The organism is Methylocystis sp. B8 (assembly GCF_005771425.1).
Classification (GTDB): Bacteria; Pseudomonadota; Alphaproteobacteria; order Rhizobiales; family Beijerinckiaceae; genus Methylocystis.
In genome coordinates this window covers 1-54,564 of sequence record NZ_VBTZ01000007.1, presented here as the reverse complement: position 1 = coordinate 54,564, position 54,564 = coordinate 1, and the positions used below count along the sequence as shown (strand labels likewise).

Below are 54,564 nucleotides of genomic sequence, written 5' to 3'. Positions count from 1 at the left end.
GGGATGGCGCCGCCAAGGAGCGCGCGCATGTGATGCGCCGCTGGTTCGAACTGATCATGTCGGATCAGGAACGGCTCGCGCGCATCATCACCGCAGAGATGGGCAAGCCGCTTGCCGAGGCGCGCGGCGAAATCGCCTACGCGGCGAGTTTCATCGAATGGTTCGCGGAGGAGGGACGGCGCATTTACGGCGACGTGATACCAGGGCCGACCGACCGCCGTCTGCTCGTCTTCAAACAGGCGATCGGCGTCGCGGCCGCGATCACGCCATGGAACTTCCCCTCCGCCATGTTTGCGCGCAAGGTTGGAGCTGCGCTCGGCGCAGGCTGCACGATGGTGGTGAAGCCTGCGGAGCTCACGCCCTTTTCGGCGCTCGCGCTGGCGGAGCTTGCCGAGCGCGCTGGCGTGCCCTCGGGCGTGGTCAATGTGGTGACGGCGAAAGACCCCGCGCCGGTCGGGCTCGAATTCACCAAGAATCCTCTCGTGCGCAAGCTGACCTTCACCGGTTCGACCGAAGTCGGCAGGATCTTGCTGCGACAGGCGGCCGAGAACATCCAGAAATGTTCGATGGAGCTTGGCGGCAACGCGCCGCTCGCCATCTTTGAAGACGCCGATCTCGATCGCGCGGTCGCGGGCGCCGTCGCAACGAAATATCGCAATAGCGGCCAGACATGCGTTTCGGCGAACCGCATTATCGTTCACGCCTCGATCATCGACGCCTTCGCCGAAAAGCTTGCGGCTGCGGCGCGCGCGTTGAAGGTCGGCGATGGGACGCAGGATGGCGTCGCCATCGGACCGTTGATCGAAGAAGCGGCGGTTGAAAAGGTCGAGCGTCACGTCGCCGACGCGATTGCGCATGGCGCAAAGGTTCTCACCGGCGGCGCCCGCCACGCGCTCGGCGGCGCTTTCTTTCAGCCGACCGTGCTCGCCAATGTGCCGGCCGACTCGCTCATCTTCAACGAAGAGACATTCGGTCCCGTCGCGCCCCTCATCTCGTTTGAAACTGAGGCCGAAGCGGTGCGCCTCGCTAACGCCACGCCTTACGGCCTCGCGGCGTATTTCTATAGTCGCGATGTCGCCCGCGTCATCCGCGTCGCCGAGCAGTTGGAGTTCGGCATGGTCGGCGTCAATGAAACGCTCATTTCGACCGAAGTGGCGCCTTTCGGCGGCGTCAAACATTCTGGGTTGGGACGCGAAGGATCACGCTACGGCGTCGATGACTATATCGAGATCAAATATGTATGCCTTGGCGGACTTTGATCACTCGATCTTGATGCGGCCGTCGACCGCAGGCGCGATCGCGCCGATTTTTTCAATTGCGTCGGCAATGACGCTCGTCAGCAGGGGGCCCTCAAGCTCGCTGACGAGCGGCTTGCCGCGCGTAAGCGCGACATAGCCGTCCTTGCCGTGCGCGAGAAAATCGGTGGTCGCGACTTTATAGAGCTTTGCATCGGCGAGCGGTTTGCCGCCGATCTCGATTGATAGAAGGCGCGATCCTGGAACCGCGTCGCGCCGCACGACGATTCGGGCGCCGGAAATCTGCCCGAAGCGGCCAGCGTCCTTATCGATCATCCACACGGCGTTTTCCAAGGCCGCGCGCAGATCGGCGCCTGAAACCTCTAAAGTCACAACCTTATCGTTGAACGGCAACTCCCTGGCGACGTCCTTACGCGTCAGTTTGGTTCCGGGCGCATAGCTCCGATTGCCGCGTATGCCGCCGCCATTGAGGATCGCGACGTCTGCGCCTGTCGCGACGCGCATTGCTTCCGTAAAAAAGTCACCGATCGCCGTCTCTTGCGTGCGAACGCTCGTCTTGCGGCTGTCGAGCGGCGTCTTCGTCACGCCGATATCAACGTCGAGCGCCTTGTCGACCGCAGCTTGATATTGCGCCACGCTCTCCGCAATCGCGGCGTCGGGCGCAACGTCCGCCGTGTCGATGATGCGAAACCTTGGCGTCCATCGCGTTCGTCCATCGGAGCCTTTGCGAATCTCTACGTCGATCGCGACGAGATTGACGCCATCGGCCTGAGTTTCGCCGAGCGCGGCGCGTCCGTCGTAGGCGACAAGGAGATTATGGTCGTGCCCGGACAGAACGATGTCGATCGGTCCGAGCTTCACGAGACGTAGATCGTCCTGCCATTCGGAATGCGTAATCACGACGACGAGGTCGGCGCCGGCGTCGCGCAGCGCCTGCGCTTGAAGTTTTGCGGTCTCGATCGCCGGCAGAAATTTCAGAGTTCCGGGACTAGATCTTCTCGCGGCTTCGTCATCGGTCAGGCCGAAGAGGCCGACCTTCATACCCTCGATGTCGATGATTTTGCTGTCGGCGAAGCCGGGCAGGGGATGGTCCGAGGCGTCGCGCAGATTTGCGGCGAGCAGTGCGAATTTCGCTTCGCCCATGCGCTGGCGAAACACCGTTTCGCCGAAATCGAATTCGTGATTGCCGGGCGTGAATACATCGAGGCCAGCGCGGTTGAGGAGGTCGATGATGTGCGCGCCCTTATCGACGCTGGACGTGAGCGAGGGCGACAGCGTGTCGCCGGCGTGCGCGACGAGAATGTTTTTCGCTTTTGCGCGCTCGGCTTTGATCGCGCCAGCGACGCGCGCGAACCCGCCGCGTCCGTCCCTTTCAGCCATTTCATAGATATCGCTGAAGACGACGAAAGTGAGATTGACGACGCGTTCGGCGGCGCGGGCGGGAAGGATTGGGGTTCCAAGCGCAAGAGCTAAGAAAAGAAGGAAAATGCGCCGACTGACAAACCGCGACATAGTGCTCGCTCGCTCTCGCTTCGAATGACGAACAATCTGCCGGCGCTCGATGACGAGGGCAATACGTGCGGTGTGCGCTCACCTTCTCCCTATGGGAGACGGATGTGCGCAACGTCAGCTAGCGCGATAACGACTCAAGTAAAAAAAGAAACGGCCCCCGTGGGCGCCGTTTCGCATCGCGTCAGGAGACTAAGCCGTTAGTAGTTGTAAGCGCGCTCGCCGTGATCGGTGATGTCGAGGCCTTCGCGCTCTTGATCAGGCGTCGGCCTCAGACCGACGATGATATCGACGAGCTTGAAGAGGATCGCCGAACCGATGCCAGACCACAGAAGCGTGGCGACGACGGCGATGCCTTGCGCCTTCATCTGCGTCACCATGTCGTAAGTTCCCGCGTAGGTTTCCAGATTGGTGTAGTCGGTGATGCCGACGCCGCCGAGATCGGGATTGACCAGAATGCCCGTCGCCAGCGCGCCGGTGATGCCGCCGATGCAGTGCACGCCGAACACGTCAAGCGCGTCGTCATAGCCCGCCATCTTCTTCACGAAATCGACGAAGAAGAGACAGATCGGCGAAACGGCGAGGCCAAGAACGATGGCGCCGACCGGACCAGAGTAGCCGGAGGCCGGCGTCACCGCGACGAGGCCTGCGACTGCGCCGGTGATGAGGCCGAGCATCGAAGGTTTGCCCTTCACCAGCCATTCGACGATCATCCAGGAGAGCGCCGCGGCCGCCGTCGCCACCATGGTGTTGACGAAGGCGAGCGCCGTCGTGCCGTTCGCCTCGAGGTTCGACCCGGCGTTAAAGCCGAACCAGCCGACCCACAGCAATGAGGCGCCGACCATCGACAGGGTGAGCGAATGCGGCGGCAAGGCCTCCTTGCCGAAGCCGATGCGCTTGCCGACGATGATCGCCCCGACGAGACCCGCGATGCCGGCGTTGATGTGCACGACCGTGCCTCCGGCGAAGTCCAGAGCGCCCTTGCCCGCGAGCCAGCCGACGGCGCCGTTGATCTCGTCGATCTTGGCTTGCGCGGCCGCTTTCGCCGCTTCGTCGCCAGCTGCTGCGAGCTGCGTCGCGGCGTCGACCAGAGCGTTCGGATCAGCGACGCCCCACACCCAATGCGCAATCGGGAAGTAGATGACCGTCACCCAGAAGGCGACGAACAGCAGTACGGCTGAGAACTTCATGCGCTCCGCGAAGGCGCCGATGATGAGCGCCGGGGTGATCATCGCGAAGGTCATCTGGAAGACGAAATACGCGTATTCCGGAATGACGTGGCCCGGCGTGAAGGTCGCCGCGTTGGAAGCGGCTGTCACGCCTTTCAGGAACAGCTTGTTAAAGCCGCCGATGTAATTGCTGAGCGATCCGCCGTCGCCGAAAGCGAGCGAATAGCCGTAGATCGTCCAGATCACGCCGACGAGCGCGACGATCGCGAAAGTTTGCGAGAGAATTGACAGCGCATTCTTGGCGCGCACCAGGCCGCCATAAAAAAGCGCGAGGCCGGGGATCGACATCATCAGCACCAAGGCCGATGAGGTCAGCATCCAGGCGGTGTCGCCAGGATTGGGCGTCGGATCATTCGCGGCGAAGGCCGGAAAGGCCAGAAAGGCCAAGATCGCCGCTCCCGCGATGACCGAAGCGACAGAAGCGCTTCGAGGCGAAGGAAGTTTCATGTGCAAAAGCTCCTAATGTTGCGGGAGGGCGATCAAAGCGCGTCGGCGTCGGTTTCGCCGGTGCGGATGCGGATGGCGCGCTCGAGCGGCGTGACGAAAATCTTTCCGTCGCCGATCTGTCCGGTGCGCGCGGTGTTGGAGATTGCCTGGATCACTTGATCGACGACGGCCGCATCGACGGCGACTTCAATTTTGAGCTTCGGCAAGAAACTGATCGCATACTCTGCGCCGCGGTAAATTTCGGTGTGTCCCTTCTGACGTCCGTAGCCCTTGACTTCAGTCACGGTAAGGCCGTGCACGCCGATGTTGGTCAGCGCGTCGCGGACCTCATCGAGCTTGAACGGCTTGATGATCGCTGTGACGATTTTCATCTGCCAATCCTGTTGTTATCGACCTCGTTGGCGAGCGTCGCTCGCTTGACGGCGTCGTTTTGGTCGCGGCTTGCGGGAAGGACTCCGCCGCGTCGCGCATTGGCGCTTTCAAATGGCGTGCCAGCCGCGCTGACGCCTGAATTTACTGATGGGAAGCGTCTTTACCGTGACGCCGGCTATGCTGCCGCTTGCAGCCGCGGTTCGGCTATTGCCTTTGCAGGCCTCGACTATGCGCTCTGGCGCTCACCGAACCACGCTCGCGCCGGCGCTTTCGCACGGGACGGAGCCGCCCAGTTAGGCGCCTAGAATTTATGCAGAATCTGACCAATTGCCTCCAGCGCGGGCAGTCATTCAAGACCGCGCCGCGTCGCGCAGGCGCACCAAGCCTTCCTGGCTCACCGAGGCGACGAGTCGGCCGTCGCGGCTAAAGATCTGACCGCGCGTCAAGGCGCGCGCGCCGCCGGCCCACGGACTTTGCTGCGCATAAAGCAGCCACTCGTCGACGCGCAGCGGCCCGTGAATCCAGAGCGCGTGATCAAGGCTCGCGACCTGGATCTTCGGATCGAAGATGGTCAGGCCGTGAACGAGCAGCGCCGTATTGAGCAGAGTCATGTCTGAAAGATAGGCGAGCAGCGCAGTGTGAATGACGGGATCGTCCGGCAGCGCGCCGCGTACGCGAAACCAGATCATCTGGCCGGCGGCGCGGCGTTCGGGGAAAAACACATTGTCCGGCGCGACGACGCGCATATCGAGCGCGCTTCGGCGCTTGAGCCAGCTCTCGGCCTGTTCCGGAAGGAAGGCGCGAAAGCGCTCGACGAGCGCATGCATGTCGTCGAGGCTTTCAGGGTCCGGCGCGTCCGGCATTTGGGTCGCGTGCGAGAGGCCTTCTTCGTGACGCTGAAATGACGCCTCCATCGAAAAGATCGTGTGCCCGCGCTGGGTCGCGTTGCAGCGCCGGGTCGTGAAGCTTTTGCCGTCGCGCACGCGTTCGACGGCAAAGTCGATCGGCGTTGACGGATCGCCGGCGAGTACGAAATAGCCGTGCAGCGAATGAACGGGACGCTCGGCGGGCACAGTGCGCGTCGCGGCGACAAGCGCTTGCGCAATCGCCTGTCCGCCATAGACCTGGCGGCCGGAAGAGGACGGGCTGTGCCCCCTGAAGAGGTCTTCTCCCACCTCCTCGAGATCGAGAAGCGCCAGAAGCTTCGAGGCGACAGGTTCGTCCATCTCGGACGAGACGATCAGTCGATCTGACGCGCCTCTTCAGGCAGCATGATGGGAATGCCGTCTCGGATCGGATAGGCGAGCCGCGCCGAGCGCGAGATCAGCTCCTGTCGCGCGCTGTCATATTCGAGCGTGGTCTTGGTCAGCGGACAGACCAGGATTTCGAGCAAGCGGGGGTCAATCCGCGTCGGTTCTCCCGATTCAAGCTTCTCGGCGCCGGGCTCGCGTTCGTCAGTCATGCTCAGTTTCCTCAATGCCACTGTGGCCGATTGCCGTGCCGCTGCGCGAGATCGAGCTTCGCGAGCGCGATCAGCGTTTCCGCGCGGGTCTTCAAATCAATCGCTTCGATCAGCGCCTGCTTGTCGTTGTCGCCGAACGGACACATCATCGCCAGCGCATTGACGAGCGTCTCTGTCGGAGCCGCGTCGATGCTCGCCCAGTCGACTTCGAGTTTCGAACATTCGGCGAAGTTGCGCAACATCGACACCATGCTTTCGCGATCGACCGCGTCAGCGCCGGCGCCCGCCTCAAGGTCCTCCGCAAATTCGTCGTAGCTGACCCGACACTGCCGGAATGGCGTTTGAACCGTCAGCTCCTCAAGGATGCGAAACCGCGCCACGCCGGTAAGAGTGATGAGATAGCGGCCGTCTCCAGTCTCGGCGAAACGCGTGATCCGTCCGGCGCAGCCGACGCCATAGAGGTTAGTCGCTTCGGCGATTGTGTCGTCGCCTGGCAATGGCTGGATCATGCCGATCAGGCGGGCGCCGGCGATGGCCTCGTCGACCATCGCAAGATAGCGCGGCTCGAAGACATTGAGCGGCAGTTCGCCGCGCGGCAGCAATATGGCGCCTGAAAGCGGAAAGAGCGGCAGAACTGTCGGCAATTCGCTGACGTCGGCATAGGGATGGTTCAAGCTCATATGGCGAACGCCTCTCTATGAGTAGAGCAGCGTGGACAGCCGCCGCCGCGCGGTCACGGCCGCCTTGTCCATCGGTCCCCACGCCTCGAAAAACTGGATGAGTTGCTTCCTTGCCCCATCGTCATTCCAACTACGGTCGCGTCGGATGATTTCAAGCAGCGCATCTGCCGCTTCCTCGCGCAGCCCTTTGGCGTTGAGCGCCAGCGCGAGATCGAAATAGGCCTGGAGGTCGTTGGGATCGAAATTGATCCGATTTCTCAGATCGTCGACCTCGCCGAGATCCTGAGCCTGCTCCGCGTTCTGAAGCGCGGCCGCCGCGGCCGCGACTTCGCTGTCGCGTCGCGCCGCTTCCGGAAGAACATCGAGGAGCGCCCCGGCGTCGTCGATACGTCCTGAGTCGATATAGAGACGCATCAAGACGGCGGCGGCCTTGGCGTTGGGCGCTTCGCCGCTGGCAAGTTCTCCAAGCAGCGATTCGGCGCCCGCGAGGTCGCCGTCCGCGATCATCGCCTGCGCCGCTTCCAGCGCATCGCTTTCGTCCTCGATAGGGCCCACAAGCCGCTCTAGAAAACCCTTGATCTGACTTTCCGGCAGCGCGCCGACGAATCCGTCGATAGGCCGTCCGCGTTGAAAGGCGACGACCGCAGGGATCGACTTGACGCCGAGCTGATCGGCGATCAGCGGGTCCGCGTCGATGTTCATTTTGACGAGCGCGATCTTGCCGCCGGTTGCGGCGACAAGACGCTCGATGACAGGCGCGAGCTGGCGGCAAGGTCCGCACCACGGCGCCCAGAAATCCACGAGCACGATCTGCCGCATCGACGCGTCGAGAACGTCGGCGCGGAACCGATCCGTCGTCGTTTCGATCGGCGTCGTCGGCGCGCCAGCCATTCCGGCCGTCTCAACCATGCGCTTCTCCCCTCATCGTGGTCCTCGGCAGTCTGATTTTGGAGGCTTTGCCGTATTGCGCCCGCTCAGCGCTGCTCTCGGACGAAAGTCAGATAGACCGGATTGCGGCCCTGGGCCATGGCTTTGGCTTCATATTTAGTTCGGGTCCAGCCCCGCCACGGCGCGAGCCAGTCGTCGCCGCGCTGTGCGCGCCAGCCGAAGGCAGGGTGTGCGCGCACGCGCGCCAGGGTCCAGGCCGCGTAGTCGTCGATATCTGTGGCGAAGCGCAGTTCCGCGCCCGCGCGCATCGTTCGAGCCAAACGGTCGAGGTTGTCGCGCGCGATGAAGCGCCTTTTGCGATGACGCCGTTTGGGCCAGGGATCGGGATAGAACAGATACACACGCGACAGGCTGTCCGCCGGTAACCAGTCGAGAACGTCCACGGCGTCGCCCTGATGCAGTCGGATGTTCGTCAGGCCGCGTTCTTTGATGCGAGCGAGGAGTTTCACCACGCCATTGATGAAGGGTTCGCAGCCGATAAAATCGAGTTCTGGATTCTCAGTGGCGGCGGCGATCAAATGCTCGCCGCCGCCAAAGCCGATTTCGAGATGCGTTTCTCGCGTAAAGGGCGCCGGCGGCTGCGACAGGTCGAGCGACAGACGCGGCAGGAGCTCCGCGACCAGGGTGGCCTGATGCTTGCGGAGCGCCTTGCCTTTCGAGCGGCCATAGAGGCGCCCGTGGGGGCCGCGTTGCTGAGGGGTCTCGCTCATAAGCGCTGACTGGCCGCGCTCGATGGACGTCTCGCGCCGCGTTTCTCCTCGTCCGTCTCACAGGGACGGAACAAGCAGCGCCGCGCTTCAATCGCCTTCCGAATCGATCCTCGATCGGCCGAATTTACGCGAAATGCGATTGCAGCTGGTCGACGAGGTCGGTTTTTTCCCACGAGAAGCCGCCCTCCGCGTCAGGCGTCCGGCCGAAATGGCCGTAAGCTGAGGTGCGGGCGTAGATGGGTCGGTTGAGCTGAAGATGCTCGCGGATGCCGCGCGGCGAAAGCCGGAAGAGCTGAGGCAGGACTTCTTCCACCTTCTCTTCGCAAACCTGGCCGGTGCCATGCAGATCGACATAGATCGAGAGCGGCTCGGCGACGCCGATCGCGTAGGACAACTGCAGCGTGCAGCGGTCGGCGAGCCCAGCCGCGACGATATTCTTGGCGAGGTAGCGGGCGGCGTAAGCGGCGGAACGATCGACCTTGGTTGGATCCTTGCCGGAGAATGCGCCGCCGCCATGGGGCGCTGCGCCGCCATAGGTGTCGACAATGATCTTGCGGCCGGTGAGGCCGGCGTCGCCGTCCGGGCCGCCGATGAAGAATTTGCCCGTCGGATTGACGTGCCAAACGGTCGTGTTGGTGATCCAACCGTCGGGTAGCGCGGCGCGGATGTAGGGCTCTGCGAGGCTGCGAATGTCGCCGGGCGACAGGCTTTCGTCGACATGCTGATGCGACAGCACGATCTGCGTCGCCTCGACGGGCTTGCCCTCGACATAGCGAACGGTGACCTGGCTCTTGGCGTCGGGGCCGAGGCCCTTTTCCTTGCCGCTGTGGCGCGCCTCCGCGAGCCGCTCCAAAATCTTGTGCGAATAATAGAGCGGCGCCGGCATCAGTTCCGGCGTTTCGCGCACGGCATAGCCAAACATGATGCCCTGGTCGCCCGCGCCTTCGTCCTTGTTACCGGCGGCGTCAACGCCCTGCGCGATGTCGACCGACTGCTCGTGCAGCAGCACTTCCACATTCGCGGTGTTCCAGTGGAAGCCGCGCTGCTCATAACCGATGGCGCGAATGGCGTTGCGCGCGATCTCGGTGATGCGCTCGAAGGGGATATGCGGTCCGCGCACTTCGCCAGCGATGACGACGCGGTTTGTCGTCGCCAGAGTTTCGGCCGCGACACGAATGGCGTAAGGGTCGATGCCCGCCTTCGGACCCTCACGGAAAAACTCGTCAACGATCTCGTCTGAAATGCGGTCGCACACTTTGTCCGGATGGCCTTCGGAAACGGACTCGCTCGTGAAAAGATAATTCTTCCGGGTCACTTCCGATCTCCGATCGCTTCGAGGAAGAGTTGAATAACTGCGGAGCAGGCGGGTCCATCTGCCAGCGCCCGTTCGGTGCGTCAAGCCGAAAAGCCCTAATCGTTCGTTTTGGAGAACGAGATCGCTACTTCCCCGAGGGCTCGGACTGCTCCGCGAGCGTCGTCACGAGATCGAGCACGCGCTTGCGCACCTTGGGGTCGCGGATACGGGCAAAGGCGCGATTGAGATGCAGGCCTTCCGACGTGGACAGGAAATCGACCACGTATTGGGAAGAGGATTCCTCCGCAAATCCCCCGGATTGCGCTGACGGGCCGCCCGGCGCGTCTTCGAAAAAAAACGATGGCGGCACTTTCAAAATTTTCGAAATCTGCTGGAGGCGGCTCGCGCCGATGCGATTGGTCCCCTTCTCGTATTTCTGCACTTGCTGGAAAGTGATTCCGAGCGCTTCTCCAAGCTTCTCCTGGCTCATTTTCATGAGAGTGCGCTGCATCCGCACGCGGCTGCCGACATGACGATCGATCGGATCTGGCGCCTTCTTCAACTCTACCATTCCTGTTCCTTTGACGGCTTCGCGCGGGCGCAAGCGAGTATAGCTAGCAAGTATCTGAATTTAAAACAATATCAGCATTGTGGCGGTCAGATTCGATCCTTCCCGCATAAGCCGGACTTTTCCCGGGGATAGGCGATATGCGCCGCAGGCCATGAAAATCTTGCAGCATCCTCCCCTTAAGACAAGCGCTTAGCTTGCCGCCAAGATTGTTTCCGACGAAGCGAGCCGCCATGAGCGCGCCATGCGAGCGAAAATAGCTAACGACGGGCGGCGCCGAGCAAGGCCAACGCCGTCGCCGCCGCAAGGAGCAACGGAAAGGCCAACGCACCATGAAGGGCAAAGGCGGTAGACGCCGCCTCTTTCGGCAGGCGTCCGTCAATGACGCCTTCTTGGCCTAGCGGAAGCGACTGAAGCATACGGCCGTAGGCGTCGATGATCGCCGAGACGCCAGTATTGGCGACGCGGATCATCGGCAGGCCTTCCTCAATGGCGCGAAGGCGCGCTTGCGCCAAGTGCTGATAGGGGCCGGTCGTGTGGCCGAACCATCCGTCATTAGTGACGTTGAGGAAGAGCCGCGGCCGTTCTGCCGCGCCGGGCTGTATCGTCTCGCCCGAGAAAATCGCCTCGTAGCAGATGAGCGGCGCGATCGGCGGTAGACCCGGCGCGGCGAGTAGGCGCGGACCCGCGCCGCGGTCCCATATGCCCGGAACGAGATGGTTGATTCCAAGCGGCCGCAGTAGTTCCTCGAGCGGCAGATATTCGCCGAATGGAACGAGATGAACCTTGTCGTAGAAGGCGAGGATCGTCTCTCCTTGCAGCGCCTCGATCGAATTGAAAATCCTGCCGCGGCGTCCGCCGCCTTCGCCTTCGGCCCGCGCGGCGCCGGTCAAAAGCATGCCTCCCTTAAGCGCGCGGGCGATCGCCGTCACCGCCTCCGGATGGTTGGAAAGAACATAGGGAAACGCCGACTCAGGCCAGATGAGATGGGTGACTCCGGCGAGTCCGGAAGGCCGCGCTTCCGTGGCGCCTTCCGAGAGGGCGAGATAGCGGCGCAATATCCACTCGCCGTTCTCGGGGCGAAACTTCGCGTCCTGAGGAAGATTTGGCTGCATCAGGCGCAGTGTGACGCCTTCGACGTATTCGGTTTCGTTCGCGCCGAGCCGAAATGCGCCATAGGCGAGCATCAGCACGGCGAGAACCGTTGCGCCCAACATGGTCCAGTTAATTCGGCCGGCGCCGCGAGGGCGGCGATCGATGAGCGTTGCTGGCGCGGCGAAAATGACGATCGCGAGAATGTCGAGGCCATAGAGGCCGACGAGAGACGCCGTCTGGGCCAGGGGGCCGGCGCCGGCGAGCGTCATGCCGAAATCATTCCAGGGGAAACCCGTGAACAGATGGCCGCGCAGCCACTCTGCGGCGCCCAATCCCGCGGCGAGCGCAAAGACGCGGGCGCCGCCCGTCGACCACAAAAGGCGCGCTGCAGCGAACCCTGCCGCCGGAAAGAGCGCAAGAACCGCCGGCAGCCCGAACACCGCAAGGGGGAGGGCCCAGGCGAATTGGTCGGCCTCGACGAGCATTGCGGCGCCCATCCACCAGAGGCCCGCCACGAAGTAGCCGAAGCCCAGCCACCAGCCGGCGCCAGCGGCCGAGAGGATCGGCGCCAGGGCGAAACGATTTGAATTTTCGCTCTCCGCCGCGCCGTCGATGAGCCAAACGGCGACGGTGAGCGTTGCGAACATGGCGGGAATGAAGTCGAATGGCGCGAGGGCGAGAGCGCCGGCGGCGCCTGCGCAAAATGCTATGGCGCGCCGCGTCCAGCCGCGGGCGAGAACGATACGTTGCGGAAGGGAGGGCGCCGTCGCGCCTGCGTCGGCGATCTCGGCAAGTTGCGCCATCGGACCTCAAAGCCCTGCGAATCGGCCCGGGCCGACTTTAAAGCGATTCAGCGGACAATTTTACGCGCCAGGGTCCTTTCACGCCGGCCGTCGCGCCCGCACACGCAGCTTGCCCAACCGTCGGGGATCCGCATCAACGATCTCGAACTCGTACGCCTCGACCGGCGTTGGAATGATCTCTCCGCGCATCGGCACGCGACCCGCGAGCCAGGCGACAAGGCCTCCGAGCGTTGTCACTTCGGCAGGCGTGTCTTCGAGTCTGAAGTCCACGCCGAGCCTCGCCGTGACTTCGTCGAGGTCGGCGCGGCCATCAATGATGTAGTCGCCGTTCTCGAGCGCGACGAAAACTGACTCCTCGACGACGTCATGTTCGTCCTCGATGTCGCCGACGATCATCTCCATGATGTCCTCGATCGTCACGAGGCCGTCGGTGCCGCCATATTCGTCGATGACGAGCGCCAGATGCGTGCGCGTCGCCTGCATCCGGATCAAAAGATCGAGCGCTGGCATCGAGCGCGGCACGAACAGCACCGGTTTGAGCAAATTGGCCTGCGATAGCGGCGTGTCGAAATCGATCCTCTTCGGTTCGCCCGTCGCGGCGCCGGCGCTCTCGCGCCGATCGGCGCAACAGGCAATATGAGTGACGAAATCGCGGATGTGGATCATTCCGCGCGGGTCGTCGAGCGTATCGGCGTAGGCAGGCAGCCGCGAGTGGCCAGCGTTGCGGAACAGTTCCAGCGCTTCGCGAAGCGGCGCGTCGAGCGAAATCGCAATGATGTCGGCGCGCGGAATCATCGCGTCATCGACGCGCATATCGTGCAGACCGAGCACGTTTTTCAAAAGCGCGCGCTCGTGCGGCGTCACGTCGCCCGCAGACTCTTCGAGCCTGTCTTCGATGTCCTCGCGCACTGAGGCTGGGGCGAAACCAAGAAGGCCGCGCAGCCTGTCGATGAGGTTGGGGCGTGATCCCTCGCCAGTTCGCCTTAATGGAATTGGATCGTCGGCGTTATCGTATTGCGTCGACATGCGCTTAGTTCAATTCGCTCCGCCCGCCGGCCCGTCTGCATATGGGTCGGGAAATCCTAGCGCTGTTGCGATCTTACGCTCCAGCGACTCCATCCGCTCGGCTTCTGCGGCGGTCTGGTGATCATATCCGATCAGATGCAGAAATCCATGCGCGACCATATGGGCCGTGTGGGCGCGCAAAAGCTTGCCCTGCTCCTCCGCCTCCCTGGCCACAGTTTCGTAGGCGATGATGACATCGCCAAGGAGAGGCTTGTGCTCAAGCGCGCCAGGAGTTGGGAAAGACAGAACATTCGTCGGCTGATCCCTGCCCCGCCACTCGGCGTTGAGCGCCCGGATCGCCGCATCGTCGCAGAATGTGACGCTAAGCTCACATTGCGGCGCGAGAGCGGCGCCGCTTGCGGCAAGACTCTGACGAACGCATTGTTTCGCGAAATCTTCCAAATCTACGACCCGCCGCCAGGCAGGCGCCGCAACATTAACGTCGATCTCCAAAGTCAGGCTTCCCCGCGCGGCTGCTTGTTGGCGCGCGCGGCGCGCTCATAGGCTCCAACGATTTGGCGCACAAGATCGTGACGCACGACGTCGCCTTCCGAAAATCTCACCCGGCCGACGACGTCGAGATCGGAGAGCAGGGTGACCGCTTCCGAGAGGCCCGACTTTTGTCCGGGCGGCAGGTCAGTCTGCGATGGATCGCCGGTCACGATCATGCGCGAGCCTTCGCCAAGCCGGGTCAGAAACATCTTCATCTGCATCGAACTGGCGTTTTGCGCTTCGTCGAGCAGGATGCAGCTTCGCGTCAGCGTGCGCCCGCGCATGAAAGCAAGCGGCGCGACTTCGATGAGACCGGTCTGCATGCCGCGCTCGACCATCCGCGCATCCATGAAATCATGGAGCGCGTCATAGATCGGACGGAGATAGGGGTCGACCTTGTCGCGCATGTCGCCGGGCAAGAAGCCGAGACGTTCGCCGGCTTCGACCGCTGGACGCGACAAAATCAATCTCTCGACCGCGCCTTGCTCCATCAACTGAACGGCGTGGCCGACCGCGAGCCAAGTCTTGCCGGTGCCGGCAGGGCCTTCCGCGAAGACCAATTCGTAGCGCTTGAGCGCGCGCAAATATTGGTCCTGCGCGGCGTTGCGCGCGCGCACCGAACCGCGCTTCCTGGTCATGATCTGTTCGAAAGCGCCGCGCGCGGGCTCGGAATCAGGAAATAGGCTGCGCTGACGCGCGGTCTCTTCGATCGCGCCGTCGACGTCGCCAAGAGTGATTGTCTGCCCCAGAGCCACACGCTCATAAAGCGCCTCGAGCACGCGGCGCGCGTGCTCGCAGGCCTCAGCCTTGCCTTTGAGAGTTACGTGATTGCCATTGGCGAAGGAGGAGACGCGCAGCCGTCGTTCGATCTTGGCGAGATTTTGGTCGTAGAGGCCGAAAACGAGCGAAGCGTGACGATTATTTTCAAAAGCGAGCGTGATTTCCGCTTCGGGCTCAGTCGCTTCCCGTTCCCGTGCGGCGAGCAACGGGTCGTCGATTGTCGTCAAGCCTTCGCCTCCTCGCTCATGAGTCGTGCGCCCAATGAATTGGAGCCCGCCGCGATGATCTTCACACTCGCTTCCCGGCCAATTAGCTCGGTCGGCCCCTCAACATGCACAGCCTGCATATAGGGACTCTTGCCCGCGATTTGCCCCTCGTGTCGGCCGGGCTTCTCAAAAAGCACGTCTACCTCTCGGCCAACCGTCGCTGCGTTAAACGCTTGCCGTTGTTCTTCAAGCAGTGCCTGCAGCGCGGCGAGTCGTTCGCTCTTCACCTTCTCTTCGATTTGATCGTCGCGATCGGCGGCCGGCGTGCCCGGCCGCGGCGAATATTTGAATGAGAAGCTTGATGCGAATCCTACGCCACGCGCCAGCGCCATCGTCGCCTCGAAGTCGGCGTCGCTTTCGCCTGGGAACCCAACGATGAAATCCGACGACAGGGCCACATCCGGCCGAACCTTTCGGATCTTCTCGACAATTGAAAGATATGCGTCTGCGCCGTGCTTGCGGTTCATCGCTTTCAGAATGCGGTCCGAACCGGATTGAACCGGTAGGTGCACATAGGGCATGAGCTTTGGAATCGCGCCATGCGAGTCAATCAACTCCTGCGCCATGTCGACTGGATGACTTGTCGTGTAGCGCAGACGCGTCAGCCCTTCGATCCGCGCCAGCCGATCGAGCAGTCGAGCAAGATTCGATTCGCGGCCATCTACATCCAGCCCGCGATAGGCGTTGACATTCTGCCCAATCAGCGTGATCTCGCAAACGCCCGCGTCAACGAGGCGCTTCGTTTCGGCAATGATCTCTGTGACGGGACGCGACGCTTCGGCGCCGCGCGTGTAGGGCACAACGCAGAACGAACAGAATTTGTCGCAGCCCTCCTGCACGGTGACGAAAGCCGAAACGCCGCGCGTTCGAATTTGCGCGCGGCTTGGCGCGGGCAAAGTGCGAAACTTGTCCTCGACGGCGAAATCCGTATCGGCGACCCGAGCGCCCTTCTTTGCTTGGCGAAGCAATTCCGGAAGGCGATGATAGCTTTGCGGACCGACCACGAGGTCTACCGCGCGCTGGCGCTTGAGCACCTCTTCGCCCTCGGCCTGCGCGACGCAGCCGGCGACGACGATTTTCATATCGCGGCCTTGTGCGTTCAGCGCGCGCTTTGCGATCGCCAGCTTGCCAAGTTCGGAATAGATTTTTTCCGCCGCCTTTTCGCGAATATGGCACGTGTTGAGGATGACGAGATCAGCGTCTTCTTCGCTGTTGGTCTCCGCATAGCCTTCGCGGCCAAGCAGGTCCGCCATGCGCGTCGCGTCATAGACGTTCATCTGGCAGCCGTATGACTTGACCAGAACTTTCGCTGGTGCGCGCTCAGTAGGCGCAGACCGCTCTTCTTCTTCCACCGCGTTCAAAACTTGCGTGCTTATCTCTGTCGCTCCGCTTCGCGACTCGCCTCGAGTCCTATACGCAATAGGCAGTATAAGGATATTTGCTTCGTCCCGTTCGAAAAAATCGCGCCAGGCGGCATTCTACGAGTTGCCAGCGGCCAATCTCCGCCTCAAACAAGGTAATCGGCGCTCAGATCTCCAGGCGCAGATTGATCGCGGCGCGGCGTTCGCCATTGGCGCGCTGGTAGTAGTTCTCGCGTCTTCCGATCTCCTTGAAGTCTTCCCGGCCATAGAGCTTCAGCGCGGCCTCGTTGTCGTCAGCGACCTCGAGAAAGACGAGTCTGGCGCCGCCGCGTTCGAGATTCTCCAGGTGTTTTTCTAGAATGCGTCGTCCCAACCCAGCGCCGCGGCGCGACGGGTCGACGGCGAAAGTGAGGATTTCAGCGTCGGGCGGCGTCAATCTGGACAATATGAAGCCCCCGAGCTCGGCTTTGCGATTCTCGGCGACCGCGCCGTCGGCGACGATATGCGCATCGGCCAGATAGTTCTCGAAGTCGATTTTCGACCAGCCGAAGGCGAAAGAAGCGCCGTGTAGGCGTTCACAATCCTCGGCGCGCTCAGCGCCGATAGGTTCGATGATGAATGTCGGCTTGGCGAAAAAGGACGAAAGCAGCGTCATGGCCCAAGTTCACGCCTGCGCTGTGGCGGCAGTATGAGGGCCCGCCGCGTCGTGCTCGGTGCCAGCGTTTTTCGGCGCTTCCGGCCGACTGCCCGGCGCGGTGACGTCTGGCTCTTTAAGATAAAGCGGGCGCGCGGGCGCAGTTTCGGGCTGCGCGGCGAGTCCCAACCGGGCGACGACGGCGATATCGGGCGCGGATTGTTCGCTTGCGATCTTGACCGGAACGCCGCGGGCCCGCGCCTCCCTGGCGAGGAGCGGCGCGCCGGACCCGGTGAGAAGCAGCGGGCCGGTCCCGAGAGCGCGCAGCGCTTCATGCGCGCTCACCCGGCGCGGGGTCAGCACCGGTCGTCCATCCGGACCGAAAGCGGCGATGTAGACCTTGCCGTGGCGTGCGTCGATCGCCGCCGCGACGACGCCGTCGAAAGGATCGAGGATCAGCGGCGCCGCAAGCGCGGCGAGCGTCGAGACCCCGACGATTTCGGCCTTGCAGGCGAGGGAAATGGCCTGGCCGGCGGCGAGGCCGATGCGAATGCCGGTGAACGAACCGGGTCCCACTGTCACGGCGATGCGATCGACCGAAGCGAAGCCGCCCTCGACCTTGCTCATGATGCGTTTGAGCAACGGCAGAAGCGCCTCGGCGTGGCCGCGGTCCATCTCCATAGTGTCAGCGGCGATCGGCTCCGCCGCATCATGATCCAGCACGCAGGCCGAGACGGCTGGAAGAGCGGTGTCAATCGCAAGGATTCGCATGATTCCCGGATTATGACCGTTTTCGGAGCGCGATCAACGTAGCTCCGAACGCGCCAAGCCCTTTAGGCCGGCTCGACCGCCTTCACCTGCGGCAGGAAATGCTTGAGCAGGTTCTCGATGCCATGTCGCAACGTGGCCGTGGACGACGGACATCCGGAGCAGGCGCCTTTCATTGTGAGATAGACGACGCCATCCTTAAAGCCGCGAAAAACGATGTCGCCGCCGTCGCCGGCGACCGCCGGACGCACCCGCGTTTCGAGCAGCTCCTTGATCGTGGCGACCGTCTCCGCGTCGCCGGAGTCGTAAAATTCGCCACCGGACTGCGCCGGCGCCGCGCCTTCGATTAAGAGCGGCGCGCCAGAGGCGAAATGCTCCATGATCGTGCCGAGGATAGCCGGCTTCAGATGCGGCCACTCTGCGCTATCCTTCGTCACCGAGACGAAATCTGCGCCATACATCACCGCTTCGACGCCATCGATCGAGAGCAGCGCCTGCGCCAGCGGCGCATTGGCGGCGTCATCGAGCGAACGAAATTCCATTGCGCCCTGGCCGAGCACGTCCTGGCCCGGAAGGAACTTAAGCGTTGAGGGATTAGGGGTAGCTTCGGTCTGGATGAACATCGGGAGACTCCTGCGTCCGGTTCAAGGCCGGCGGGAAGAGTGCGGATACCACAAATCGAGCGCTTTGTGACATCGTCGAGAACTACTTAAGCGCTTCGCCGCAGTCTTGCGAGACTCTTTGACGCCAGCGCTTGAGGACGACAACAGACCAGACAGCCTCGACGAGGCCGAACGGCCAGGCGCCTTGAAGGAACCCGTAGATCGACCCCAAAGCGCAGGCGACGGCGAAACACAGAACGAACCAATGGCTGCGGTCCTCCAGTGCATAGGCAAGCAGCATTGCGCTCACCGCGAAAAGCCCGAACCACGTCAGCCCATCCATCGACGAATTCCTTCGGGCACGGTCTTGCATTTGCCATGCCCGAGCGAATCCAGCAGTGTCAATCGATGGACGAAGCTGCGCTCATCGACGCCAACGACGCCTATTACCGCGCCTTCGCCGCGCGCGACCTTGGCGCGATGAGCGACCTTTGGGGTGAGGAAGGCGTCTCCTGCGTGCATCCCGGCTGGCCGGCGCTTGTCGGGCGCTCGTCGGTTCTCGCTTCCTACCGCGACATTTTCCGCAATCCGACGCAGGAGGCGGTGACGGCGCGCGACCCGCAGACGCTCATCGAAGGCGCCGAGGGCCGCGTCTTTTGCGTCGAGGAGGTCGGCGGCGGTCTACTGCTCGCGACGAATTGGTTTCGCTGGAGCGGTGAGCGTTGGCGGCTCGTGCATCATCAGGCCAGTCCGCTCGCCCCGCCGCCGTCGGCAAGACGGGAAGGCAAACAGTCGTTTCATTGAGTCGACGCCCGTGAGGGTAAACCGGCCTACGTGTCAGCGCCTTCGGCCTGCTTCTTTCTGCTCGCCTTCTTGGGCTCCCTGCGCGGACCCTCCACCAGACGCACGACTATGCCCCAGAGCGTGCGCACGTCCTGCTCGGTGAGCCCCATGCGGTGAAACATGTTGCGCAGATTGCGCGACATCACTGGCTTTTTCGTCAGCGGGCGGAAGAAGCCGCGCTTATCAAGCTCGCCTTCGAGAAAGTCGAAGAAGGCGAGCGTCATCTCCCGCGTCGCCGGCGGCGAGCGTTCTTCGACATCAAATGGAATGGCGTCGCCATGCGCGGCGCGAAACCATTCATAGCCCGTGAGCAGCACCGCTTGCGCGAGGTTGAGCGAGGCATAAGCGGGGTTGACTGGGAATGTAAGGATCGCGTCGGCGAGCGCGACATCGTCATTGTCGAGGCCGGTGCGCTCGGGGCCAAACAGCACGCCATGCTTTTCGCCCGCCGCCATCCGCGCCGAGGTTGCGGACATCGCCTGCGCCGGCGTCATCACCGGCTTCATCTGGCCGCGTCCGCGCGCCGTCGCGGCGTAGACGAAGGAAAGGTCCTCGATCGCTTCACGCACGCTCTCGTAGAGCCTGGCGCCTTCGAGCAAATGCACGGCGCCGGCGGCTGCCGCATAGGCGCCCTTGCGATAGGCGCCGGTGCGCGGCCAGCCTTCGCGCGGCGAGACGAGACGCAGATCGGAGAGGCCGAAGTTCGCCATGGCGCGCGCGCACATGCCGATGTTGACCGCAAGCTGCGGACGCACGAGCACGATCGCCGGCCCGCCTGAAAAAGCCGTCTTGCTGCGATCCGTTCCCGCCCCGACCAATTCGCCTCCTCGCGTCAAAGCGGCGGCAAATTAGGGCGGAAAGCGCGCCTGGGGAAGGGCGCTTCCGTACGAAGCGGAAGGCGCCTCGTTTGCTACCCAAAACCTTTAGCCAAGGCTATAAGGCGCGCGGCAAGGGAGGAGCGGGTGCATGCGGAAGATCAAGGTTGCAAACCCTGTCGTCGAGCTCGACGGCGACGAAATGACCCGCATCATCTGGGCCGCCATCAAAGAGAAACTCGTTCGGCCCTATCTCGACATCGATCTCATCTATTACGATCTCTCGATTAAAAACCGCGACGCCACCAACGATCAGGTCACGATCGACGCGGCCTACGCCATCAAAGAACATGGCGTTGGAGTCAAATGCGCGACAATCACGCCCGATGAAGCGCGGGTGAAGGAATTCCATCTCAAGGAGATGTGGAAATCGCCGAACGGCACGATCCGCAACATCCTCGGCGGCGTCATCTTCCGCGAGCCGATCATCTGCCGGAACGTGCCGCGTTTGGTGCCCGGATGGACGCAGCCGATCATCATCGGGCGTCACGCTTTTGGCGACCAATATAAGGCGACCGACTTCAAAGTGCCGGGCAAGGGCCGTCTGACGATCAAATTTGAAGGCGTCGACGGCGACGTCATCGAAAAGGAAGTCTTCAGCTTTCCCGGCTCCGGCGTTGCGCTCGCGATGTATAATCTCGACGAATCGATCAGCGAGTTTGCGCGCGCGACGTTCAACTATGGGCTCACCCGCAAATATCCAGTCTATCTTTCGACCAAGAACACCATCCTCAAAGCCTATGACGGCCGATTCAAGGATCTGTTCCAGGAGATTTACGACGCCGAGTTCAAGTCGAAATTCGAGGCGCTCGGCCTCACTTACGAGCATCGTCTGATCGACGACATGGTCGCCTCGGCGCTCAAATGGTCCGGCGGCTACATTTGGGCTTGCAAGAATTACGATGGCGACGTGCAGTCCGACACCGTCGCGCAGGGCTTCGGATCCCTCGGCCTCATGACGAGCGTACTGATGACGCCAGACGGCAAGATCGTCGAGGCCGAAGCGGCCCATGGCACGGTGACGCGCCACTACCGCGAATATCAGAAGGGCCATGAGACCTCGACTAACTCGATCGCGTCGATTTTCGCCTGGACGCGCGCGCTCGCCCATCGCGGCAAGCTCGATGGGAATGACGATCTGACCCGGTTTGCGCGCACGCTTGAGGAAGTGTGCGTGGCGACCGTCGAGTCGGGCTTCATGACCAAGGATCTGGCCTTGCTTGTCGGCTGCAATCAGAAATGGCTCTCGACGACAGGCTTCCTGGACAAGATCGACGAAAATTTGCGTAGAGCTATGGAGTGAGCGCGGCGCGAGGAATGATTGTAAGTGGCGCCGGTCGCGTCTATATAGGCGTCGCCTATGGGCTAATTAAGGATTCGCGAGATGGCGGTGGATCTGGAAGAGACTTATAAGCCTTCCGAAGACGAACCCTTTATGTGCGATCGGCAGCGAGAATATTTCCGGCGCAAACTGCTGGCTTGGAAGGAAGACATTCTGCACGAAAGTCGCGAAACGCTCGCCGCTTTGCAGAATGAAAATGAAAATCATCCCGACCTTGCAGACCGCGCGTCGTCCGAAACCGATCGCGCGATAGAGCTTCGGGCGCGCGACAGGCAACGCAAGCTCATTGCCAAGATCGACGCGGCGCTGACGCGCCTCGAAGACGGCAGTTACGGCTATTGCGAGGAGACGGGCGAGCCGATCTCTCTAAAACGCCTAGACGCGCGTCCGATCGCGACTTTGTCGATCGAGGCGCAGGAGCGTCACGAACGGCGCGAAAAAGTCTATCGGGACGACTAAGTTCAGAGAACGCGCTTCCGGCAAAAGAGCTAAGGGCGTCGCTCGTCGCGACGCCATATAACTTATTGCTTTTCGTCCGGGCGGCCGAGCAGGCGGGCCATCTCGGCTTCAAGCGAGTCCAGCGGATCCGCTTCAGCGGGAGCCGGCGGTGGCGGGGGCGCGGCTCCGGGCTTGGGCGGAGGCGGCGACGCGGGCGGCGGCGCAGCAGGTCTTGTCGCAGCAGGCGGCGCAGCTGGCGGCGGCCCTGCGGGCTTGGCGGCGGGCGCCGGCGGCGGAGCCCCTGTTGGAGAGGTTGGCGGAGCCGGCGTAGCGGACTCCGGCGGCGATGTCTGTTCCTTTGGACGTGGCGCAAATCGCTGCTGGGCGCGCGCAAGGAACGGCGGTGTCGGCGAGCGTGGCGGCGCGGGTCGCGGCGGCGGGGGCGCGGCCGGGCTGGAAATTCTTGGGCCTCCGGGCGCTGCCGTCGGCGGCGGCGCAACGGGGGCCTTCGCGGGCGCCGGCGCGAAAAGGTCCGGCGGCAGATTGAGTGGGCCTGCCGCGGCGGGTCTCGGCAGCGGCGTTTCGGGCTCTTTTGGCGGAGCGGAAGGGCCGGCCGGCCAGTTTGAGGCAGCTCCCGGCTGAGCGGGGCGCGGCTCCGGCGCGCGGCTTAAAGCGGGTTCGATCCGGATGCTCGGCTCAATGAGGATGTCATTAGGCCCGCCGATCAGCAGCAGATGTTCGGCGTTGTCGCGCCGCACGATGACAAGCTGGCGCTCGCGGTCGAGATCAAAAACATCTACGACATCCAGGCGTTTAGCGCGGCTGCGGCCTCCCGGCGAACGAATTCGGCGTCCGAAGAGCAGACGGAAAATATACAGCACGAGCACCGCAGCGACGAGGAACGCGACGAGCGCTCCGAGCGCTGGCAGCAGTTGAGTGAATTTATCGGGCATAAACGACTGTTCTCTCGTTCGGACGCGGGTGACCTTGCCAAATTAACAGCTTTCCTGGCAAGCGCCGAAAAAAGGTTAATGAATGGTTAATGTTTGACGAATCAGCGCCCTGCTTCGACTTCCGGGTTTGCTATTATTCGTCTCCGCGGCCACACTTTTGAGTGATTCTGTGAGCGTCGGTTCGGTAAAGATCAACGCGCCGGCCTCCGCATGGCCGCCGCGATCGGCGATATATCGCGCGGGTGGTTAAGAAATGACCGACAGGACGGAATCGTCCGCCTTAGAGCGCAGCGAGCGGCCCACGAATGTGGGATTGGCGGTCGCGCTCGTCATCACGCTGATCGGCGCGGCCGCCGCCTATTTTTGGACCCCTTCGGACCTTGCGCCGCGTGTCGCCATTCTCGCGCTGGCGATTGTCGGCGTCGCCGGAATCTTTGTTCTTCTCGCGTATACGCTGGGGCTGATCCATTTCTCCGGCCGCACCGCGGGCAATGACTTGGTAAAGCTTATCGCCGATACGTTCGGCGAGGGGCTGCTCGTCACGAGGGGAGACGCGCGCATCGTCTACGCCAATGAAGCCTACAGGGCGATGTGCGGCGCGAAGGAGGCTTCCGGCGTTCAGCCAGTCGAGCGGCTGTTCTCCGGCCCGCCCGAAGTCTCTGAGGCGATCTACAGGCTTGCGCAGGCGGCGCGCGCCGGCGTCTCGCATAGCGAGGATTTGCGGCTTTCCCCCCCGCTCTCGGGACAGGCGGCGGTTGGTTGGTACCGGATCCGCGTGCGGCCGCTGGCGGCGGCTTCAGGCCGGTTCTGCCTTTGGGCGGTGGCCGACGTCACCGCCGATCGACAACGGCAGGAGAACGTCTTCCAGGAGCTTCAGCACGCGATCGACTTTCTCGATCACGCCCCCGCCGGCTTTTTCTCCGCGAGTCCGGAAGGGGCCGTCTCTTATATGAACAAAACGCTCGCCGGCTGGCTGGGCTACGACCTGACCCATGTCGGTTCCGGCGGCGCGACGCTCTCCTCCATCTTCGCCAATAATGGCGCGGCGCTTCTCGCAGCGATGTCCGGCGCGCCAGGCGATGTGCGCACAGAGCAGATCGACCTCGACATGCGCTGCCGAAGCGGCAAGTCGCTTCCCGTCAGGCTGCTGCATCAGGTGGCTTTTGGCCAGGACGGCGAAGCCGGCCCCTCTCGGACTCTGGTGCTCAATCGCGCGTCCGGCGAACAACCGGAAGAGGATTTGCGCGCCGCTGAAGTGCGTTTCGCGCGCTTCTTCAACTCGACTCCGATGGCGATGGCGACGCTCGACGGGGAAGGTCGCGTGCTGACGTCGAACGCAGCTTTCGCCAAATTGTTGCCGCAGGCGCTGAAGTCCGGGCAGGGCAAGGCTGCGGCGCCTTGGTCGGTGCTTGCGGGACTCGGCGAACGCGACGGCGCCGCCTTGCGGGCCGCAATCGAAGAGGCGATCGACGGCGAGGGAGAAATCCGCCCAGTAAATGTGGTCTTCGAGGAGGACGCCGCCGCGCCGCGTTCGGCGCGATTCTTTGTTTCGTCAACCGAGGACGCCGGCAAGAAGGGCGCGATGGTCTATGCGCTCGACACGACCGAGCAGCGCAAGCTGCAAGAAGAGTTCGCGCAATCGCAGAAGATGAATGCGGTGGGCCAGCTCGCTGGCGGCATCGCACATGACTTTAACAATATGCTGACGGCGATCATCGGCTATTCGGATTTGCTGCTCTCCAGTCACCGGCCGACCGATCCTGCCTTTCGCGACATCCGCCAGATCAAGGAAACAGCTAACCGCGCCGCGGGTCTGACTCGCCAATTGCTCGCCTTTTCTCGCCGGCAGACTCTGCGCCCGCAGGTTTTGCAGCTCGGCGATGCGCTCTCCGAAGTGCAAAATCTTCTGCGCCGCATCGTCGGCGAGAAGAACGAACTTGAACTGCGTCTCGGACGCGACCTGTGGTTCGTGAAGGCGGACATCACTCAGTTCGAGCAGGTGATCATCAATCTCGTCGTCAACGCGCGCGATGCTATGCAAGAATCTGGCGGGCGGGTGCAGATCCGCACGCGCAACGTCGCCGCCTCGGAGTGCGCATCTTTCGATGAGGCGGCGCTGCCGCCAGCGGATTATGTGCTTGTCGAAGTCGAGGACACTGGCGGCGGCATTCCCGCCGATGTGAAGGAGAAAATTTTCGAGCCCTTCTTTACGACGAAGGAGGTTGGGAAAGGCACGGGCCTCGGCCTGTCGACGGTCTTTGGCATCATCAAACAGTCGGGCGGCTTCATTTTGGTGGACAGCGAAGTCGGACGCGGCACGGCTTTCCGCATCCTCCTTCCGCGATACGTGCCGGAGGAGAAGGAGACGTCCAAAGAGTCCGAGTCGGTCAAAGGCGCTGCGGATTATACGGGGCAGGGCGTGGTTCTGCTGGTCGAAGATGAAGACGCCGTGCGCTCGATTGGCGCGCGCGCCCTGAGTTCGCGCGGATTCACGGTTCTTGAAGCGACGACGGGCATGGAGGCGCTCGAGGTCGTCGATCGGGTCGACGGCAAGATTGACCTCATCGTCTCCGACGTCGTGATGCCGGAGATGGACGGCCCCGCCATGTTTGCCGAACTGCGCAAGCGCGGCGTCAAGGCGAAGGTCATATTTGTTTCAGGCTATGCCGAAGAGGCCTTCGCCAAGAATCTTCCCGAAGGCGATTTCGGCTTCTTGGCCAAGCCCTTCTCGATCAAACAGCTGATCGAGACGGTGAAGGCGCATATGCCTTGATAAGGCGCCTGACGCGCCTATAGCGCCGGCGCGACGACCCGCACGCGGCGCTTGACGCCGTCCGGTCCGACCACCTCGCGATAGGTTTCCGGCGCGGCGGCCGCGCCTTCTTGCGCAGGCTGCGCCGCCGCGGGCTGCGCGGCTGCTGGTTCGGCGGCGATGGGCGCCGGCGCCGGGGCCGATCCTCTTCCTTTTCGCGGGCGTGCGACGCCGGGCGGAAGCGGCCGTGACAATTGCTCGGCCTGTTCGGCGGTGACGACCTGATCTTTGGCGTTGCGCTCGGCGATGAGGCGCTCCGCCTCGGCGAGCGCTTCGGACCAGGATTGGCCAGGCGGCTTGCAGCCGCAGGCCGGATCATAGGTCTTCTCGAATTTATACGCGTTGGGGTGGTCCGAATAAGCTTGCCCGTCTATCGACAGGGCGGAGCTCACGCCCTTCCATTGCGACGCCGTATAGAGCTTCACTTGGGCATTGGGGCAAAGCGCCCGGCACATCGCCGCGAGATCATCGAGATTGGAGCTGCGCGCCGAATAGCTGATGGGGAAAAAACCGCCGTCGCAATCGCGCACGCAGATCGCCATCGGTCCCCCGCGCGGCGTTTCGTCCAAAGGTTCGAGCGACTGATCGGGCTCCATGATCGCCGGGTTTTGGGGCCCAATGCCAAACAGCTCTTCGAAGAAGTTCCGCGGCCGCGCAAGGCGGGCCTGTGCGGCCTGAGGATTGCGGCATTCCGCGTCGTAGCGGGCGGCGAGGGCCTGGCGCTGGCCGCCGTCGTCCGCGACCGCATGGTCATAAGAGGCGATGGCGCCCGAGAGCTGATGGAGTTGCGCGTTGATCTGTCCACATTGGGGGGACTGAGGCGCGCCGAAGAACAGGAACTGGCCGCGGTCGCAGCCGAGCGCATGGCCTTTCGCGGCGACGCGGGCATATTCGCCGCGCTGTTTGGCCGCCGCCGTTTGAAATTGTCCGGCGCGACTGCTGGCGCCGGCGCGGGCGATCTGCGCCCGCAACTCCGTGCAGTAGGGGCTTTCGGCCGCGGCGGGCGAAACGACGAAGAGGCCGAACGCCATGCCGGCGGCGACCGTCAGTTTCCACCGCCTGGAGGCGCCTATCGTTGGAAGAAGGTCTATGGTCGCGGCCTCATTGGAGTTTTAGCTCTTTCACGGTTTCGAAAGAAGGCAGAAGAACTGCTTGTGCGGCCGCATGATTTTGACGCGCAGACTGGCGACGAATCGCGCCATTCTCGCCAATGCCGCCTGCGGATCAAACGCGCCCAGATTGTCCCGCGCATAATGTCGGCAACAAGGCGCCGGCGGCGCGCCGCCAGCGCCCTGGCGACTTGCGATTTTTTTGCTCAGCCCACGGTCGAAGCCCTTCACTTGCCGCACTACCTCGCCCATATCCGCGACGGCGTCGCTAGATCGCGGCCCGTGACAATAGTGGAACCCGGTTTTTCGCATAGAGCGCGCTCTAACTTTTGGATCGATCACGTTATCCGCCTTTGGGCGATTTCGCTCACAGGCGGCGTGATCTAGGAGGTTGCCGACATGAAGCGTTCCAAAGTGCTGGCTCTGATTTCGACGGTTTTCGCGCTCTCTTTCGGCGCCGCGCCCGCCTCTGCGCAGAACGGGCCGGATCTCATCTTCCGCAAATCTGTGGATTTCAAGCTTCTCACGCCGAATGACAAGCTCGCCACCTATGCGATCGACGACCCCATAATCGACGGCGTCGCCTGCTACTACACGGCGCATGAAAAGGGCGGCGTCGCTGGCATGTTCGGCGTCGCGGAGCAGACATCGGAGGTTTCGCTCGCCTGCCGGCAATTTGGCCCGATCAAATTCAAGGAGAAATTCAGCCAGGGGGACACGGCGTTCAGCGAGCGGCGCTCTTTGCTGTTCAAGCGGATGCATATCGTTCGCGGCTGCGACGCGAAACGCAATGTGCTGGTCTACATGGTCTACTCGGACAAGCTGGTGGAAGGCTCCCCGGAAAGCTCGACCTCGACCATCGCCATTCAGCCCTGGGGAGGCCAGAACGAAGTCCCGCAATGCGGAGAATTTCTGAACCGCTGACTACTCCATGCACGCCACGATCGCTGCGCCCGCTTCAAAGGAGGCGCGCGCGGCGCTCTTTTCGACTGAAGCCGTCATATCGTCGGCCCGACCGAAGGCCTTGGCGGCGCTATGGCCATGGGACTCACACCACGAATCCGCGACGACCTTGCCGCAATCGGAATGATGCGTGAGGCATTCCAGCAGGCCGTAACCCTCCTGATCCGAGATGACGTAAGTGGCGTTCGCGCCGGTTTCGGCGTATGCGCCGCAAGCGTAGCCGGCGCCAATCAGAACTCCAGCGAGCAGCCGCGCGAGCGCGCGACGCCCAATCGGCGCCTCATATTTCGACATTACGCGAACTCCAGTTACGAGCGATGACTCGCCGCAAGAGCTAGCGCATAGCGGTAAAACGCCCGTTAAACTGGCCGCGGCTCGAAGAGGGGACGCGCTTGACGCGGCGGCGGGCTTTGGCGCATGGTCGCCGCCATGACGCTTCGGCTCACCATTTGTCGCGAGATCATTATCAGCTAGCGATCACGCTGGCCGGAGCCGTCACGTCTATCCAAACGACATGAAGCGACGCCCCGGCCGGCGGCCTTGCGGGGAAATTCATGTCGACGCCTGCGCTGAAAATTTACAATACGCTGACGCGGACGAAGGAGGCGTTCCGTCCGATCGATCCCGCGAATGTGCGCATGTATGTGTGCGGGCCGACGGTTTACGACTACGCGCATATCGGCAACGCCAGGCCCCTCATTGTCTTCGACGTGCTGTTTCGTCTGCTGCGCCATCTCTATGGCGCCGAGCACGTGACGTACGTCCGCAACATCACTGACGTCGACGACAAGATCAACGCGCGCGCCGCCGAGCGCGGCATCTCCATTCGCGAACTCACCGAAGAAACCAACAAGGTCTTTCAGGAGGACGTGAAGGCGCTCGGCTGTCTTGAGCCGACCATGCAGCCGCGCGCAACGGAGCACATCGCGCAGATGATTGCGATCATCGAGCGGCTGATCGTGTCGGGGCATGCTTACACGGCCGACGGCCATGTGCTCTTCGACGTGCCGTCTATGCCGAGCTATGGGCGCCTGTCGCGGCGCTCGCTCGACGAAATGATCGCCGGCGCGCGCGTCGACGTCGCGCCCTATAAGCGCGGCGACATGGACTTCGTGCTGTGGAAGCCGTCAAAAGAGAACGAGCCCGGTTGGGAGAGCCCCTGGGGCAGGGGGCGCCCCGGCTGGCATATCGAATGTTCGGCGATGTCCTGGGCGCATTTGGGCGAAATCTTCGACATTCACGGCGGCGGCATCGACCTCGTCTTTCCGCATCACGAAAATGAGATCGCGCAGAGCTGCTGCGCCTTCGACCGCGAGGTGATGGCGAATTACTGGATGCATAATGGCTTCCTGCAGGTCGAGGGCGAGAAAATGTCCAAGAGCCTGGGGAATTTCGTGACGATCCACGAGCTGCTGCACACGGAGAAATTCGGCGGACGGAAGTGGCCCGGCGAAGTGCTGCGTCTTGCGATGCTGCGCACGCATTATCGCCAGCCGATCGATTGGACCGTGAAGGCGTTGGAGGAGGCTTTTTCGACATGCGTTGAGTGGTTCGTGAGCTCTTATGGAGCGCCGCTTGGCGCCGAAGTGCCCAATGAAGTTGTTGTTAGCCTCGAAGATGATCTCAATACGCATGCGGCATTCACGGTAATGCATGAATTGGCCCGGCGCTCGGGTCGAGGCGACGCACTTGCTGCTTCGCAATTACGCGCATCCTTAGATTTAATCGGGCTATCTCTGAATCCAGCCCATTTTGAAGGTTTCTTGATCCTGACGCGTGTTGTCACGCGAGTTGGCGGCGACGAATCGCCATCTGTTGCCGAAACGCTCAGGCGTCTCAGACGTGACTACCTCACCGCGATCGGGCAATCGGAGGCCGAGGTAGATTCTCTTATCGCGGCCCGCCTCACCGCCCGCGCTTCAAAAAACTGGGCCGAATCCGACCGCATTCGCGACGAACTCGCTGCAATGGGCATTGCGGTCAAGGACAATAAGGACGGCACGACGACCTGGGAGGTGAAGCGGTGACCTTCGCACTTGCCTTTCCCCCCACCCGTCGCGCTTCGCGCGCCACCCTCCCCGCAAGGGGGAGGGATGTGAACGGCGCGATTCGACGTAACGATCCATCGCTTATGCGAGGCGTCGTCTCTGAAATTTTGCGTTTCGCCGACGCAAGCTCATCCCTCCCCTTGACGGGGAGGGTGGTTCGCGAAGCGAACCGGGTGGGGTGACGGATATGGCAGACCCTCGCGCGCGCCAATTGCGTAAGACCATGACGCCACAGGAGGTGAAGCTCTGGTCGCAGTTGCGGAAACTGCGCGCGCAGGGCTTTCACTTTCGTCGTCAGGCGCCAATCGAAGGCTATGTGCTCGATTTCGTTTGCTACAAATATCGCCTGATTGTTGAAGCTGACGGTTCGCAACACGGAGAGGCGGAAGGCCTTCGCCGCGATGCCAAGCGAGACGCGATTTTTCATGCGAATGGGTTCCACGTGCTGCGATTCTGGAATCATGAGATAGACGCCGATTTGATTGGCGTGGTCGAAACCATCATCGCCCGGGCGAAGGAACACATGCGGGAGGCGTCATGAAGAGCGGGAGATCTTCCCCCACCCGTCGCGCTTCGCGCGCCACCCTCCCCGCAAGGGGGAGGGATGTGAACGGCGAGATTCGACGTAACGAGGAGTCGCTCATGCAATTCGCCGTCAATGAAATCTTGCGTTTCGCTGTTGCAGGCTCATCCCTCGTCTTGACGGGGAGGGCGGTTCGCGAAGCGAACCGGGTGGGGTGAACAGAAGGGAAATATCCGATGTCCAACAATGACTGGAAGAAGACGCTTCCCTTCAAGCGCCATTGGGCGGTCTATCTGCTATTCAAAGTGCTGGTGCTCGCGCTCGCCGCTTTCGTCGCCTGGCATTTGCTGCGCGCATTCGAGATCGTATGATGGCGCGATCGGCGACAGCTCCCAGCCTGCGGCCGTTTCTTCCCGCGGACGCGGCGACTCTTGCGGCGCTCCTTCGCGCGAGCGTCGAGGAGCTTGCCGCCGACGACTATGACGACGCGCAGCGTGAAGCCTGGACGTCCGAGGTCGACGACGAAGAGGCTTTCGGCGCGCGGCTCGCGGGCGAGCTGACCATCGTCGCGCTGGCGGAAGGCGAAATCGCCGGTTTCGCGTCGCTTCGCGACAATGCGGCCTTTGACATGCTCTATGTGCGGCACGATCTGGCGCGGCGCGGCATTGGCTCAGCGCTTGCCGACGCGATTGAGAAACTCGCCGCCGCGCGCGGAACGAAGACGCTGAACGTCGACGCGTCCGACTCGGCGCGCGATTTCTTCGCCGCACGCGGCTATACGGCGCAGAGACGCAACACGGTCGAAATCTCCGGCCAATGGCTCGGCACAACGACGATGACTAAAGAGCTGGCGGCGCCCGCCGCCAGGAGAGCGCATTGATGGCCGAAGAACGGGTTAAGGAACGGCTGACCCTATACGACACGACGCTGCGCGACGGCGCGCAGACGACGGGCGTCGATTTTTCGCTCGACGACAAGCGTCAGATCGTCGCCATGCTGGACGATCTCGGCATCGACTACATCGAGGGCGGCTATCCCGGCGCCAATCCGCTCGACACGGAGTTTTTTGCTGATCGTCCGAAACTGCGCGCGCGTTTCGCGGCCTTCGGCATGACGCGCCGGCAAGGCCGCTCGGTCGAGAATGACCCGGGGGTCGCGGCGCTGCTCGACAGCGCCGCCGATGTCGTCACATTCGTGGCCAAAAGCTGGGACTTTCAGGTTCGCGTCGCTTTACGCTCAACGGAAGAGGACAATCTCCAAAGCGTTACGCAATCCGTAAGAGCCGCCGTCGCGCGCGGCAAGGAAGTCGCCGTCGACTGCGAACATTTCTTCGACGGTTTCAAGGCCAACCGCGACTATGCGCTCGCCTGCGCGAAGGCGGCGCATGAGGCCGGCGCGCGCTGGATCGTCCTTTGCGACACCAATGGCGGCACGCTGCCGCATGACGTCGAAAACATTGTCGCAGAGGTCGTCAAGCATATTCCGGGAGAGCGCGTCGGCGTCCATTGCCATGACGACACGGGTCAGGCTGTCGCGAACTCGCTCGCCGCCGTGCGGGCCGGCGCGCGGCAGATTCAAGGGACCCTTAACGGTCTTGGCGAGCGCTGCGGCAACGCCAATCTCACGACGATCATCCCGACGTTGTTGCTGAAGACCGAATTCTCCGAACGCTTCGAGATCGGCGTAACTCGGGAAAAGTTGACGCATCTGACTCGCGTCAGCCACGCGCTCGATGAGCTTCTCAACCGCGCGCCGAACCGCCATGCGCCCTATGTCGGCGCCAGCGCCTTTGCGACCAAGGCCGGCATTCACGCCTCAGCCGTGCTGACTGATCCGCGCACCTATGAGCATGTGACGCCAGAGTCCGTCGGCAATATGCGGCGCGTGCTCGTGTCGGATCAGGCGGGGCGCTCGAATATTGTCTCGGAACTCGCCCGCCTAGGCGTTATCCTCGACAAGGACGATCCGCGGCTGACGCGTCTTCTCGACGAGGTGAAGGAGAAGGAAGCGCAGGGCTACGCCTATGAAGGCGCTGACGCCTCCTTCTTTCTTCTGGCGAAGCGGGTGCTCGGCGAGGCGCCGCATTTCTTCGACATTGAGCGCTACAGCGTCGCGGTCGATCGCCGTTTTGCGAAAAACGGCGGCTTCGAGGACCAGGGCGCAGAGGCGATCGTCAAGATCAATGTGCACGGGGAAAACCGCATTTCCGCCGCGGAAGGCAATGGTCCCGTCAATGCGCTCGATCTCGCGCTGCGCAAGGATCTCGGCGCCTATCAGCGCTTCATCGATGACGTTCGGCTTGTCGACTATCGCGTCCGCGTCTTTCAGGGCGGCACCGACGCCGTGACGCGGGTTCTTGTCGAATGCGCCGATGCACAAGGCGAGCGCTGGTCGACGGTCGGCGTCTCGGCCAATGTCATCGACGCGTCCTTCGAGGCGCTCGTCGATGCAATCAATTTCAAGCTGCTGATCTCCGGCGCACGGGCGGCGCCGGCGCATGGCTAAAGTCGCTCGGTAATCGCCGTCTCGCTGATGTCTGGGGCATGGCGGACCGCCGCAAAGATCATCGGCAGGATCTCCTCGACGCGTTCGGCGACAAGGTAGTGCACGTCATAACCTTCGCGGATGAATTCCTCATTGCGCATATGGGCGAAAAGCGACAGCAGCGGCCGCCAGAAGCCGGCGATATCGGCGATGACGAGAGGCTTGGTGTGTTGGCCAAGCTGAATCCAGGTCAGCTGCTCGGTTAATTCCTCCAAAGTGCCGACGCCGCCGGGCAGCGCGACAAAGGCGTCCGAACGCTCGAACATCACCCGTTTGCGCGTGTGCATATCATCGACGACAATGAGTTCCGTCGCGTCAGTGAAAGGGATTTCCCTCTCATCCAGGAATTCGGGAATCACACCTGTGACGACCCCGCCGGCGGCGATTGTGGCCTTCGCCAGCACGCCCATGAGACCGATCGCTCCGCCGCCATAGACCAGCCCGACGCCGGCGTGGGCAAGCTCCGCGCCCAACGCGCGCGCCGCCGCCGTGTGGCGCGGATCGGCGCCGATCGAGGAGCCGCAATAGACGCAGATATTTTTTATTTCTCGCATATCGGTTCTCGCCTTCGCCGCGTATCACGCGGGGTGCGCATTCCTTCTAAACGTCATATATGACGCAAAACGCCGAGATGCCGGCCCCTATATTTGGAGACATATGCTTAGACCTGATGAAGGCCAATCGAGCGATCCCCATGCGCTCGATCCCGACGACGCCGCGCCCGAGCCCGTTTCTGACCAGCGACTGTCAGAATCGTCGGTTTTCAAGACGATACGGCGCTTGTGGCCCTATATCTGGCCGCGCGGCCGCCGCGACCTCGAGCTGCGGGTCGCTGTGGTCTTCGCGCTGCTCGTCGTCAGCAAGCTGTTCAACGCCGCAACGCCATATGCCCTGAAATGGGCGACTGACGCGCTTGCCGAGGGCGGCCCCGGCGCGTGGGCGAAGGCGGGGACCGCCGCAGTCTATTTCACGCTGCTGATGGGCGCCATGCGCATCACCACCGTCGTGCTCATGCAGATGCGCGACGGCATTTTTGCGGCTGTAGCGATGCACGCAGTGCGCCGACTGGCGACCGATCTCTTCGTGCATATGCATGAGTTGTCGCTGCGCTTCCACATCGGCAGAAAGACTGGCGGGCTGACGCGCGTTCTCGAGCGCGGGCGCAATGGCATAGAGACTCTGTCACGTCTGATCATGTCGACCGGCGCGCCGACCGTGCTGGAGATGGCGCTGGTTCTTGGCATCTTCCTCTACCAGTTCGACTGGCGCTACGGGCTCGTGCTGCTCGCGACTCTTGCTGGATATTTTCTCTATACGACGCTCGCCACAAACTGGCGCATCGCCATTCGCCGCAAGATGAACGACAGCGACACCGACGCCAATCAGAAGGCGATCGACAGCCTGTTGAATTATGAGACCGTCAAATATTTCGGCGCGGAAAAGCGGGAGGCTCAGCGCTACGACAAATCCATGATCCTCTATGAGCAGGCGAGCACGCACTCCTATGTCTCGCTTGCCGTTCTCAACGCCGGCCAGACCGTGATCTACATCATAGGGCTCACTGCGATGATGGTGATGTGCGTCTATGGCATCGAAGCCGGCCGCAATACGGTGGGCGATTTCGTCCTGATCAATCTTATGATGGGGCAGCTGGCGCAGCCTCTGAATTTCATGGGCACTTTCTATCGAGAGGTGCGGCAGGCGATCATCGACATCGAAACGATGTTCTCGATCCTTGCGCAGAGCCCCGAGATTTTAGACAAGCCCGGCGCGCAGCCGCTCGTCGTGCGCGAAGGACGGATCGTCTTCGACAATGTCTCGTTCCACTATGAGCCGAACCGTCCGATCCTCAAGGGCGTGAGCTTCGAAGCTGAGCCCGGGCAAACCGTCGCGATTGTCGGACCGTCAGGGGCGGGGAAGTCGACGATCTCGCGCCTGATGTATCGCTTCTACGAGCCGCAAAGCGGACGCATCACGATCGACGGTCAGAATATCCTGGACGTCACGCAGGAAAGCCTGCGCGCGGCGATCGGCATGGTGCCGCAGGACACCGTGCTGTTCAACGACTCGATCGGTTACAACATTCGCTACGGAAGGTGGAATGCGAGTGACGATGAGGTGCGCGAAGCGGCGCGACTCGCGCAGATCGACCGCTTTATCGAGAGCGTGCCGGACGCCTATGGCGCGCAGGTCGGTGAGCGCGGCCTGAAGCTTTCGGGCGGCGAGAAGCAGCGCGTGGCGATCGCGCGCACGATTCTCAAAGGCCCGCCGATCCTCATCCTCGACGAGGCGACCTCGGCGCTCGACAGCTTCACCGAACATGAGATCCAGGATGCGCTAAGAAGAGTGGCGCGAGGCCGCACCACGCTCGTCATCGCGCATCGGCTGTCAACCATCGTCGACGCCGACGAAATCCTGTTTCTGGATCACGGCTGCATTATCGAGCGCGGCACGCACAAAGCGCTGCTGGCGCTTAACGGCCATTATGCCGGCATGTGGAACCGCCAGCGCGAAGCTGCGGAAGCGCGCGCGAAATTGCTGGAGGCCGAGCGCGAGGAGTTAGAGGAGGCGGAGTAGGGGGCTCGACTCGGCGCTTCATCGGGATTTCGCTAACGCCAATCGTTAGCGTCCCCTCTCCCATCCGAAGTCGGCTATTGCCGACTTCGGCGCAGATGCGCAAACCGGGAGCACCCGGTTTGCGAAGCGGGGGAGGGACAGGGAGGGGGTATAGAGCCTTCCGGCTTCCATCCCACATCCATCGGTCCCATATTGCGGCCATGGCCAAAACCCCCGGAAAAAAGCCCAGAGACCCGGCGCGGCCGACCCGCGCCAAGGCGTCGAAGCCGGAGGTCGCGCCGCTCGCGCCGCATCTCGTGCAGCTGCTCAATCCCGCGCTCGCGCCGGGGTTCGGAGAGGCGGCGCAGGCCGCCTACGACGCTTCTTCAGTCCATGGCCTCGACGAGGAGGAGATCGAGAAATACGGGCTCGGAGAAGGTTTCCACGCCGGCGGCGGCGTGCAGGCGACCTCCGACAGCCTCGCCGAACTGCTGCGACTCGGCGACCCCAATATCCGCGACAGAAAGCCTTGGACGCCGCATCGGCCGGAGCGGCCGCAGAAATCCGAAGGCGGCGTCAGGTTCGAGTTGGTCTCAGACTACACCCCGAAGGGCGATCAGCCTGCGGCGATCGAGGAGCTGGTGAAAGGCGTCGCCGCGCAAGAGCGCGATCAGGTGCTGCTCGGCGTCACCGGCTCGGGCAAGACCTTCACCATGGCGAGCGTCATCGAGCGCGTGCAACGGCCGGCGCTGATTCTTGCGCCGAACAAGACGCTCGCGGCGCAGCTCTATGGCGAGTTCAAGAGCTTCTTCCCGAGCAACGCCGTCGAATATTTCGTGTCGTACTACGACTATTACCAGCCCGAAGCCTATGTGCCGCGCTCGGACACTTATATCGAAAAAGAATCCTCGGTGAATGAGCAGATCGACCGCATGCGCCATGCGGCGACGCGCGCGCTGCTCGAGCGCGACGACGTCATCATCGTGGCGTCGGTCTCCTGCATTTACGGCATCGGCTCGGTCGAAACCTATACGGCGATGACCTTCTCGGTCACTCTCGGCGAGAAGCTGGAGCAGCGACAGCTCGTCACCGATCTCGTCGCGCTGCATTACCGCCGCACTGGCGCCGATTTCACCCGCGGCACCTTCCGCGTGCGCGGCGACACCGTCGACATCTTCCCGGCCCACTATGAGGACCGCGCCTGGCGCGTCAGCTTCTTCGGCGATGAAGTCGAGTCGATTTCCGAATTCGATCCTTTGACCGGCAAGAAGACGGTCGATCTCGAATTCGTGAAGGTCTATGCAAATTCGCATTATGTGACGCCGAGGCCGACGCTGTTGCAGTCGATCAAGGCGATCAAGGAGGAGTTGCGCGCGCGGCTCGAGGAATTGCATCGCTCCGGCCGACTGCTCGAGGCGCAGCGGCTGGAGCAGCGCACCCGCTTCGATCTCGAAATGATGGAGGCGACGGGCTCCTGCGCCGGCGTCGAGAATTATTCGCGCTATCTCACCGGGCGCAAGCCGGGCGAGCCGCCGCCGACGCTGTTCGAATATCTGCCCGATAACGCGCTGGTCTTCGCCGACGAGAGTCACGTCTCCATTCCGCAGATCGGCGGCATGTATAAGGGCGACTTCCGGCGCAAGGCGACGCTCGCCGAATATGGATTCCGTCTGCCGTCCTGCATGGACAATCGCCCGCTGCGCTTCGAGGAATGGGACGCGATGCGGCCGCAGACGGTGGCGGTTTCGGCGACTCCCGGTAATTGGGAGCTGAACCAGACAGGCGGCGTCTTCGTCGAACAGGTCATCCGCCCGACGGGACTGATCGATCCGATGGTCGAGGTGCGTCCGGCGCGCGCCCAGGTCGACGATCTTCTCGACGAAGCGCGGGCGACGTCGCAGATCGGCTATCGCACGCTCGTCACCGTGCTGACCAAGCGCATGGCCGAAGATCTGACCGAATATCTGCATGAGAATGGCGTGCGCGTGCGCTACATGCATTCCGACATCGATACGATCGAGCGCATCGAGATCATTCGCGATTTGCGACTCGGCGCCTTTGACGTCCTCGTCGGCATCAATCTGTTGCGCGAAGGCCTCGATATTCCCGAATGCGGCCTCGTCGCCATCCTCGACGCCGATAAGGAAGGCTTTCTGCGCTCGGAAACGTCTCTGGTGCAGACGATCGGCCGCGCCGCGCGCAATGTCGACGGCCGCGTCATCCTTTACGCCGATCAGATCACCGGCTCGATGAAGCGCGCGATGGACGAGACCAATCGCCGTCGCGCCAAGCAGGAGGCTTATAATCGCGAGAACAACATCACGCCCGCGTCGATCAAGCGTGGCATCGCCGACATTCTCGGCTCGGTCGCCGAGCAGGATCATGTGACGATCGACACGGGCTATGACATCGCGCCCGGCCATAATCTCGCGGCGACGATCGCCGATCTCGAAAAACGCATGAAGGAGGCCGCCGCCGATCTCGCCTTCGAGGAGGCGGCGCGGCTGCGCGACGAAATCCAGCGTCTGCAACGCGCGGAACTGCTCGGCGAGGCGAGCCCCATGCTGCGCATCCAGCTCTCGCGTCAGGCGCGAGGGGGGCGTGGAGGAGGGGACATTCCCGGCACGCGCGCGCGCAAGCCGACGGACGCCGACATGGGGCCGCATAATTTTGGCGGCGGCGAAGCGCGGCCCGTCGGGCGCGCGCCACCGCCGCGTCCAGTGGGGCGCTCGTCCGGCGGCAAGCCGGGCACGCGCACGGTGAAAGGCAAGCCGAAGTGAGAGGCGCTTCTCCTTTCTCCCGTGAACGGGAGAAGGGTTCGCGCTCAAACTCCCGGTTCACAAATCCTTCGTTCTCGATTAGGGTCCGCGCCGAGTCCGCTCCCCGGCCGGGGCAGCGGGTTTTTCGCTTTTTTCGCGCTATCTAAGCCGCGCGGCGACGTCGCGGCGGAAAGCGCCCTATAAGGAACCACATGGCCAAGGAAGAACTGCTCGAATTCCCCGGCGTCGTCACCGAACTGCTGCCGAGCGCGATGTTTCGTGTAAAGCTTGAAAACGATCACGAAATCATCGCCCACACCGCCGGCAAGATGCGCAAGAACCGCATCCGGGTGCTCGAAGGCGATAAGGTGCTTGTCGAAATGACGCCTTATGATTTGACCAAAGGCCGTATAACATATCGCTTCCGGTAATTTCCTTTCGGCGGAGCGACATTCTTGACAGCCAATCCTCCAATCGCTCGTCCCAAGCTTATTCTCGCCTCCGCTTCGCCTAGGCGCCTGGCGCTGTTGCAGCAGGCCGGGCTCGACGCCGACGCTCTACTGCCCACCGACATCGATGAGACGCCGCGCCGCGGGGAATCGCCGCGCGCTTACGCCACCCGAATCGCCAGCGAAAAAGCGGCGGCCGCGGCCAAGCTCAGGGCGACGCGGCCCGAGCTGAAAGAGTCGTTCCTCATCGCCGCTGATACGGTGGTCGCCGTCGGTCGCCGGATCCTGCCCAAAGCCGAGACGCGGGAGGAGGCGGAGGAGTGCCTGCAGCTGCTCTCCGGCCGCCAGCACCGGGTCTATTCAGCGGTGAGCCTGATCACGCCGCGCGGCCATGAGCGCAAGCGTCTCGTCGAAGCGCGGCTGCGTTTCAAGCGCCTCGGCTCGACCGAGATTGAAGCCTATCTTTCGACCGGCGAGTGGCGCGGCAAGGCCGGCGCCTACGCCATCCAGGGGCGCGCTGGCGCATTTCTGGTGAAGATCGTGGGGTCTTACTCGGCGGTCGTCGGCCTGCCGATTTACGAGACGGTGTCGATGCTCGCGGGGGAGGGATATCCGGTGCTCGCCCCGTGGTTCGCAATGGCGTGAGAGCTAGGCTCCGACGTAGCGGCGCGAGAAACGCGCGCCGAGTCGGGTAAGGATTTCATAGCCGATCGTGCCGGCGCGCGACGCCGCTTCCTCGACGCAGATGCCTTCGCCGAGCAGCTCTACCCACTCTCCGCGTTGAGCCGCTTCCCGCGGCGCATCGGAGACGTCCAGCACGATGTAGTCCATCGACACGCGGCCGAGGAAGGGACAGCGGACTCCGCCAACGAGCGCTTCGCCCGCCGATTTTCCAACGCAAGCGGTGGCGCCGACCGGGACGCCGTCCGCATAGCCGACGCCGATCGTCGCGATGCGCGTGCGCTTCGGCGCAGACCAAACTGCGTCATAGCCCACACAGGCGCCCGGCTCGATCTCGCGCATTGAGAGGATGCGCGCTTTGAGCCGCGCGACCGTGCGCACAGGGCATTCGGCGTAAGGCGTCGGGTTGCCGCCGTAAAGCGCGTAGCCCGGCCGAATCAGATCGAAATGCGGCCGCTGGGGCAGGAAGACTCCCGAAGAATTTGACATCGACGCCGGAATGTCCGCGAAGCGCGCGCGGGCGTCGAGAAACGCCTCGATTTGGCGTTCGTTGCGGGTCTCGTCGCGCATTTGCGAGCTGACGAAGTGGCTCATCACCAGAACTGGCGTGATCTGGCGGGCGCGCTCCGCCGCTTGCGCCGCCTCGTGGATCGGAATGCCGAAGCGATTCATTCCTGTGTCGAAATGGATCGCGGCTTTCGGTTTGCGGCCGGTCGACGCCCATTCCTCAATTTCGACGAGCGAGCCCAAAGCTGGAAGAAGATCGGCGGCGATGAGACGCCGCGCTGCGCCAGGAACGAGGCCGTCGAACACATAGATGGTCGCGTCTGGCGCAACCGCCCGCGCCGCTTCGCCCTCGACCACATTGGCGACGAAAAATGTTCGGCAGCCAGCCGCGAGCAGCGCTCGCATCACAGGCGCGAGCCCCAATCCATAGGCGTCCGCCTTCACCACTGCGCCACACTCGGCGCCGCCGGCGAGGCGCGCCATCATCCGCCAATTGTCGGAGAGGGCGGAGAGATCAACAGTCAGAACGCCGGTTTCCGCCGGGTCCGAAGTCTCGGTCTGGGGCCGCAGGCGCGTAGCGGGTTCGATGATTCCCATCTCAACGCCATTTTAGGCCGCAAAAGGCGGCGTCCAGATGGCGGGGGATGTTTTTACGCCTTTTGCGCCGAGAGCAAAAGTTCGAACTTGTCGCGGACCTCTGGCGGCAGTCGGCGGGCGCGGCCGTCTCCTACGCACACGACTTTGACCTTGGCGCGGACCAGCAGTTCCGCCTGCCGCAAAACCCGCTGCTCAAGCGTCAGCGAGGCGCCGCCAAGCTCAAGAGCCTCGGTTTCGACGGTCAGTAGATCGTCCATTGTCGCGGGCTTACGAAAGTCGACGTCCATCGACCGAACAACAAAAAAAATCGGCGCGCTCGCGGCGCCCTCCAGCAGCGCGCGCTGATCTAACCCGACCGAGCGCAACATCTCGGTGCGCGCCCGCTCCATGAAGCGTAGATAAGACGCGTGGTAGACGAGGCCGGAAAAATCAGTGTCTTCATAGTAGACGCGAATGGAGAGGCGCTGACACGGTTCGATCGTCTTCATCTGATTTGGCTGGCCGGACGGTCTGAGTTTTGCGAGGGAGAGACTTGAGCGCCGCTGTTCTTGATACTGACCGCAATCGTCGCATTTACTAAATACGCTGTCATAGTCGGCAGAGGGCTCGCGCAAAGCGAGCGCAACCATAGCTGAGGAGCTTTCCCATGTCTTTCCAGATCGGCGAGACCGCGCCGGATTTTGAAGCCGAAACCACGCAGGGACACATCAAATTCCACGATTGGATCGGCGATTCCTGGTGCATTCTGTTCTCGCATCCCAAGGACTTCACGCCAGTTTGCACGACCGAGCTCGGCTACATGGCGAAACTCGAGCCCGAATTTAAGCGCCGCAATGTCAAGATCATCGGCTTGAGCGTCGACCCGGTCGATAATCATGCGAAATGGGCGGTCGACATCGAAGAGACTCAGGGCGCAAAGCCGGACTATCCGATGATCGGCGACACGGACCTGCGCATCTCCAAGCTTTACGGAATGTTGCCGGCGAGCGCAGGCGGCGACGCCAGCGTCAGGACGCCCGCCGATAATCAGACCGTGCGCAACGTCTTCGTCATCGGTCCAGACAAAAAGATCAAGCTCATCATCGTCTATCCGATGACGACGGGCCGCAACTTCGACGAAGTGCTTCGCGTCGTCGACTCGCTGCAACTGACAGCCAAACATAGAGTGGCGACGCCGGTGAATTGGCGCCCGGGCGACGACGTCATCATCGCCGGTTCGGTTTCCGACGACGAGGCGAAGAAAATCTATCCAGACGGCTGGAACGCGCCGCGCCCCTATCTGCGCATCGTTCCGCAGCCGAAGTGATTGGCGGCGGCGCGCTCGCGGCTTGAGTCGCAGGTCATTCCTCGCCTTCTTCAAACAATCCGAATTGCGCGGCGGGGCGCGCCGGCTCAGCGAGGCCAAGGTGACGAAAGGCGTGTGGCGTCAGCAGGCGTCCGCGCGGGGTGCGCTGCAAGAAGCCCTGTTGCAAAAGAAACGGCTCGATGATGTCCTCGATCGCGTCGCGCGGCTCCGACAGAGCCGCCGCGATCGTTTCGATGCCGACAGGACCTCCGCCGAAATTGACCGCCACCAGATTGAGATAGCGGCGGTCCATCACGTCGAGACCGATGGTGTCGACTTCGAGGAGCGACAAAGCGCGATCAGCGAGTTTGCGCGTAATCGCTCCGGCGCCTTCAACGATTGCGAAGTCGCGCACGCGCCGCAGAAGGCGGCCGGCAATGCGCGGCGTGCCGCGTGAGCGGCGCGCGATCTCTTTTGCGCCCGCCTCTTCCATGCCGACGCCCAGCACGCGCGCGCCGCGCTTGACGATCAGCTCCAATTCTTCCGGCGTGTAGAAATTCAGACGAACAGGGATGCCGAAGCGATCGCGCAAGGGCGTTGTCAGCAACCCAGCGCGCGTCGTTGCGCCGACGAGCGTAAATTTCGCAAGATCGATCTTCACCGAGCGCGCAGCCGGACCTTCGCCGATGATGAGATCGAGTTGGAAGTCTTCCATTGCGGGATAGAGGATTTCTTCAACCGCGGGGTTCAAGCGATGAATCTCGTCGATGAACAGCACGTCACGCGGCTCGAGATTGGTGAGCTGCGCCGCGAGGTCGCCGGCCTTGGCGATGACGGGGCCGGATGTCGAGCGAAAGTTGACGCCAAGCTCGCGCGCAACGATCTGCGCCAGCGTCGTCTTGCCCAATCCCGGCGGGCCGACGAGCAGCACATGATCGAGCGCGTCGCCGCGCGACTTGGCCGCCTCGATGAAGACCTTGAGATTGGCGCGCGCCGCCTCCTGGCCGGTGAAGTCGGCGAGCGACAGCGGGCGCAACGACGCGTCGGCGTCGTCATCGCGCTGCTCGGGGCTGACAAGGCGCGCGGGCGTAGTCAAATGGGCGGCTCCGATGCGCTGGCGCAGGCGCAAGACTAGATGCGGCAAACGGAGCCGCGCCGTGAATCGCCCGTCATCGCAGTATCAGTATATGTCCCTCGATGATTTCGAGGAACTTCCGCCGCTGCTCAGCGCGCGAGTTCGCGCAATCCTTGCCGAATTAGCGCGCCGGCCTCAGCGGCTTCGCCAAGCTGCTTGAGGCCTTCGGCCACTGCGGCCGCCGCCTGCGGCCGGCCATAGCCGAGATTGACCAGAGCAGAAATCGCGTCACGCGCGGCCGAGGGCGCGCCTTCGGGCTCTTCGCCAGACAGGCGCGCGACGGCAGGGTCGATAGCGCCGAAGACTGGGGCCTTGTCCTTCAGCTCCGCGACGATGCGCGCGGCGAGCTTGGGTCCGACGCCCGGCGCGCGGGCGACTGTCGCCTTGTCCTGTAGGGCGATGGCGGATGCGAGATCGTTTGCGGGAAGAATCGAAAGAATCGCCAGCGCCACTTTGGCGCCGACGCCCTGTACCGTTTGCAGCAGACGGAACCAGTCGCGCTCCGCCTCGGTCGAGAAGCCGAAGAGCCTGATCGAATCTTCGCGTACTTGAGTCTCGATGGCGAGCGCGGACGCCTCGCCGACGCGCGGCAGCTTTTGGAGCGTGCGTGTCGAACAATGCACGACATAGCCGACGCCGTTGACGTCGAGAATCACGAAGTCCTCGCCATAACTGTCGACGAGGCCCTTGAGCTTGCCGATCACGGCGCGCAGCGGGTGAAGACCGCGCTCTTTGTTCCATCCGCCCAGAGGATCTGCAGGCCGGCGGAGTCGACGATAAGGGTGAACGAATCCTTGTGCGGCTCATTCGATTCCTCGCCGACGCAGGACTTGGCGGTCGCCTTATAGAGGGCGCGGCCGCCCTTATTTTCTGTTTGATCGTAGTCCACGCCTTTGCAGCTGAACGTCGGCAGGACGGCCTCGCTCTCAGTGATCGTCGCGAAATAGTCCTTCGCCTTGCAGGCGGCCGCGTCAAGCGCGTAGCGTCCCGCTGGCGAATCCTTATTTACCGAGGCGGCGATGGCTGGCGCCGCTGACAAAGCGAGCAGCAATGCGATGCTTCTCATCCGATTTTCTCCTTGAGAGTCCGAACGCCGCGATGTTGCGCATGGCATATTGCGACCGCGAGCGCATCGGCGGCGTCGGCGCTCGTCGCGGCGCTCGCCGGCAATAGCACGCGCACCATCATTTGCACTTGGGCCTTGTCAGCGTGGCCGGCGCCGACGACGGTCTTCTTGACGAGATTGGCGGCATATTCGGCGATGACAAGGCCGGCGAGGGCGGGGGCGGTCAGCGCCACGCCGCGCGCCTGTCCGAGCTTTAGGGCCGATTGCGGATCGCGATTGATGAAAGTCTCTTCGATCGCGGCTTCATGCGGCGCATGGTCGGCGATGACGCCCATCAGTCCTTCATGCAATTGCCGCAGCCGCTCGCCCATGTTGAGCATCGCGTCCGATCGGACGCGCCCGCAGGCGATGAAGGAAAGCCGTGATCCCCGCGCCTCGATGACGCCCCAGCCGGTGTTGCGCAGGCCGGGATCGATTCCAAGGATGCGAATCGGGGCGGGGGACATGCGCGAGGTTAGGCGCAGAGCGGCGCGCGACGCTAGCGGTCAGCTTGCGTCTTGGCTCGCCTCCGCCTTCGTCACCGCGTCCGCCACCGCGTCAAAGGCAAGCATGGTCGAGCCGTGACGGGCCTTGTAGTCGCGCACCGGCTCCAGCACCGCGAGGTCGGCCCATTTGCCTGTCGGCGGGGGGCCGTTCTCCTTCAACATTTTTCGCAACGCCTCGCGCGTCTCGCGCAGCTCCTGGGGCGTCGAGCCGACGATATTGCGCGCCATGATCGAGGCCGACGCCTGACCTAGCGCGCAGGCCTTCAACTCATGGGCGTAGTCCGCCACTTTGCCTTGGCGCAGGCTAAGATCGACGGTGATCGTGGAGCCGCAGAGCTTGGAATAGGCGGAGGCGGTCGCGTCTGGCCGCGGCAGCCGGCCGATGCGCGGAATGTTTCCGGCAAGCTCCAGAATGCGTTGATTATAAATGTTGTTGAGCATCGCCGCCGGCGCGTTACAAGCCAAGGCCTTACCATCGCCTCGATGAATCTCTATATAGGATTTTGCGCGCCTTCGCGAAAGCGGCGCGGCGCGCCGGGGTCTGGCACGGCCTTTGTTTAACTCGAATTCTCGCGTCATCTCGAGCTTTTCCCGGAGAGGGCGACGATTTGGGACCGCCTCGCGCCAGTGCGAGAGGCATTCGCTGCACTGCGCCTTCTAGGGCGCGCGCTGGACGCATTTGGAGGCGCCACATGGATGACGTGGTTAAGACCTTTCCCTTTTCTTCCCTCGAGACGGCGCGAACCGTAGAACGCCCCTCCCGCGATGAAGCCGAAGCGGCGGTCCGCACCTTGCTGCGCTGGGCCGGCGACAATCCGGATCGCGAAGGCCTGCGCGACACGCCGAGGCGCGTCGTCAAAGCCTATGAAGAATTCTTTAGCGGCTACCGTGAGAGCGCCGACGAGGTTCTGTCGAAGGTCTTCGAGGAGGTCGAAGGCTATGACGATCTCGTGCTTGTGCGCGACATTCCTTTCACTTCGCACTGCGAACACCATGTCGTGCCTTTCGTCGGCAAGGCGCATATCGCCTATTATCCGAACGGCGGGGTGGTCGGTCTGTCGAAGCTCGCCCGCCTCGTCGAGATCTTCGCGCGCCGGCTCCAGACTCAGGAGGCGATGACGGCGCAGATCGCGGCGGCGATCGATGAAGCGCTCGCGCCGCGCGGCGTCGCCGTGATGGTCGAGGCCGAGCACATGTGCATGTCGATGCGCGGCGTGATGAAGCAAGGGTCGTCCACAGTCACCATGCAGTTTTCGGGCGTGTTCCGCGACGATCCGGCCGAGCAAGCGCATTTCTACACGCTGCTGCGCGGAGCGCGGTGATGTCGCAAGCGTCCAAAGAGGATGTGGAGGAGGGGGTCGTTTTCGCGCCGAAATTCGATGCGCATGGCCTCATCGTCTGCGTCACCACGGAGGCTGCGACGCGCGAAGTGCTGATGGTCGCCTATATGAACGAACTCGCGCTCAAGAAAACGATCGAGACGGGCTTCGCCCATTATTGGTCGCGGTCCCGCCAGGCTCTGTGGCGCAAAGGCGAGACATCAGGTCAGACGCAAAAGGTCCTGTCGTTGCGCGTCGACTGCGATCAGGACGCCTTGTTGCTCGAAGTTGAAGTCGGCGGCGACGGCAAAGCCTGCCATACTGGAAGGAAATCCTGCTTTTATCGGTCGCTCGACGGCAAGGGCGCGCTGGTTTTCGCCGCCGATGGCGCATAGCCGACGCTATCTGGCGGAAAGTTAACCCGAAAGCCACTTTCTAGGCGCAGGCTGTTTGCCAATATATCTCCTGCTATTTCACCGTCAGGGACACAGTTGAGCAGGAAGGCAGGTATGTTATCGCTGCGCTCACGCAACCTCCAGGATCACGACGCCGAAGCGGGTAGCGGGATGACGGACGAACCACAAGCTCCTCCCACCACCATCGTTCGCAAGGCGGATACCGAGGCCAAACGTGAGAGACGCGGGCAGCCAACGATCGGATTGGCGCTCGGCGCGGGCGCGGCGCGCGGATGGTCGCACATCGGCGTGATCCGCGAGCTTGTCGCCCACGGAATCTGCCCGGACGTGATCGCCGGCACGTCCATCGGGGCAGTGGTCGGCGGATGCTACGCGGCCGGCAAGCTTGATGCGATCGAAACCTTTGCCCGGTCCCTGACCAAGCGGCGCGTCTTCACGCTGATGGATCTGTCGTTTTCCGGGGCGAGCCTGATCACTGGCGAACGCCTGCGGTCGGCGCTGGAGAAGGAACTCGCAGACATCGACATCGAAGAGCTGCCGATCCCCTTCGCCGCTGTCGCGACCGAAGTCGGCACGGGGCATGAGGTCTGGCTGCAGCACGGATCGCTATCGCTCGCCATCCGCGCGTCCTACGCCCTGCCCGGCATCTTCGAGCCGGTGCGCATCGGCGACCGCTGGCTGTTCGATGGCGCGCTGGTCAATCCGGTTCCGGTCACCGTATGCCGGGCGCTTGGCGCTGAGTATGTGATCGCGGTGAATGTCACTGCTGACACGATGTATCGCGCGCGCGTCATTCGCGACGACCCGGCGGCGCTCAAGCGTGCGGCGGAGGCAGGGCCGTTTGGAGAAAAGGCGGACGGTTCATTTGTGGATCGCTTCCTGCCCCGTTATTTCGATCGCCTGGCTAGCGACGCGCCGAATGTCGCCACCGCCATGATTGACGCCTTCAACATCATCCAGGACCGGATTCTGCGTTCGCGATTGGCTGGCGACCCGCCGGACGCGACCATCACAGCGCGCATGGAGGAGGTCGGAATGTTCGACTTCCACAGGGCTGAGCAGCTCATCCATGTCGGCAGCGAGGCGACGAAGCGGGCGCTGCCGAACATCTTCGCTCACATCCCGCTGCCCACTGCGGCGCCCGCGACTTAGGCTTGAGCGATATATTCCCGCATCGAGCGGTGTTCTTCCTCGATGACGCGTATGCGGTATTTGACGACGTCGCCAATCGAGACGAGCCCCACGAGCACGGTTTCCCGAACCACCGGAATATGCCGGCGCCGTTCGATCGTCATGACGCGCATCGTATTCTCGACAGCGTCCTCTTCGCGGGCCGGCTGGGGGTTGGGCTGCATATAGGACGATATTGGTTGCGTCAGCGCTTGGGGTCCGTCCAGCGCGACTGCGGAAACGATGTCGCGCTCGGCGATCAGTCCCGCTAATCGGCCGCTGTCGTCCAAAATGACAAGCGCGCCGATTCTGTAACGCATCATGAGCTGAGCCGCCTGTTGCAGCGGTGTGTCGGCGCTCGCAGTCACCACTTCTCTTCCTTTCTCTGCGAGTATGTTTGAGATCGTCATCTGGCCCTCCTTTTCCCTCTCGACCGGTCTCCCTCGCCAGTCAAAGAGCGTTACTGCGAATTCAAGGCGCGCCGGCCCGCCGATCGAATAGACTGAAAAAGAGCAGGCCGAACAAAAAACCTCCCACATGCGCCTCCCAGGCAATGGCGCTTGAGACGCCGGCCGCCTGCGGGAATGCGCCAAGAAGCAAGTTCGCCGCTAGCCATGCAATGAGGAAAAACATCGCCTGCCGGTTTAGCGGCAGTTGCGACAGCGAAGTGGAACCAGATTCCTCGTCGTATGGCGCCTGCGAGCTGCGCCTCCCGTCCGCCAGCCGCGCACCTGGCGTAAATGCGAAACGCACAATCGCCCCCATTGTTCCTGAGATTGCGCCTGACGCGCCGACGACCGGCGCGATCTCGTAAGGATGCAGCGCAAGAAAGAACAACGCGCCTGCGAACGCGCTCGCGGCAAGAAAGAGAAGGTAGCGCTCCGAGCCGAATCGGCGCTCGACCGGCGTGCCGAAGGCGGCAAGCGCTAACGCATTAACGACAAGATGCGTCCAGTCGCCGTGCAAAAAAAAGTAGGTCAGCATCGTGGCGTATTCGGCGCCGCCTTCAATCATAACGCGCGCCGGAATGAAAGCGAAGGTTCCCAGAAGCCATTGAGCGAATTCCGGCGGACCATAGGCGACAATGAACTGCACGGCCGTCAGCGCGAAGATGAGCGTCTTCGTCACGATCGGGAGATTGAAAATGCGTTCTCGTGCCGCCGTCACGGGCGCTCTTTCGCTTGGGTCGCGCGACTGCCGCGCAGTCTAATTAGCGCCGCGCAGCCCCGCTGTCCCGAATTGGAGCGCGAAGGCGCCGCCTATGACGCAAGCGAATCGCTGTGGGACAGGATGGCTCGATAGCGTCTTGTAAGGGAGTGGAAGGTGCGGCCTTGATTCCGCCCGCTCCGGGCGGGCGTTGAAGCGGCGGCGCGCGGGTTCGACTTTACGTCGGCGTCGGCTGGCACGGCGGATGCTCCGTCGATGGCGGGGCGGCGCCTTCTGACGGTAGCGTGCCAATCCTGGGCGGGCGCAGCAGGTCGGGCGGGTTCAATGAAAGCGCCGGTCATGAGAGATCTCTACCAATATTGGCGCAATTTAAGGGGAAAACGCGCCGCTCCAGATCGCGCGGAAATCGACCCGGAAGCGATTCGGCACATCCTGCCGGACACATTCATTCTGGAGGTCGATTTTGACCTCGGATTTCCCATTCGATTGTGCGGCCCGCGGGTTAACGCATTTTGGCTGAGCGAGCAGAAGGGACGCCTCTTCCTGAATTGGTGGCGTATCGAGGACCGGGCGCGCATCGTCCAGACGATTCGGCAAGTCGTCGAGGCAGAGATTCCTATGGTTGCAAACGCGTGCGCTGCGGCCGCAGGCGACCAAGAGAGCAAGGCCGAACTCGAGTTGCTGCTGCTGCCGTTGCGCCATTTTGGCAAGAGTCATTCTCGCATGCTTGGATCGGTTACCTCTTTGACTCCCTTTCCTTGGTTTGGCGATTGCACTGCGCAACCGCTGGAATTGCTTGCCGCGAGAAGAGCGGACGAGGAGATCGACGACCCGGTCATAAACCGGCGTGGCGAAGCCATCACCCTGGCGGCGTTTTGAACGGGTCTGGCGGTCGGGTCTTCCGTGGCGAAAGCCCTCGGGCGCGTATTGTGGCGCCGGCGCCACACCGCGCGGAAATCCGACTGAACTCCAACGAAAACCAGAGCTTTTGCGTTGACTGTGCGCGCCCTTGACTGATTGAGTGCAGTGCAAGGCGAGCAATCGCCGAAAGCTTCAAAAGGGCAGTTCGGCCTATGCGCATACAAGCTACGAGGATTGATATGAAGAGAACTCTTTCCGTCGCCGCGTTGGCGGTTGCGCTGACGGGCTCAGCTTTCGCTGCCGATCTCCCCCACTATAAGGCTCCGCTGCCGCCCCCGCCGCCGCCCCCGCCGCTTTGGACCGGCTTCTACGTCGGCCTGAACGCGGGCGGAACGTGGGCGAATAGCAACCGCTTAACGCTTTCGAACGCTCCGCTCGTCATAGACCCTGCTGGTGGTCTGGTCGCCATTGGGCCTGCCACCGCAGCCGCCTTCGGCGCTAGCGGCGTGTTCTCAACCTCCAATAACGGGGGCTTCATCGGCGGCGGCCAAATTGGCTACAATTGGCAGTTCTACAACGGGGCTGCCCTCGCCGGCATCGAGGCTGACATTCAAGGCATTGCGAGCAGTCGCTCGGGGAACGCTTATTTCACCGCAGTTCCGGTTACCGCCGGTGGATTTGTTGCTGGTTTCAATGCCTTCCAAGGCATCAGCGTGTCAAAGAGCTTGGACTATATCGGCACTGTCCGCGGCCGCCTTGGTTGGCTGTTCACGCCTACTCTCTTAGTATACGGCACCGGCGGTCTCGCCTACGGCGGCGTGCGGACAGGCTTCAGCGTGGTCGGCGCGCCGATCCCCTCGCCCATTCCCTTCACCAGCTGGTTCGGCGCGTCTTCCTTTGCCGACACCCGCGTTGGCTGGACGGCCGGCGGCGGCTTGGAGTGGATGTTCATGCCGAAGTGGAGCGCTAAGGTCGAGTATCTCTACTATGACCTTGGCACGGTGACCTCGTCGGCTGTGTCGATCGCCAGCTCTCCTACAGGCGCTGCGTTCGCCAACTTTTTGCAGTCCAGCGCCCGCTTCAACGGCCACATCGTGCGCGCCGGCGTGAACTATCACTTCAACTGGGGCGCTCCCCCGGTCGTCGCGAAATACTGATCGACCGAAAGAGTCTGTAGTTAAAATCCCGGCCCCAAAGGCCGGGATTTTGTTTTGGGCTTTCGGCGCCGACGATTGTGCGTTTGTTGCCTCTGCGCAACACTTTTCGAAAATGAGCTTCCGCCCACTTCGAATCTCATATTCACGCGTTGACTGTGCGCATCGTTGGTCGCTTGATTGCGCTTACGGCCAGCAATTGCTGGGGTTTCATAGCAGCGGATCAGGCAAAGTCTTTTTTGCCCAGGCAGTGAGGATTGAGATGAAAAAGATACTTACCGCACTGGCTCTCGTGTTGACCGCCGGCACGGCCCTTGCGGCCGATCTTCCCCACTACAAGGCGCCGCTGCCGCCGCCCCCGCCGCCTCCGCCGCTATGGACGGGCTTCTATGTCGGTCTGAACGCTGGCGGAACCTGGGCGAATAACAATTCAATCTATGTGACGAACTGGCCGGCGGGCGGGGCTTTCAGCGTCGCGAACCTGCTGTTGAGCGGCAGTCTGTCCGCAAATAACGGCGCCGGTTTCATCGGCGGCGGCCAGATCGGTTACAATTGGCAATTTTACAATGGCAGCCTTGTCGCGGGCATTGAGGCGGACATTCAGGGCATTGCCGGCTCCAGGGGTGGCAGCAACTCTTGGGCTGCCGTTCCGATCGCTACCATAACTATTGGCGACACGCCTGTTCCGATTAATCTTCTCTCGAATGTTAACGTACGGAGGTCGCTTGACTACCTGGGTACGGTGCGGGGGCGCCTTGGCTGGCTCTTCACGCCGACCTTGCTCGTTTATGGCACTGGTGGCCTCGCTTATGGCGGCGTCAACGTCAACGTGAGCAATTTTCAGGCATTGACGTTGGGCGGCTTAATCATTCCCGCTCAATTCGGAGCAGGCAGCCTCTCGGACACGCGCGTCGGCTGGACAGCCGGTGGCGGAATCGAATGGATGTTCTGGCCCAATTGGTCGGCAAAAGCGGAATATCTGTATTACGATCTTGGCACTGCCGCGGGATCTGCGGTGAACGTCGGTCTTGCGGGGACCGTCGTTTCAATATCGCAGTTCTCGACCCGATTTAACGGCAATATCGTTCGCGCCGGCGTGAACTATCACTTCAACTGGGGCGCGCCCCCGGTCGTTGCGAAATACTGACCTCTCCTGAACAATCGACGCCAAACGAGCCCGGCCTCTCGGTCGGGCTCAATCTTGTGCGGGGCTTACGAGCCTTGAAAAGGTTCGCCGCAGCGCTGAGTTCGGCCTAGAGCATTACGAAGTTGCTTGTTGCAGCGCGACATGCGGAATTGCATGGAAGAGCGTCTGAGCGCTCAAGCATGATTCAATCGCATCGGTCGCGATTAATCGTCTGGCGCACGTCAATATTAATGATTCGTTCGCTGGCTTTGATTCTTGGTGACGAGGTCGGACGCGCCGCAGGAGCCCTATAAGATCGCGGCGCGATGAACTCCGCTTTCTGAAGTCTCGTCGGTGAGGCTGCTCGTCCGAGTAATGTCGCCGAAGCGGAAAAGGCGCACCTTACAACCCGTCAGCGACGGAAATTGTAAGACCCGCGATGCTCGAGAAAGCGCGCCGCCCCTCGCCTCGCTTGGTGGCGGGCGACGTCTCGCTTATTCGCGTAAGGTTCAGGCGTTCACGAAGGCCGTAATCGCCAGGGTGATGGCGGCGGCGGCGGCGAAAATCGAGAGAATCGCTGAGATGGCGTTCATGGCGTTTTCTCCTGTCCTTCTCAATTGCGGTCATTTCGCCGCACTTGGGAGCTGGCGCGACAAATTAGCGCACCGTCTAAGGAAAAAGCCAAGTGGGAAAACCTGTTGCGCCGCACTCAAGGCGCTGCTCGTGGATATGCCGCGCGAATCCGCCGAAGCGGGAAAGTCCGGTTTACTCAATGATCGTGGCCTAGGTTTCGACCGACCTTGCGCCGCAACGACGATTACTCAGTGAGCGACAGCAGCTTCGCCCTGAGGTCGCCAATTTCCAGTTCGGCCTGCACCTGATTGCTGACGTCATATTGCACGCCAAGAAAATACAACAGGTGGCCGTCCGCATCGAAGAGTGGGGTGATGTTGAGCCTGTTGTGAAAGAGCGCGCCGTCCTTGCGGTAATTGCGCAAAGTGACTTCGACTTGTTCACGATTGAGGATTGCTTCGCGCAGCCGCTGTCTTCCCTCCTGGTCGCGATCTTCGGCCTGAAGAAAGCGGCAGTTACGTCCTATGATTTCATCAAGCCCGTAGCCGGTTATCCGTGTGAAGGGCCGGTTGGCATAGATGATAGGCGTATCTTCGAGGTCTGGGTCTGCGAGCGTAACGCCATTGACGCAGGCGTCGAATATGGTCGTCAGAAGCTTGGAGACGACCTCAGCGTCCTTTTGCAGGGTGAAGAGCTGGCCTTTGTTCTGGCTTCGGGCGCGGGCCCATATCCGGTAGGCGCTCGGCGCCATTCCGGCGAACCGCCGAAAAGCGCGTCGAAAACTCGCTTCGTCCGCGAATCCCGCGCTCGCGACGAGTTCTTTCACTGGCTTGGCGCTTGTTTCGAGCAGCGTGCGCGCAGTTTCCACGCGTATCCGGTCGATGAATGTCTTCGGCGACTCTCCGCAAGCCTGCTTGAGCTTTCGATGCAACGTTCGCTCCGACGTTAAAAGCGCTCGTGCGAGTTCCTGAGCGCTCATCAACGCATCCGATTGGCGAACAATTCGTTCGGCGTCGGCGAGAAAGGCGCTTGCTCCCGCGTTCAGCGTCGTTGCGGCGTAGGAATTTTGACCGTGATGCGCGCCCTTGGCAGGCGCCGCCTCGCCGACGGTGAATGCCGCAGCGACCCGCGCCGCATCCGCCCCGCAAAGCGTGCGAACGACATGCAGAGCGACGTCGATCCAGGAAAATGGGCCGGCCGCCGTAACGACTCGACGGTCCTCGATCAACCGCGCGCTCCAGGCGGCGTCGACCCTCGCATAGCGCTGCTTCAGCTCCTCATAATCCCGCCAACTCGTCGTGCAGCGGCGACCCTCCAGAAGGCCAGCCTCGCCAAGAAGAAATACGCCTGATCCGCAACCGGCGATTAAAGCGCCGCGCGCGTGATGGCGACGCAGCCAAGCGGCGGTCGCGCTGAAAGGGGACATGTCCGGCGGCCTGCCATTCGCGTCTGGCGAGAAGCTCGGCACGATAATGGCGTCGCAGGTCTCGATAGCCTCGAAGGAAGCGGCGACAGGGAAGCTTGCGCCTGAACGATCGCGGACCGCCTCGCCATCAGGGCTCGCAGCAACAACGATAAATGGATCTGAAGCGCTTTCCGCGGGCGCGCCGGCGCGGACGATTGCGCGCCTGGCGAGCGACAAAATGTCTGACAGCCCAGAGAAAGCCGAGCCCAGGCATTCGTTTAAGCCGGCAAGGACGATCTTACGCATCCGCCTCTGCTTTTGGCGAATTATGAACCTTGTTTGGCGATTGCGCCATCCTGACCTAGATTACTTCTAATCTCATCCTCGGCTAGCCGCGCCCAATGCGCCGCCGGCCAAGGATGCATACATGTTGACGCGACGCCGGTCCGCCACGGCTCCGTCATGGAGGTGAAAATGAAGGCGAATTGGAAGAAATATTTGCCTTGGGTCGTCTTTGTCGCCGTCGGGGCGCTGCTTTTTGGACTTTTCCAACACCAGCAGACCCGTACGCCCGCGCGCGAGATCACCTTCAGCGAACTGCTGGTGCAGATTGACGAAGGGCGCATCCACGATGTGACGATCTCCGGCAACGAGATTTCCGGCCACTTCAACGACAATCGCTCCTTCACGACCTATGCGCCGAATGATCCGGGGCTCGTGCAGAAGCTTGAGTCCAAGAAGGTGCAGATCAGCGCCAAACCTGCAAATGATAGTCCCGGTTGGCTCTCGACTCTGCTGGTCAACGGACTGCCGCTGCTGCTGTTCATCGCCGTCTGGATTTACATGGCGCGTCAGATGCAGGGCGGCGCCGGTCGCGGCGCGATGGGCTTTGGCAAGTCGAAAGCGAAGCTTTTGACCGAGACGCAAGGGCGCGTCACATTTGAAGACGTCGCCGGCGTCGACGAAGCCAAGGAGGATCTGCAGGAGATCGTCGAGTTCTTG

Annotated in this window: 60 protein-coding genes (1 of these 60 only partly in view); 26 read left to right on the top strand and 34 right to left on the bottom strand. The window is 62.4% G+C overall.

What is annotated here, in order from left to right; translation table 11 throughout:
• A protein-coding gene (locus FEV16_RS12285; protein ID WP_138167927.1) for an NAD-dependent succinate-semialdehyde dehydrogenase crosses the window boundary here: on the top strand, positions 1 to 1,259 show its 3' portion. The gene continues 190 nt to the left of window position 1, outside the view; only the last 1,259 of its 1,449 coding nucleotides appear in the window; its start codon lies off the left edge, out of view; its stop codon occupies positions 1,257 to 1,259.
• Here the strand turns inward: FEV16_RS12285 and FEV16_RS12280 are convergent, their stop codons facing one another.
• The 19 genes from FEV16_RS12280 to FEV16_RS12190 form a co-directional block, all read right to left on the bottom strand.
• Entirely contained in the window at positions 1,260 to 2,768 is a 1,509-nt protein-coding gene (locus FEV16_RS12280) for a bifunctional UDP-sugar hydrolase/5'-nucleotidase (protein ID WP_138167926.1), read from the bottom strand.
• Positions 2,769 to 2,965: 197 nt separating this feature from the next.
• Positions 2,966 to 4,441: an ammonium transporter gene (locus tag FEV16_RS12275; RefSeq protein ID WP_138167925.1), complete on the bottom strand. Its 1,476-nt coding sequence runs from the start codon at positions 4,439 to 4,441 to the stop codon at positions 2,966 to 2,968.
• A 32-nt stretch (positions 4,442 to 4,473) separates the two neighbouring features.
• Complete coding sequence (locus tag FEV16_RS12270) at positions 4,474 to 4,812, bottom strand: P-II family nitrogen regulator (RefSeq protein WP_138167924.1); 339 nt, start codon at positions 4,810 to 4,812, stop codon at positions 4,474 to 4,476.
• Between the two features lie 351 nt (positions 4,813 to 5,163).
• Entirely contained in the window at positions 5,164 to 6,039 is an 876-nt protein-coding gene (tesB, locus tag FEV16_RS12265) for an acyl-CoA thioesterase II (protein WP_138167923.1), read from the bottom strand.
• A gap of 14 nt (positions 6,040 to 6,053) precedes the next feature.
• Positions 6,054 to 6,275, bottom strand: coding sequence for a Trm112 family protein (locus tag FEV16_RS12260; RefSeq protein ID WP_138167922.1), 222 nt, complete (start codon positions 6,273 to 6,275; stop codon positions 6,054 to 6,056).
• 11 nt (positions 6,276 to 6,286) lie between these two features.
• The gene (locus FEV16_RS12255) at positions 6,287 to 6,955 is read right to left on the bottom strand and encodes an LON peptidase substrate-binding domain-containing protein (protein WP_138167921.1); all 669 of its coding nucleotides are present in this window, start codon (positions 6,953 to 6,955) and stop codon (positions 6,287 to 6,289) included.
• A gap of 15 nt (positions 6,956 to 6,970) precedes the next feature.
• Positions 6,971 to 7,864 (bottom strand): co-chaperone YbbN, encoded by an 894-nt coding sequence (locus tag FEV16_RS12250; protein WP_138167920.1) that lies wholly within the window; start codon positions 7,862 to 7,864, stop codon positions 6,971 to 6,973.
• 65 nt (positions 7,865 to 7,929) lie between these two features.
• A complete protein-coding gene (gene trmB / locus FEV16_RS12245; protein WP_138167919.1) occupies positions 7,930 to 8,613 on the bottom strand; it encodes a tRNA (guanosine(46)-N7)-methyltransferase TrmB in 684 nt (227 codons plus the stop codon).
• Between the two features lie 124 nt (positions 8,614 to 8,737).
• A complete protein-coding gene (gene metK, locus FEV16_RS12240) occupies positions 8,738 to 9,928 on the bottom strand; it encodes a methionine adenosyltransferase (RefSeq protein WP_138167918.1) in 1,191 nt (396 codons plus the stop codon).
• A gap of 124 nt (positions 9,929 to 10,052) precedes the next feature.
• The gene (locus tag FEV16_RS12235; protein ID WP_138167917.1) at positions 10,053 to 10,478 is read right to left on the bottom strand and encodes a helix-turn-helix domain-containing protein; all 426 of its coding nucleotides are present in this window, start codon (positions 10,476 to 10,478) and stop codon (positions 10,053 to 10,055) included.
• Between the two features lie 257 nt (positions 10,479 to 10,735).
• Positions 10,736 to 12,373, bottom strand: a complete 1,638-nt coding sequence (lnt, locus tag FEV16_RS12230; protein ID WP_138167916.1) for an apolipoprotein N-acyltransferase — start codon at positions 12,371 to 12,373, stop codon at positions 10,736 to 10,738.
• 78 nt (positions 12,374 to 12,451) lie between these two features.
• The gene (locus tag FEV16_RS12225) at positions 12,452 to 13,399 is read right to left on the bottom strand and encodes a hemolysin family protein (protein WP_138167915.1); all 948 of its coding nucleotides are present in this window, start codon (positions 13,397 to 13,399) and stop codon (positions 12,452 to 12,454) included.
• A gap of 9 nt (positions 13,400 to 13,408) precedes the next feature.
• Positions 13,409 to 13,891 (bottom strand): rRNA maturation RNase YbeY, encoded by a 483-nt coding sequence (gene ybeY / locus FEV16_RS12220; protein WP_138167914.1) that lies wholly within the window; start codon positions 13,889 to 13,891, stop codon positions 13,409 to 13,411.
• A 2-nt stretch (positions 13,892 to 13,893) separates the two neighbouring features.
• Positions 13,894 to 14,937: a PhoH family protein gene (locus tag FEV16_RS12215; protein WP_138167913.1), complete on the bottom strand. Its 1,044-nt coding sequence runs from the start codon at positions 14,935 to 14,937 to the stop codon at positions 13,894 to 13,896.
• Positions 14,934 to 16,337 carry a tRNA (N6-isopentenyl adenosine(37)-C2)-methylthiotransferase MiaB gene (miaB, locus tag FEV16_RS12210; RefSeq protein WP_171015220.1) on the bottom strand — a complete coding sequence of 468 codons (1,404 nt, stop codon included), beginning with the start codon at positions 16,335 to 16,337 and terminating at the stop codon, positions 14,934 to 14,936. Before miaB ends, FEV16_RS12215 begins: the two co-directional genes overlap by 4 nt.
• 166 nt (positions 16,338 to 16,503) lie before the next feature.
• Positions 16,504 to 16,992 (bottom strand): GNAT family N-acetyltransferase, encoded by a 489-nt coding sequence (locus tag FEV16_RS12205; RefSeq protein WP_138167912.1) that lies wholly within the window; start codon positions 16,990 to 16,992, stop codon positions 16,504 to 16,506.
• A 9-nt stretch (positions 16,993 to 17,001) separates the two neighbouring features.
• A complete protein-coding gene (gene tsaB, locus FEV16_RS12200; protein WP_138167911.1) occupies positions 17,002 to 17,742 on the bottom strand; it encodes a tRNA (adenosine(37)-N6)-threonylcarbamoyltransferase complex dimerization subunit type 1 TsaB in 741 nt (246 codons plus the stop codon).
• 62 nt (positions 17,743 to 17,804) lie between these two features.
• Entirely contained in the window at positions 17,805 to 18,362 is a 558-nt protein-coding gene (locus FEV16_RS12195) for a NifU family protein (RefSeq protein WP_138167910.1), read from the bottom strand.
• 82 nt (positions 18,363 to 18,444) lie between these two features.
• On the bottom strand, positions 18,445 to 18,684 hold the full coding sequence (locus tag FEV16_RS12190) for a hypothetical protein (RefSeq protein ID WP_138167909.1): 240 nt from the start codon (positions 18,682 to 18,684) through the stop codon (positions 18,445 to 18,447).
• A gap of 65 nt (positions 18,685 to 18,749) precedes the next feature.
• Between FEV16_RS12190 and FEV16_RS12185 the strand changes: the two genes are divergently transcribed.
• Positions 18,750 to 19,145 (top strand): nuclear transport factor 2 family protein, encoded by a 396-nt coding sequence (locus FEV16_RS12185; RefSeq protein WP_138167908.1) that lies wholly within the window; start codon positions 18,750 to 18,752, stop codon positions 19,143 to 19,145.
• 26 nt (positions 19,146 to 19,171) lie between these two features.
• Here the strand turns inward: FEV16_RS12185 and FEV16_RS12180 are convergent, their stop codons facing one another.
• Positions 19,172 to 20,002, bottom strand: coding sequence for an RNA methyltransferase (locus FEV16_RS12180; RefSeq protein ID WP_138167907.1), 831 nt, complete (start codon positions 20,000 to 20,002; stop codon positions 19,172 to 19,174).
• 148 nt (positions 20,003 to 20,150) lie between these two features.
• Between FEV16_RS12180 and FEV16_RS12175 the strand changes: the two genes are divergently transcribed.
• The 5 genes from FEV16_RS12175 (at position 20,151) to FEV16_RS12160 (ending at position 25,565) form a co-directional block, all read left to right on the top strand.
• Positions 20,151 to 21,362: an NADP-dependent isocitrate dehydrogenase gene (locus FEV16_RS12175; protein ID WP_138167906.1), complete on the top strand. Its 1,212-nt coding sequence runs from the start codon at positions 20,151 to 20,153 to the stop codon at positions 21,360 to 21,362.
• A gap of 81 nt (positions 21,363 to 21,443) precedes the next feature.
• Entirely contained in the window at positions 21,444 to 21,860 is a 417-nt protein-coding gene (dksA, locus tag FEV16_RS12170) for an RNA polymerase-binding protein DksA (RefSeq protein ID WP_138167905.1), read from the top strand.
• Positions 21,861 to 22,031: 171 nt separating this feature from the next.
• Positions 22,032 to 22,481, top strand: a complete 450-nt coding sequence (locus tag FEV16_RS17525; RefSeq protein ID WP_348639987.1) for a hypothetical protein — start codon at positions 22,032 to 22,034, stop codon at positions 22,479 to 22,481.
• A 92-nt stretch (positions 22,482 to 22,573) separates the two neighbouring features.
• Positions 22,574 to 22,882 carry a hypothetical protein gene (locus tag FEV16_RS17285; protein ID WP_246657318.1) on the top strand — a complete coding sequence of 103 codons (309 nt, stop codon included), beginning with the start codon at positions 22,574 to 22,576 and terminating at the stop codon, positions 22,880 to 22,882.
• A 163-nt stretch (positions 22,883 to 23,045) separates the two neighbouring features.
• A complete protein-coding gene (locus tag FEV16_RS12160) occupies positions 23,046 to 25,565 on the top strand; it encodes a response regulator (protein ID WP_138167903.1) in 2,520 nt (839 codons plus the stop codon).
• A gap of 17 nt (positions 25,566 to 25,582) precedes the next feature.
• Here the strand turns inward: FEV16_RS12160 and FEV16_RS12155 are convergent, their stop codons facing one another.
• Both FEV16_RS12155 and FEV16_RS12150 read right to left on the bottom strand, forming a co-directional pair.
• Positions 25,583 to 26,635: a DUF2865 domain-containing protein gene (locus FEV16_RS12155; protein WP_246657305.1), complete on the bottom strand. Its 1,053-nt coding sequence runs from the start codon at positions 26,633 to 26,635 to the stop codon at positions 25,583 to 25,585.
• Between the two features lie 90 nt (positions 26,636 to 26,725).
• Positions 26,726 to 27,025, bottom strand: coding sequence for a hypothetical protein (locus tag FEV16_RS12150; protein ID WP_138167901.1), 300 nt, complete (start codon positions 27,023 to 27,025; stop codon positions 26,726 to 26,728).
• Positions 27,026 to 27,112: 87 nt separating this feature from the next.
• Between FEV16_RS12150 and FEV16_RS12145 the strand changes: the two genes are divergently transcribed.
• Entirely contained in the window at positions 27,113 to 27,637 is a 525-nt protein-coding gene (locus FEV16_RS12145) for a CreA family protein (protein ID WP_138167900.1), read from the top strand.
• Here FEV16_RS12145 and FEV16_RS12140 read toward each other — a convergent pair whose 3' ends face one another.
• A complete protein-coding gene (locus tag FEV16_RS12140; protein WP_138167899.1) occupies positions 27,638 to 27,970 on the bottom strand; it encodes a hypothetical protein in 333 nt (110 codons plus the stop codon). It abuts the gene before it with no gap.
• Between the two features lie 260 nt (positions 27,971 to 28,230).
• Here FEV16_RS12140 and cysS point away from each other — a divergent pair, with 260 nt between their 5' ends.
• The 5 genes from cysS to cimA all read left to right on the top strand — a co-directional run bounded on the left by cysS (position 28,231) and on the right by cimA (position 32,752).
• Positions 28,231 to 29,703 (top strand): cysteine--tRNA ligase, encoded by a 1,473-nt coding sequence (gene cysS, locus FEV16_RS12135; protein WP_138167898.1) that lies wholly within the window; start codon positions 28,231 to 28,233, stop codon positions 29,701 to 29,703.
• Between the two features lie 208 nt (positions 29,704 to 29,911).
• Positions 29,912 to 30,265 (top strand): DUF559 domain-containing protein, encoded by a 354-nt coding sequence (locus FEV16_RS12130; RefSeq protein WP_138167897.1) that lies wholly within the window; start codon positions 29,912 to 29,914, stop codon positions 30,263 to 30,265.
• Between the two features lie 218 nt (positions 30,266 to 30,483).
• Complete coding sequence (locus tag FEV16_RS17465) at positions 30,484 to 30,618, top strand: hypothetical protein (protein WP_281404855.1); 135 nt, start codon at positions 30,484 to 30,486, stop codon at positions 30,616 to 30,618.
• On the top strand, positions 30,618 to 31,127 hold the full coding sequence (locus FEV16_RS12125; RefSeq protein WP_138168047.1) for a GNAT family N-acetyltransferase: 510 nt from the start codon (positions 30,618 to 30,620) through the stop codon (positions 31,125 to 31,127). The genes FEV16_RS17465 and FEV16_RS12125 overlap by 1 nt, the downstream gene beginning before the upstream one ends.
• Positions 31,127 to 32,752: a citramalate synthase gene (gene cimA, locus FEV16_RS12120; RefSeq protein WP_138167896.1), complete on the top strand. Its 1,626-nt coding sequence runs from the start codon at positions 31,127 to 31,129 to the stop codon at positions 32,750 to 32,752. Before FEV16_RS12125 ends, cimA begins: the two co-directional genes overlap by 1 nt.
• On the opposite strand, the gene FEV16_RS12115 is transcribed toward cimA, so the two are convergent.
• Positions 32,749 to 33,345, bottom strand: a complete 597-nt coding sequence (locus FEV16_RS12115) for a TIGR00730 family Rossman fold protein (RefSeq protein WP_138167895.1) — start codon at positions 33,343 to 33,345, stop codon at positions 32,749 to 32,751. The two genes, cimA and FEV16_RS12115, sit on opposite strands and share 4 nt — an antisense overlap.
• A 103-nt stretch (positions 33,346 to 33,448) precedes the next feature.
• On the opposite strand from FEV16_RS12115, the gene FEV16_RS12110 reads away from it, so the two are divergent.
• From FEV16_RS12110 to FEV16_RS12095, 4 genes are all read left to right on the top strand, one after another.
• Complete coding sequence (locus FEV16_RS12110; RefSeq protein ID WP_138167894.1) at positions 33,449 to 35,368, top strand: ABC transporter ATP-binding protein/permease; 1,920 nt, start codon at positions 33,449 to 33,451, stop codon at positions 35,366 to 35,368.
• 200 nt (positions 35,369 to 35,568) lie between these two features.
• A complete protein-coding gene (gene uvrB, locus FEV16_RS12105) occupies positions 35,569 to 38,127 on the top strand; it encodes an excinuclease ABC subunit UvrB (protein ID WP_138167893.1) in 2,559 nt (852 codons plus the stop codon).
• Positions 38,128 to 38,318: 191 nt separating this feature from the next.
• Positions 38,319 to 38,537 (top strand): translation initiation factor IF-1, encoded by a 219-nt coding sequence (gene infA, locus FEV16_RS12100; protein WP_138167892.1) that lies wholly within the window; start codon positions 38,319 to 38,321, stop codon positions 38,535 to 38,537.
• Positions 38,538 to 38,561: 24 nt separating this feature from the next.
• On the top strand, positions 38,562 to 39,200 hold the full coding sequence (locus tag FEV16_RS12095) for a Maf family nucleotide pyrophosphatase (protein ID WP_138167891.1): 639 nt from the start codon (positions 38,562 to 38,564) through the stop codon (positions 39,198 to 39,200).
• A gap of 3 nt (positions 39,201 to 39,203) precedes the next feature.
• Here FEV16_RS12095 and alr read toward each other — a convergent pair whose 3' ends face one another.
• Both alr and ybgC read right to left on the bottom strand, forming a co-directional pair.
• Positions 39,204 to 40,340: an alanine racemase gene (gene alr, locus FEV16_RS12090; RefSeq protein ID WP_138167890.1), complete on the bottom strand. Its 1,137-nt coding sequence runs from the start codon at positions 40,338 to 40,340 to the stop codon at positions 39,204 to 39,206.
• Positions 40,341 to 40,393: 53 nt separating this feature from the next.
• The gene (ybgC, locus tag FEV16_RS12085) at positions 40,394 to 40,828 is read right to left on the bottom strand and encodes a tol-pal system-associated acyl-CoA thioesterase (RefSeq protein ID WP_138167889.1); all 435 of its coding nucleotides are present in this window, start codon (positions 40,826 to 40,828) and stop codon (positions 40,394 to 40,396) included.
• 158 nt (positions 40,829 to 40,986) lie between these two features.
• On the opposite strand from ybgC, the gene FEV16_RS12080 reads away from it, so the two are divergent.
• On the top strand, positions 40,987 to 41,646 hold the full coding sequence (locus tag FEV16_RS12080; RefSeq protein ID WP_138167888.1) for a peroxiredoxin: 660 nt from the start codon (positions 40,987 to 40,989) through the stop codon (positions 41,644 to 41,646).
• Positions 41,647 to 41,680: 34 nt separating this feature from the next.
• On the opposite strand, the gene ruvB is transcribed toward FEV16_RS12080, so the two are convergent.
• The 5 genes from ruvB to FEV16_RS12050 all read right to left on the bottom strand — a co-directional run bounded on the left by ruvB (position 41,681) and on the right by FEV16_RS12050 (position 44,812).
• Entirely contained in the window at positions 41,681 to 42,721 is a 1,041-nt protein-coding gene (gene ruvB / locus FEV16_RS12075; protein ID WP_281404854.1) for a Holliday junction branch migration DNA helicase RuvB, read from the bottom strand.
• 128 nt (positions 42,722 to 42,849) lie between these two features.
• Positions 42,850 to 43,464 carry a Holliday junction branch migration protein RuvA gene (gene ruvA / locus FEV16_RS12065; protein WP_138167886.1) on the bottom strand — a complete coding sequence of 205 codons (615 nt, stop codon included), beginning with the start codon at positions 43,462 to 43,464 and terminating at the stop codon, positions 42,850 to 42,852.
• Positions 43,461 to 43,826, bottom strand: a complete 366-nt coding sequence (locus tag FEV16_RS12060) for a hypothetical protein (protein ID WP_138167885.1) — start codon at positions 43,824 to 43,826, stop codon at positions 43,461 to 43,463. The genes ruvA and FEV16_RS12060 overlap by 4 nt, the downstream gene beginning before the upstream one ends.
• Positions 43,823 to 44,332, bottom strand: coding sequence for a crossover junction endodeoxyribonuclease RuvC (gene ruvC / locus FEV16_RS12055; RefSeq protein WP_138167884.1), 510 nt, complete (start codon positions 44,330 to 44,332; stop codon positions 43,823 to 43,825). Before ruvC ends, FEV16_RS12060 begins: the two co-directional genes overlap by 4 nt.
• Before the next feature lie 39 nt (positions 44,333 to 44,371).
• A complete protein-coding gene (locus tag FEV16_RS12050) occupies positions 44,372 to 44,812 on the bottom strand; it encodes an iron-sulfur cluster assembly scaffold protein (protein ID WP_138167883.1) in 441 nt (146 codons plus the stop codon).
• Between the two features lie 251 nt (positions 44,813 to 45,063).
• On the opposite strand from FEV16_RS12050, the gene folE reads away from it, so the two are divergent.
• The 3 genes from folE (at position 45,064) to FEV16_RS12035 (ending at position 47,258) form a co-directional block, all read left to right on the top strand.
• Positions 45,064 to 45,693, top strand: a complete 630-nt coding sequence (gene folE / locus FEV16_RS12045; RefSeq protein WP_138167882.1) for a GTP cyclohydrolase I FolE — start codon at positions 45,064 to 45,066, stop codon at positions 45,691 to 45,693.
• The gene (gene hisI / locus FEV16_RS12040) at positions 45,693 to 46,085 is read left to right on the top strand and encodes a phosphoribosyl-AMP cyclohydrolase (RefSeq protein ID WP_138167881.1); all 393 of its coding nucleotides are present in this window, start codon (positions 45,693 to 45,695) and stop codon (positions 46,083 to 46,085) included. Before folE ends, hisI begins: the two co-directional genes overlap by 1 nt.
• A 114-nt stretch (positions 46,086 to 46,199) precedes the next feature.
• Positions 46,200 to 47,258 carry a patatin-like phospholipase family protein gene (locus FEV16_RS12035; RefSeq protein WP_246657304.1) on the top strand — a complete coding sequence of 353 codons (1,059 nt, stop codon included), beginning with the start codon at positions 46,200 to 46,202 and terminating at the stop codon, positions 47,256 to 47,258.
• On the opposite strand, the gene FEV16_RS12030 is transcribed toward FEV16_RS12035, so the two are convergent.
• Both FEV16_RS12030 and FEV16_RS12025 read right to left on the bottom strand, forming a co-directional pair.
• Positions 47,255 to 47,686, bottom strand: coding sequence for a CBS domain-containing protein (locus tag FEV16_RS12030; RefSeq protein WP_138167880.1), 432 nt, complete (start codon positions 47,684 to 47,686; stop codon positions 47,255 to 47,257). The two genes, FEV16_RS12035 and FEV16_RS12030, sit on opposite strands and share 4 nt — an antisense overlap.
• Positions 47,687 to 47,747: 61 nt before the next feature.
• Positions 47,748 to 48,443: a rhomboid family intramembrane serine protease gene (locus tag FEV16_RS12025; RefSeq protein WP_138167879.1), complete on the bottom strand. Its 696-nt coding sequence runs from the start codon at positions 48,441 to 48,443 to the stop codon at positions 47,748 to 47,750.
• A gap of 324 nt (positions 48,444 to 48,767) precedes the next feature.
• Between FEV16_RS12025 and FEV16_RS12020 the strand changes: the two genes are divergently transcribed.
• The 4 genes from FEV16_RS12020 (at position 48,768) to FEV16_RS12005 (ending at position 52,412) form a co-directional block, all read left to right on the top strand.
• A complete protein-coding gene (locus FEV16_RS12020; RefSeq protein WP_138167878.1) occupies positions 48,768 to 49,322 on the top strand; it encodes a PAS domain-containing protein in 555 nt (184 codons plus the stop codon).
• Between the two features lie 221 nt (positions 49,323 to 49,543).
• Positions 49,544 to 50,461: an outer membrane beta-barrel protein gene (locus tag FEV16_RS12015; protein WP_138167877.1), complete on the top strand. Its 918-nt coding sequence runs from the start codon at positions 49,544 to 49,546 to the stop codon at positions 50,459 to 50,461.
• A gap of 259 nt (positions 50,462 to 50,720) precedes the next feature.
• Positions 50,721 to 51,605: an outer membrane beta-barrel protein gene (locus tag FEV16_RS12010; RefSeq protein ID WP_138167876.1), complete on the top strand. Its 885-nt coding sequence runs from the start codon at positions 50,721 to 50,723 to the stop codon at positions 51,603 to 51,605.
• A gap of 522 nt (positions 51,606 to 52,127) precedes the next feature.
• Complete coding sequence (locus tag FEV16_RS12005) at positions 52,128 to 52,412, top strand: hypothetical protein (protein WP_138167875.1); 285 nt, start codon at positions 52,128 to 52,130, stop codon at positions 52,410 to 52,412.
• Here FEV16_RS12005 and FEV16_RS12000 read toward each other — a convergent pair.
• The gene (locus FEV16_RS12000) at positions 52,402 to 53,868 is read right to left on the bottom strand and encodes a helix-turn-helix domain-containing protein (protein WP_138167874.1); all 1,467 of its coding nucleotides are present in this window, start codon (positions 53,866 to 53,868) and stop codon (positions 52,402 to 52,404) included. The genes FEV16_RS12005 and FEV16_RS12000 overlap by 11 nt on opposite strands.
• A 168-nt stretch (positions 53,869 to 54,036) precedes the next feature.
• Here FEV16_RS12000 and FEV16_RS11995 point away from each other — a divergent pair.
• Positions 54,037 to 54,564 (top strand): ATP-dependent metallopeptidase FtsH/Yme1/Tma family protein (locus tag FEV16_RS11995; protein ID WP_171015219.1); only part of this gene is annotated, 528 nt, incomplete at its 3' end.

What these genes read in the sequence shown, in the direction of transcription:
- FEV16_RS12080 (WP_138167888.1), top strand. Translation starts at nt 40,987, where the DNA reads ATGTCTTTCCAGATCGGCGAGACCGCGCCGGATTTTGAAGCCGAAACC.
- ybgC (WP_138167889.1), bottom strand. Translation starts at nt 40,828, where the DNA reads ATGAAGACGATCGAACCGTGTCAGCGCCTCTCCATTCGCGTCTACTAT.
- FEV16_RS12140 (WP_138167899.1), bottom strand. Translation starts at nt 27,970, where the DNA reads ATGTCGAAATATGAGGCGCCGATTGGGCGTCGCGCGCTCGCGCGGCTG.
- FEV16_RS17285 (WP_246657318.1), top strand. Translation starts at nt 22,574, where the DNA reads ATGTTCGGCGTTGTCGCGCCGCACGATGACAAGCTGGCGCTCGCGGTC.
- FEV16_RS12160 (WP_138167903.1), top strand. Translation starts at nt 23,046, where the DNA reads ATGACCGACAGGACGGAATCGTCCGCCTTAGAGCGCAGCGAGCGGCCC.
- FEV16_RS12000 (WP_138167874.1), bottom strand. Translation starts at nt 53,868, where the DNA reads ATGCGTAAGATCGTCCTTGCCGGCTTAAACGAATGCCTGGGCTCGGCT.
- dksA (WP_138167905.1), top strand. Translation starts at nt 21,444, where the DNA reads ATGGCGGTGGATCTGGAAGAGACTTATAAGCCTTCCGAAGACGAACCC.
- trmB (WP_138167919.1), bottom strand. Translation starts at nt 8,613, where the DNA reads ATGAGCGAGACCCCTCAGCAACGCGGCCCCCACGGGCGCCTCTATGGC.
- FEV16_RS12270 (WP_138167924.1), bottom strand. Translation starts at nt 4,812, where the DNA reads ATGAAAATCGTCACAGCGATCATCAAGCCGTTCAAGCTCGATGAGGTC.
- uvrB (WP_138167893.1), top strand. Translation starts at nt 35,569, where the DNA reads ATGGCCAAAACCCCCGGAAAAAAGCCCAGAGACCCGGCGCGGCCGACC.
- FEV16_RS12030 (WP_138167880.1), bottom strand. Translation starts at nt 47,686, where the DNA reads ATGACGATCTCAAACATACTCGCAGAGAAAGGAAGAGAAGTGGTGACT.
- hisI (WP_138167881.1), top strand. Translation starts at nt 45,693, where the DNA reads ATGTCGCAAGCGTCCAAAGAGGATGTGGAGGAGGGGGTCGTTTTCGCG.
- lnt (WP_138167916.1), bottom strand. Translation starts at nt 12,373, where the DNA reads ATGGCGCAACTTGCCGAGATCGCCGACGCAGGCGCGACGGCGCCCTCC.
- FEV16_RS12185 (WP_138167908.1), top strand. Translation starts at nt 18,750, where the DNA reads ATGGACGAAGCTGCGCTCATCGACGCCAACGACGCCTATTACCGCGCC.
- FEV16_RS12110 (WP_138167894.1), top strand. Translation starts at nt 33,449, where the DNA reads ATGCTTAGACCTGATGAAGGCCAATCGAGCGATCCCCATGCGCTCGAT.
- FEV16_RS12155 (WP_246657305.1), bottom strand. Translation starts at nt 26,635, where the DNA reads ATGGCGTTCGGCCTCTTCGTCGTTTCGCCCGCCGCGGCCGAAAGCCCC.
- FEV16_RS12205 (WP_138167912.1), bottom strand. Translation starts at nt 16,992, where the DNA reads ATGACGCTGCTTTCGTCCTTTTTCGCCAAGCCGACATTCATCATCGAA.
- FEV16_RS12010 (WP_138167876.1), top strand. Translation starts at nt 50,721, where the DNA reads ATGAAAAAGATACTTACCGCACTGGCTCTCGTGTTGACCGCCGGCACG.
- FEV16_RS12020 (WP_138167878.1), top strand. Translation starts at nt 48,768, where the DNA reads ATGAAAGCGCCGGTCATGAGAGATCTCTACCAATATTGGCGCAATTTA.
- FEV16_RS12255 (WP_138167921.1), bottom strand. Translation starts at nt 6,955, where the DNA reads ATGAGCTTGAACCATCCCTATGCCGACGTCAGCGAATTGCCGACAGTT.
- cysS (WP_138167898.1), top strand. Translation starts at nt 28,231, where the DNA reads ATGTCGACGCCTGCGCTGAAAATTTACAATACGCTGACGCGGACGAAG.
- FEV16_RS12125 (WP_138168047.1), top strand. Translation starts at nt 30,618, where the DNA reads ATGGCGCGATCGGCGACAGCTCCCAGCCTGCGGCCGTTTCTTCCCGCG.
- FEV16_RS12225 (WP_138167915.1), bottom strand. Translation starts at nt 13,399, where the DNA reads ATGTCGACGCAATACGATAACGCCGACGATCCAATTCCATTAAGGCGA.
- FEV16_RS12050 (WP_138167883.1), bottom strand. Translation starts at nt 44,812, where the DNA reads ATGCTCAACAACATTTATAATCAACGCATTCTGGAGCTTGCCGGAAAC.
- FEV16_RS12145 (WP_138167900.1), top strand. Translation starts at nt 27,113, where the DNA reads ATGAAGCGTTCCAAAGTGCTGGCTCTGATTTCGACGGTTTTCGCGCTC.
- FEV16_RS12260 (WP_138167922.1), bottom strand. Translation starts at nt 6,275, where the DNA reads ATGACTGACGAACGCGAGCCCGGCGCCGAGAAGCTTGAATCGGGAGAA.
- FEV16_RS12005 (WP_138167875.1), top strand. Translation starts at nt 52,128, where the DNA reads ATGGCGGCGGCGGCGGCGAAAATCGAGAGAATCGCTGAGATGGCGTTC.
- FEV16_RS12130 (WP_138167897.1), top strand. Translation starts at nt 29,912, where the DNA reads ATGGCAGACCCTCGCGCGCGCCAATTGCGTAAGACCATGACGCCACAG.
- FEV16_RS12060 (WP_138167885.1), bottom strand. Translation starts at nt 43,826, where the DNA reads ATGAGAAGCATCGCATTGCTGCTCGCTTTGTCAGCGGCGCCAGCCATC.
- FEV16_RS12115 (WP_138167895.1), bottom strand. Translation starts at nt 33,345, where the DNA reads ATGCGAGAAATAAAAAATATCTGCGTCTATTGCGGCTCCTCGATCGGC.
- FEV16_RS12190 (WP_138167909.1), bottom strand. Translation starts at nt 18,684, where the DNA reads ATGGATGGGCTGACGTGGTTCGGGCTTTTCGCGGTGAGCGCAATGCTG.
- infA (WP_138167892.1), top strand. Translation starts at nt 38,319, where the DNA reads ATGGCCAAGGAAGAACTGCTCGAATTCCCCGGCGTCGTCACCGAACTG.
- FEV16_RS12235 (WP_138167917.1), bottom strand. Translation starts at nt 10,478, where the DNA reads ATGGTAGAGTTGAAGAAGGCGCCAGATCCGATCGATCGTCATGTCGGC.
- FEV16_RS12195 (WP_138167910.1), bottom strand. Translation starts at nt 18,362, where the DNA reads ATGTTCATCCAGACCGAAGCTACCCCTAATCCCTCAACGCTTAAGTTC.
- cimA (WP_138167896.1), top strand. Translation starts at nt 31,127, where the DNA reads ATGGCCGAAGAACGGGTTAAGGAACGGCTGACCCTATACGACACGACG.
- tesB (WP_138167923.1), bottom strand. Translation starts at nt 6,039, where the DNA reads ATGGACGAACCTGTCGCCTCGAAGCTTCTGGCGCTTCTCGATCTCGAG.
- FEV16_RS12150 (WP_138167901.1), bottom strand. Translation starts at nt 27,025, where the DNA reads ATGCGAAAAACCGGGTTCCACTATTGTCACGGGCCGCGATCTAGCGAC.
- ruvC (WP_138167884.1), bottom strand. Translation starts at nt 44,332, where the DNA reads ATGTCCCCCGCCCCGATTCGCATCCTTGGAATCGATCCCGGCCTGCGC.
- folE (WP_138167882.1), top strand. Translation starts at nt 45,064, where the DNA reads ATGGATGACGTGGTTAAGACCTTTCCCTTTTCTTCCCTCGAGACGGCG.
- FEV16_RS12015 (WP_138167877.1), top strand. Translation starts at nt 49,544, where the DNA reads ATGAAGAGAACTCTTTCCGTCGCCGCGTTGGCGGTTGCGCTGACGGGC.
- alr (WP_138167890.1), bottom strand. Translation starts at nt 40,340, where the DNA reads ATGGGAATCATCGAACCCGCTACGCGCCTGCGGCCCCAGACCGAGACT.
- FEV16_RS12280 (WP_138167926.1), bottom strand. Translation starts at nt 2,768, where the DNA reads ATGTCGCGGTTTGTCAGTCGGCGCATTTTCCTTCTTTTCTTAGCTCTT.
- FEV16_RS17465 (WP_281404855.1), top strand. Translation starts at nt 30,484, where the DNA reads ATGTCCAACAATGACTGGAAGAAGACGCTTCCCTTCAAGCGCCATTGG.
- FEV16_RS12035 (WP_246657304.1), top strand. Translation starts at nt 46,200, where the DNA reads ATGTTATCGCTGCGCTCACGCAACCTCCAGGATCACGACGCCGAAGCG.
- FEV16_RS12175 (WP_138167906.1), top strand. Translation starts at nt 20,151, where the DNA reads ATGCGGAAGATCAAGGTTGCAAACCCTGTCGTCGAGCTCGACGGCGAC.
- FEV16_RS12275 (WP_138167925.1), bottom strand. Translation starts at nt 4,441, where the DNA reads ATGAAACTTCCTTCGCCTCGAAGCGCTTCTGTCGCTTCGGTCATCGCG.
- FEV16_RS12250 (WP_138167920.1), bottom strand. Translation starts at nt 7,864, where the DNA reads ATGGTTGAGACGGCCGGAATGGCTGGCGCGCCGACGACGCCGATCGAA.
- tsaB (WP_138167911.1), bottom strand. Translation starts at nt 17,742, where the DNA reads ATGCGAATCCTTGCGATTGACACCGCTCTTCCAGCCGTCTCGGCCTGC.